Below are 56,240 nucleotides of genomic sequence, written 5' to 3'. Positions count from 1 at the left end.
GCTTCGACGTCCCTGAGCGCCTGTACCGCGACAGTTTCCACCGTCCGTGACCGTGGCGGTGCCTCGATCGCATCTCCGGTCGCGCAAATGCACCGAAAAAGGCGAACGAAGGTGCGATTGCGCGACCGGAACCGGTGGGGGATGCCGGGAAAGGCGCGGCGGGGCCACGGGAACGGTGTCCTCGCGCTTATCGTGGAGGGATGACGGACGATAGCCTCGTGGATCGGCTCGCGCTCATTGAGACGCAGCCGCTCGCGGAGCGGGCGCAGGCCTACCAGGCGCTGCACGACGAGCTCGCACGCGAGCTCGAGCGAGCGCCCGAGACCGGCGAGTGAGCGGACGCCTCGACGCTGAGCTCGCCGCGCGCGGGCTCGCTCGGTCGCGCACCCACGCCGCCCGGCTCATCGCCGACGGACGCGTGCAGGTCGATGGCGTGCGCGCGGCGAAACCCGCCGCGCGCGTCGCGGCCGAGCAGCGGATCCACGTTGACGCGGATCACTACGTCAGCCGGGCCGCGCACAAGCTCATCGCGGCGCTCGACGCCTTCGATGTGGTCGTGTCGGGGCGCGCGGCCCTCGACATGGGCGCGTCCACGGGCGGCTTCACGCAGGTGCTGCGGGAACGGGGCGCCGCGCCCGTTCTCGCCGTCGACGTCGGTCACGACCAGATGGCTCCCGAGATCTCGGAGGATCCGGATGTCCACGTCGTCGAGGGCATGAATGTTCGCGCGATGACCGCCGCGAGCCTCGCCGAGGCGACCGGGTTCTCGGATCCGCCGGCCGTCGTCACGGGAGACCTGTCGTTCATCTCGTTGACCCTCGTCCTTCCCGCAGCGGTCGCGGTGGCGCGACCTGACGCGGACTTCGTCCTGCTCGTGAAACCGCAGTTCGAGGTGGGCCGCACGGAGGTGCGCGGCGGCGTCGTGTCGGATCCGCTGCTGCGCGCCCGCGCCGTGCGTGGCGTGGTGGACGCCGCCCGCCCGCTCGGGCTCTCCCTACAAGGCGTGGTCCCGAGCCCCGTGACCGGCACCCACGGCAATCGCGAGTACCTCCTCCACCTGGCGCGCGATGTCGACGGGAGCGCCGATTCCGAGCGGATCCTCGCGACTGTCCACTGGGATGACGACCCGCCGCGCGCCGGCGGTGGGACATCCGACACAATGGGATGAGAACCCTGTGCCACGACGCTCGAGAAGGAGGACGATGAACGCGCGCAACATCCTGATCGTCGCGCACGCTTTCCGCGATGACACCGTCGCGGCTGCCGCGCGCATCGCCGGTATCGTCGAGGAGCTCGGGGCCACACCCGTCTTCGAAGCGGGCGACCGGACCGAACTCACCGCCCTCGTCCCGCAGCTGGCGAGTGCTCGCGTGCTGGGCCTGGACGTGCCGCTCGCCGACCTCGACGCCGCGATCGTCCTCGGCGGCGACGGCACGATCCTGCGCGCGGCGGAGCTCGTGCGAGGAGGCACCGCCCCCGTCCTCGGAATCAACATGGGACACGTCGGCTTCCTCGCCGAGATCGAACGTGACGACATGGACGACGCCGTCCAGCGCGTCATCGTCGGCGACTACCAGGTGGAGGAGCGTCTCGCGCTCGAGGTGAAGGTGCGCGACCACGCGGGGCGCGTCGTGTACGAGACGTGGGCTCTCAACGAGGCATCGATCGAGAAGCAGTCCCGTGAGCGCATGATCGAGCTCGTCATCGGCGTCGACGGACGCCCGCTGTCGAGCTTCGGCGCCGATGGGTGCGTCGTGGCGACGCCGACCGGATCCACCGCGTACAACTTCTCGGCGGGCGGCCCGGTCGTCTGGCCGAGCGTCGAAGCGATGGCGGTCGTGCCGATCTCGGCCCACGCGCTCTTCGCCCGCCCCCTCGTGGTCGGGCCGGAACAGCACATCGCGGTCGAGGTCGCCGGCATCTCCGGATCCCACGGCGTGCTCTGGTGCGACGGGCGCCGCACGCACCCGCTGCCTCCGGGCGCGCGAGTCTCGATCGGACGTTCGTCGGACCCCGTACGGCTCGCGCGCCTCCACCCGACGGCGTTCACCGACCGCCTCGTCGCGAAGTTCCAGCTTCCTGTTCACGGGTGGCGCGGCCCCAGCGGATCCGCCATGACTGACGCTGTTCCCGTTATCCCACCCGCCCGCGCGACGAACGACGAAGGGACGCGCCCCGAGTGATCGAGGAGATGCGACTGACCGGACTCGGCGTCATCGCTGACGCCGCCTTGCCGATGGGGCCGGGGTTCACGGCTATTACGGGCGAGACCGGCGCCGGCAAGACCATGGTCGTCACGGGGCTCGGTCTGCTCATGGGGCAGCGCGCCGACAGCCAAACGGTGCGCTCCGGCGATGCGCACGCGAGCGTCGAGGGGATCTGGCTCGTTCCGGAGAACGGGCCCGTCGCCGACCGCGTACGTGAGGCGGGTGGCGAGATCGAACCGGCCGGCGACGAGCGCGGCGAACTCTACCTGTCGCGCACCATCGCGGCCGAGGGGCGCAGCCGCGCCGCCGTGGGAGGGCGGGCCGCACCGGCGGGCGTGCTCGCCGATCTCGCGGATCTGCTCGTCGCGGTGCACGGACAGTCCGACCAGCTGCGTCTGAAGTCGCAGCCGGCGCAGCGGGACGCCCTGGACCGCTTCGGCGGCGACGTCGTGCGCGATGCGCTCTCCGCGTACCGCACGGCCTTCGACGCATGGACGAAGATCGACGCCGAGCTCGTGGCGCTCGTCACGGATCGCGACGCGCGTGCCGCAGAGGCGGAGAGACTGCGCGTGCAGCTCGGCGAGATCGAGGCTGTCGCGCCGGATCCCGGGGAAGACGTCGCGGTGGCCGAGCGTGCCGAGCGATTGCAGAACGCGGAGGCGCTGCGCGAGGCCGCACAGGCCGCGCGTGAGGCGCTCTCGAGCGAAGACGGGACGGGCGACGTCGCGACGCTCCTGGGGGAGGCGCGGCACGCTCTCGATCGCGCGACCGATCCCGCGCTGGATTCCGTCCGGGAGCTCGTCGCGGATCTCGCGATCCGTGCCGGTGATGCGGCAGGGGAGCTGTCCAGCTATCTCGCGGATCTCGATGAAGAGGGGCCCCACGAACTGCAGGCCGTGGAGGAACGACGAGCGGCGCTCGCCGATCTCGTGCGCCTGCACGGATCCCTCGATGAGGCGATCGCGCTGCTCGAGACCGGATCCGCTCGCCTCGCCGAGCTCGACGACGACGGTGACCGCGTCGAGCGACTCCAGGAGGAGAGCGACACGGCGCTGGCCGAGCTCGACCGCGCGGCGGGCCGACTGAGCGCGGAGCGCCGGACCGCGGCCGAACACCTGGGCACTCGCGTGACCGAGGAGCTGCGGGCCCTCGCGATGCCGGACGCCACGCTCGTCGTCGAGGTCAGCGACGGCGCCGCGTCTGCGTACGGCCGCGACGAGGTCGCCTTCCTGCTTGCCCCGCATGTCGGATCCGATCCTCGCCCCGTCGCGAAGAGTGCGTCGGGTGGCGAGCTCAGCCGCGTCATGCTCGCGATCGAGGTCGTCATCGCCGCGACCGATCCTGTGCCGACCTTCATCTTCGACGAGGTCGATGCGGGCATCGGCGGCGCGGCCGCGATCGAGGTCGGCCGGCGCCTCGCGAAACTCGCGGAGACGTCGCAGGTGATCGCGGTCACGCACCTCGCGCAGGTCGCCGCATTCGCCGAGAATCATCTCAGCGTCGTGAAGTCGAGCGACGGCACGATCACCGCTTCGAGCGTTACGCGCCTCGCCGGAGCCGAGCGCGAGGCCGAGATGGCCCGGCTGCTGAGCGGCATGGCTGACTCCGACGCGGCTCTCGAGCATGCCCGCGAGCTCCTGTCGCTTCGGGCGTCGGTGTGAGTATGCTCAACATCAGTCCATTCCCAGCCCGCCGCGGCGGCGCGCACATCTGGATCCCGATTCCGGGGGTTAGGATTGAAGCCCGTGACCACGACTTCTGACGCGGACGGCTTCGACACCACCAAACACATCTTCGTGACGGGTGGTGTCGTCTCTTCTCTCGGCAAGGGATTGACTGCCGCGAGTCTCGGTAATCTGCTGACGGCGCGCGGGCTCCACGTCGTCATGCAGAAGCTCGACCCGTACCTCAACGTCGACCCGGGAACGATGAATCCGTTCCAGCACGGCGAGGTGTTCGTCACCGACGACGGGGCCGAGACCGATCTCGACATCGGCCACTACGAACGTTTCCTCGACATCAATCTGTCGCAGGCCGCCAACGTGACGACGGGCCAGATCTACTCGAAGGTTATCGAGCGCGAGCGGCGCGGGGAGTACCTCGGCGACACCGTGCAGGTGATCCCGCACATCACCGACGAGATCAAGCGCCGGATGCGCCTGCAGGCCGCGGACAAGCCGAAGCCCGACGTGATCATCACGGAGGTCGGCGGCACGGTCGGCGACATCGAGTCGCAGCCATTCCTCGAGGCGGCGCGCCAGCTGCGGCACGAGCTCGGTCGCGACAACGTCTTCTTCGTGCACGTCTCGCTCGTGCCCTTCATGGGGGCGTCCGGCGAGCAGAAGACCAAGCCGACGCAGCACTCCGTGGCCGCACTGCGCCAGGTCGGTATCCAGCCTGACGCGCTCGTGCTGCGCAGCGACCGGCCGGTCACCGAGGCCAACATGAGCAAGATCGCGCTCATGTGCGACGTCGAATCCGACGCCGTCGTGAACACGGTCGACCTCCCGAGCATCTACGACATCCCGTCGACGCTCAACGAGCAGGGCCTCGACCGCGTCATCATCAAGAAGCTCGGTCTCGCGAAGGCCGTCGACGTCGACTGGTCGCGGTGGCAGAAGGTCCTCGACGCGGTGCACCACCCGCGGCACGAGGTCACGATCGGCCTCGTCGGCAAGTACATCGACCTGCCCGACGCCTACCTGTCGGTGACCGAGGCGCTCAAGGCGGGCGGCTTCGCGCTCGACACGAACGTCGTCATCCGCTGGATCCCCTCCGACCTCTGCGAGACGCCGGAAGGCGCGCGCGAGCATCTCGGATCCGTGGACGGTATCTGCGTGCCCGGGGGATTCGGGATCCGCGGCATCGAGGGCAAGCTCGGCGCGCTTCGGTTCGCGCGCGAGCAAGGAATCCCCACGCTCGGGCTGTGCCTCGGGCTGCAGTGCATGGTCATCGAGTTCGCGCGGAACGTCGCCGGACTCGAGGGGGCATCCTCGAGCGAGTTCGACCCGGGCACGGCCGTCCCGGTCATCGCGACGATGGCCGAGCAGGTCGACATCATCGGCGGGGGCGACCTCGGCGGCACGATGCGTCTCGGCCTCTACCCGGCAGCACTCGCGGAGGGGTCCCTCGCGGCCGAGGTATACGGCACGACGGCCGTGGAAGAGCGTCACCGTCACCGCTTCGAAGTCAACAACGCCTACCGCCAGCAGATCGCGGATGCCGGACTGACGTTCTCCGGCCTCAACCCGCAGCTCGACCTCGTCGAGTTCGTCGAGCTGCCGCGCGACCAGCATCCGTACTACATCGCGACGCAGGCCCACCCCGAGCTCCGCTCACGCCCGACGGAGGCCCACCCGCTGTTCCGTGGCCTCGTGGCCGCGGCGATCGAGCGGGCGCGGTCCAGCGAGCTGTTCGAGGTCGAGGAATGACCTCGGGATCGAACCCGTCCGCAGAGATTCGCGACGAGCCGTTCGAGGTCGACGTCGCGCGCAGCGAGACCGTCTACAACGGCTACGTCTGGGATGTCCGTGAGGACACGTTCCGGTATGGTCCGACGTCCCTCGTGCGGCACTACCTCGACCACACGGGCGCCGTCGCGGTCGTCGCGCTCGACGACGACGACCGAGTGCTGCTGATCCAGCAGTACCGGCACCCGATCGGTACGCGCGACTGGGAGATCCCGGCCGGGCTGCTCGACATCGAGGGTGAGGATCCCCGCGACACGGCCGTGCGCGAGCTTGCCGAGGAAGCGGACCTCGTGGCGGACACGTGGGAGGAGCTCGGCTCGTTCACGCCGTCTCCCGGTGGCTCCAGCGAGCTCATCCACATCTTCCTCGCCACCGGCGTGCGCGCGGCGACCGAGACGTTCGAGCGCCGCGACGAAGAGGCCGACATCCGCACCGCGTGGGTTCCGCTCGACGACGTCGTGCAGGCGATCGTCGAGGGCCACCTCCACAACGCGGCAATGACGATCGGCGTGCTGCTCGCCGCGCGACGGAGATCTGCATAGGGCGTGTTGCTAAACATGACACCTACTGCGCGGACCGCGGCACGCCGCCTCGCGGCGTCCTCGTCGGTCGACGATGCGGCAGCATCGCCTCCCTCCTTGTCCTTGCGACGCAACGCACCGCGACCCGCTCGCGACGGCGCCACGTTTATCAACACACCCTAGGGTCCGTCGTGCTGCTGGATCATGCGGTCGAGAGCTATCTGCGTCACATCTCGATCGAGCGCGGCCTCAGCGACCACACGGTCGAGGCGTACCGTCGCGACCTTGCTGGTTACACCGCATGGCTCGGCGAGCGGGACGTGACCGCGACCGACGGCGTCACGACGGATCTCGTGAACGCGTTCGTCGCCGAGATCGCGTCCGCGGATCCGCAGCCCGCCGCCTCGTCACTCGCCCGACTCCAGTCGTCCGTGCGCGGATTGCATCGTTTCCTTGCGCGCGAGGGAATCGTCGATGAGGATCCGTCCGTTCGGCTGACGCCTCCGAAACAGGGACAAAAGCTGCCGAAGGCCCTCACGATCGACGAGGTCGAGGCGCTGCTTGCGGCGCCGTCCGGCGAGGATCCGATCGGCATCCGCGATCGCGCGCTGCTTGAGCTGTTGTACGCGACGGGCGCGCGCGTCTCCGAGGCGATCGGGCTCGACGTCGACGACCTTCGGGCCGGCGAGGTCCTGCGGTTGCGCGGCAAGGGCGACAAAGAGCGCATCGTGCCCGTGGGATCCTTCGCCCGCGCCGCCGTCGACGCCTACCTCACGCGCGTGAGGCCAGCGCTCGCCGCGAAGAGCACGGCGACGCCGAAGCTCTTCCTCGGTGCACGCGGCCGGCCCCTGTCGCGGCAGAGTGCGTGGCTCGTGATCCAGAAGGCCGCCGAGGCCGCGAACCTCACGGCGCACGTCTCGCCGCACACGCTCCGCCACTCGTTCGCGACGCACCTGCTCCAGGGCGGGGCCGATGTGCGCGTCGTGCAGGAACTGCTCGGGCACGCCTCCGTCACGACGACGCAGATCTACACCCACGTCTCCGCCGACGCGCTCCGCGACATCTACCAGAGTGCGCATCCTCGAGCGGTCTGAGGACAGCGCGAGGATGCGCGATAGCGCAGTTTGGCACCTGCGGTGCGTGGCCCGAGCGGCCTGACGCCGACGACACTTTTCGGGCTATCCCCCTGTCGCCGGTGGCGACGCGAATCTATCGTAGGTTCGCGTGGCAACTGTCCTGGGGAGGAATCCATGACGAACGCATCCGCGCTGGCTGTCGAGGCCCACGGACTCGTGAAGACGTTCGGTGCAAACCGGGCCGTCGACGGGATCGATCTCGCGATCCCTCGCGGCGGCATCTACGGCGTGCTCGGGCCGAACGGGGCAGGGAAGACCACTGCGCTGCGGATGCTCGCGACGCTGTTGCGGCCTGACGCGGGCGAGGCACGGGTGCTCGGACACGACGTCGTCGCCGAGCCGAAGCGGATCCGGGAACTCGTCGCGCTCACGGGCCAGTTCGCGTCGCTCGACGAAGACCTCACCGGCATCGAGAACCTCGTCCTGCTTGGCCGGCTCTATGGCTTCTCCGCGAATGCGGCACGGCGACGCGGCATGGACCTCCTGGACGCGTTCGGCCTCGCCGACGCCGCGGGCCGCCAGGTCAAGAAGTTCTCCGGCGGCATGCGACGCCGGCTCGACATCGCCGGATCGCTCATCGTGACGCCGCAGCTGATGTTCCTGGACGAGCCGACGACGGGTATCGACCCGCGCAGCCGCAATCAGGTCTGGGACATCATCCGCACGCTCGTCGACGGCGGAACGACGATCCTGCTCACGACGCAGTACCTCGAGGAGGCGGACCGACTCGCGAGCCGCCTCGCCGTCATCGACCACGGCCGCGTGATCGCGGAGGGGACGCCCGGTCAGCTCAAAGCGCAGGTGGGATCCGGAGCGCTCACGGTCCGGGTCATCGATCCAGCTGATCGCGCGGCCGCCGCGGACGTGCTCGAGCGCGCCCTCGGCACCGACGTGGTCAAGGAACCCGACCCGGCGGCGCTGACGGCCACCGTCGCTGAGAACCACGCGGCTGCGCAGGCGCTCGCCGCGCTGGCGGAGGCGGGAATCGAGACGGAGACCTTCTCGCTGGGGCAACCGAGCCTCGACGAGGTCTTCCTCGCTCTCACGGGAAAACCGCCCGAGGATGAGCGCGCGAATGCCGAAGACGTGGAGAACACGGAGGTGGCGCGATGAGCGCTGACGTGCAGCAAGCGACCGTGAAGGTCCGCACCGTGCTGCTTCCTGCTGACGAGCGTCCTGCGCCCGCTGGGCCGATCAGCTCGTCGATCACGTACGGGTGGCGCGCACTGCTGAAGATCAAGCACATCCCGGAACAGCTGTTCGACGTGACGATCTTCCCCGTGATGATGACCGTGATGTTCTCCACCATCTTCGGCGGGGCGCTCGCCGGAGACATCAGTGGTTACATCCAGTGGCTCATCCCCGGCGTCTTCGTGCAGACACTAGTGATGATCACGATGTACACGGGCATCACCCTCAATCGCGATATCTCGAAGGGTGTATTCGACCGCTTCCGGTCCCTGCCTGTCTGGCGGCCGTCGCAACTGGTCGGCGCGCTGCTGGGGGATCAGGTGCGCTACACGATCGCGGGAGTCATCATCCTCGCGGTCGGGTTCCTGATGGGGTTCCGCCCAGCTGGCGGATTCGCCGGGGTGGCGGTGTCGTTCGTCTTGCTTCTGGTGTTCAGCTTCTGCCTGTCGTGGGTGTGGACGATGGTCGCGCTCATCATGCGCACGGAGCAGGCCGCAATGGGCGTGTCGATGTTCATCCTCATGCCGCTGACGTTCGTCTCGAACATCTTCGTGGATCCGCGCACGATGCCGGACTGGTTGCAGGCGTTCGTCGACGTCAACCCGGTCAGTGTCATCGTCGGCAGCATGCGTGACATGATGAGCGGCGTCTATGACGCCGGATCCATCGGACTCGTTCTCGTGTACTGCGCCGTGCTCGTGGCGATCTTCGGGCCGATTTCGATGTTCATCTACAACCGCAAGAACTGACCTTCGCCTCCGCATCCGCGACATCTACCAGAGCGCGCATCCCCGAGCAGTCTGACGACCGCCCGAGGATGCGCGTTAGCGAAATGCTGCTCTGGCACCTGTGGTGCGTGGCTCGAGCAGTCCGACGCCGCCGGACTGTCGGTGGTGCCGTGCTCAGCTGACGACGAGCAGGTTGCCGAGACGTTGTGGGTCGGACCGGAGGCGCTCTGCCGGTTCGTCCAGAACGATGGCGCCCTTCTCCATTCCGAGGATCCGGTCGCTGTGGTCCAGCGGGAGATCGGGGCTCTGGTCGACGAACAACGTGGTGATGCCCGCGGACGCGAGCGCGCGGGCCGCCTCGAGCACCGCGTGCACGAGCGAGGGCTGGAGCCCCTGTGAGAACTCGTCGATGAGGATCATGCGCGATCCGTGGACCATCGCACGGGCGAGAGCGAGCTGCTGCTTCTGTCCGCCGGAGAGGTCGCCAGCTTTGACGCGGGCGCGCTCACGGATGACGGGGAACACCTCGGCGACGTCGATCGGCGGTGAGTAACCGCGCCGCGCGGAGAGGCGGAGGTTCTCTTCGACGGTGAGCGTCGGGAAGACTCCGCGGTCGTCGGGCACGAACGCCAACCCGGCGCGCGCGATCCGGGCGCTTCGTGTGTACGCAGTGCCATCGAGAGCGACCGTCCCGCTTTTCGCGGTGACCTGACACGCGATGGTGCGTAGGAGCGTCGTCTTGCCCATGCCATTGCGGCCGAGCAGCGCCACGACCTGGCCCTCCTCGACGCGCAGACGGATGTCGCGCAGCACGTCCGCGTGACCGTAGCCTGATGTGACGTCGGTGAGTTCGAGTGTCATCGTGTCTTCCCCAGATACGCATTCTGGACAGCGTCGAGTGCGGCCACCTCGTCGAGAGTGCCTTCTGCGAGCACGCGCCCGTCGGCGAGGACCACGACACGATCGGCGAGCTCACGCACGATTTCCATGTCGTGTTCGACGACGATCAGTGTGCTTCCGGACTCGGCAGACACGCGCCGCAGGAGCTGCGCGAGCCGGATCGACTCATCATGTGAGAGACCGGCAGCGGGCTCGTCGAGAACGATGATGGTGGGCCCCCAGGCGAGGACGATCGCAAGCTCGAGAGCGCGAAGATCGGCGAGGGAGAGATCGGCGGCCGGTCCGTCGGACATCGTCTCGAATCGGTCGAGCCCCACCGGCAGAGGCGACGCCGTGAGTGCCTCGGCGCGCGCCAACGCGATGTTGTCGGCGGGGGAGAGGTCCGAGAAGAGGCTCGGCACCTGGAAGACCTTTCCGAGACCCGCGCGGGCGCGGCGGTGGATCGGCCAGGACGTCGCGGTGCGCCCTGCGATCGTCACCTCCCCGCTGTCCGCGGTGAGGTCGCCAGCCACGATGTTGAGGAACGTCGTCTTGCCGGCCCCGTTCGGGCCGATAATGCAGACGCTCTCGCCGGAATCGGCGCGGAAGTCGATGCCGCGCACGATCTGCGCCGCGCCGAAGCTCCGGGTGACGCCCGTCGCCGTCACGGTGCCATCCGCATCCCGTGGCGCGTCGGTGGCAGCGGTGTACGGGGGGATGTGCGTGCCGAGGCGGGCGCGAGCGGAATCGCTGACGCGCGCGAGCTTCGCGAGCAGCCCGGCGAAGCCGCCGGGTGCGAAGCGGACGATCAGTAGGAACACGACGCCGAGCGCGAGCAGGTACCAGCTTCCGAGCACGTCCCCGAGATATCTCTCACCGACCGTGATGAGGATCGCCCCGAAGAAGGCCCCGAATATCGTGCCGCGGCCGCCGACCGCGAGCCATACGAGCACCTGCGTCGACATCAGGATGCCCGCCGTGGACGGAACGACCAGCCCCATCGTCGGGGCGGCGAGCACGCCCGCGAGTGCGGCGATCGCCGCACTGATCGCGAATGCGACGAGCTTCGTCCCCCGCACCGAGACGCCCAGGTGGGCGGCACGCACCGGAACCATCGACACCGCGAGGAAACGTCGTCCCCATCGCCCGCGGATCACGAAATACCACACGAGCGCGACGGTCACGATGACGACGACACCCGTGATGTAGAAGTCCGCGATCAGGCCGCGGGATTCCACGAACAGCCCGTTGCTGCCGTTCGTGACGGGGCGCCACGATCGCGCGACCTGCTCGACCAGCAGCGTGAGCGCGAGCGTGAGGACCGCCATCGTGGACATCGCGGCACGGCGCTGCAGGCCGATGAGTCCGACGGCGATGGCAACCAACGCGGCGCCCAGGATGCCGACGATCCCGCCGACGACCGGTGGGACGCCGACAGACTCCGCGATCGCCGCGCAGTACGCGCCGATTCCGAAGAATGCGGCATGCCCGATGCTGATGACGCCGGCACGTCCCCACGCGATGTCGAGGCCGAAGGCGAAGAGCCCGTACGCGAGAGCGAGGGTAAGCAGTGCGAGAGGGTACGGCGGAAGGAAGAACGGAGCGATCCCCACTGCGGCCGTCGACGCGACGAGCGCACCGACGTGCGCGTAACCGATGCGGCGCGTGGGCCGCGTCACGCGCATGTCCTCGGCTGCGGATCGGAAACGACGCCGAGGTCCTCGACCAGCGTGTAGGCTCCGTCGGCGTCGATCTCGATGACGTACATGTTCTGGGACCACATGTGCGTTTCGGAATCGAAGCTGCCGCCGCCGAGGACACCCTCCGACGTCGTCTGCGACATCTGCTCGCTGACCGCCTCGGCCGCATAGTCACCTGCGGCTTCGACGGCGGACGCGATGAAGTGTGCGGCCATGTACGACGTCGCCGCGACGGCGGGGATCGGGTCGTCGAAGTCATAGGCGTCGCGGTAGGCGGCCACGAACTCCTCGTTCGCCTCGTCGTCCAGCTGGTCGGTGTAAGGAAGAACAGTCGTTCGCCCCTCCAGCGCTGATGAGATCGCGCCGTAGAACTCCTGCTGGTGGGTCGTGCCGGTGAATCCACGGTCGTCGAGCAGACCAAACTGCTCGGCCTGCTGAGTGAACGCGACCGCATCGCCACCGACGACGCCCGTGAGGATCCAGTCGGGGTCGGCGCTTTGCATCTTCGAGATGACGGGCTGCCACTCAGACGTGCCGAGCGGAGCGTACTCTTCGACGACGAACTCGCCGCCGGCTTCGTCGAGTGCGGCGCGGGCCACGTCGGCGTACTCGCGCGGGAAGAGGTAATCGTTGCCGGCGAACGCGACGCGGGGGCCGTACTCGTCGACCATCCGCGGCACGATCGCCTCAAGCACCATCGGCTCAGTCACGCCGAACGGCCAGAAGTGCGCACTGCAGCTGGGAACGATGCCCATGATGGCCGAGGAGAACGGCACTTCGGCATCGGCGGCGACCGAGGCGACGGCGTTCGTCGTGTCGCCGGCAATGGTGCCGAACAGGTAATCGACCTGCTCCTCGCGAACGAGACGCTGCGCGACCTGTGTCGACGTCGCTGCTTCGCTCATGTCGTCGACGACCACGAGCTCGACGTCGTGACCGAGGACGCCACCCGCAGCGTTCACGGCGTCGAGACCGAGTTCGAAGCCCTGCTGCATCGAAGTTCCTTCGAGCGAAGCGGGGCCGGTGAGGGGCGCGATGAGACCGATCTTGAGCGCACGGTCCGTGTCATCCGCGCCGCCGGGCTCTTCTGCGCTGAATGAACCTCCGGAGCAGGCAGTCAACGCGAGCACGGGCGCGACCAACAACGCGAGCGTCGGCGTGAGGCGGGTCATGCGATTGCGGTGCGTGGGATTTTCCATGAGGGGAACCTCCAGTCCAGGCCCTGCGGGCGCAGGGCGATGAGCGCGATGAGCGCGACGAAGAATATGAGGCCGGCAGCCGTTTCCGGCAGGAACGTGCGCAGGACGGTGTCCAACAGTGCGACGACGAATGCACCGACGACGGGGCTGATCATCGAGCCACGACGTCCCAGCATGACGGCGAAGAAGGCCGGCGCGAGCAGGCCGACTCCTGCCGACGGAGTCACGCCGAGCATCGGGCTCTGCAGCGCGCCGGCGAGCACCGCCAAGGTGGTGCCGAGCATGAACGCGCCGGTGATCATCCGAGTCGGTGGGATGCCGAGCGAGGCGGCCATCGAACGGTTGTCGATGGAGGCGCGCAGACGCAGGCCGAGAGGAGTGAGGAAGACGGTCGCCAGGCACGCGGCGACGATCATGAGGCACAGCGCGGCGGCGACCAGCCGATAGGCCGGATAGGTGGTGCCGAGCACCTCGATGCTGCCGGTGATCGGTGCAGAGACCGAGGCCGGCGTCGGCCCGAAGATCGCCTCGGCGAGCTGTCGAAGGACGATGCCGACGCCCCACATCGCGAGGAGGGTCGCGAGCATCCCCTGCGCATACAGGCGTGCGAGGAGAAGTCTCTCTGCGGCGAGCCCGACGACGAGTCCGACGATGAGCGCGACGAGTATGCGTGGAAAGAACGGGATCACGGGCTCGAGTACGAACATCGTGTAGGCGCCGACCATCGCGAGGTCACCGTGCGCGACGTTCACAACATTGAGCTGCCCGAAGATGAGTCCGAGCCCCCACGCGAGCAGTGCGTAGAACGCGAAGGTGCTGATCACCGTCAGCGAGAACAGAACTGCCGATTCCATCAGGCGGGCCGATCGAGGACGAGTGGCTTGAGTACTGTCTGAAGCGCGGCAGCGATCGAGAGTACCGAGGCGTCAGCCTGCGGGGGGCCGATGAGGGAGACGCTCGTCGGGAGTCCCGCCTGACTGAGTCCGCTGGGCAACGCGGCGGCGGGGAACCCCACGAAGTTCCACAGCGCGGTGAAGCAGGTCAGCGGGTCATCGCCGCCGATCTTCTCTGTCACGTCGTAGCCGGTGCCGCGCAGCGGTGCCGGCGCCGCAGTCGTCGGCTCGAGCACAGCGGAGACGTTGTGCTCGCGGAACCACGCGGACCACAATTCTGTCGCGTGGATGCGTGCGCTCTGGGCTGCGATGTACGCATCAGCACTGAGAGGGGTGGAGCCAGGGGCGATGAAGTGTCGAGTGCTGTCGCGGTACCGCTCGGGGGTCGTCGCGAACCTCGTGTGATATGCCCGAGCCTCCGCGATGAGGACGGTGTCGTAATGTGAGTGGTCGAGTTCGTATGGAGCGGGAAGCGTGAGGATGCGGGCACCGAGAGAGTGCAGGGCATCGGTCGCACGAGCGAGACCCTGCCGTACATCAGCGTCGACGTCGACGCTGTCTGTTCGATCGGTGACGGCGATCGTGATGCCGTCGAGGCGCGCGGGGACGGCGTCGGGCTCGTCCATGTCACGCGGCGTGCTGATGCCCCAAGGGTCGGTTGCGCCACGCGCGTTCGTGAGTGCGCCGAACATCACAGCGCAGTCCGCGATCGTGCGGGCGATCGGGCCGACGTGGTCGAGCGTGGCAGCGAGGGGAATAACACCGTCGAGAGACACCCGGCCGTAAGAGCCCTTGAACGCCGAGACGCCGCTGAGCGAGGCCGGCACGCGAACCGAACCGGCCGTGTCCGTGCCGAGTGCCCCCGGCACCATGCCCGCAGCGACGGCGGCGCCGGAGCCGCCGGACGAGCCACCTGCGCTGTGCGCGGTGTTCCAGGGGTTGCCGACCTGATCGGTCGTGCCTCCCGCCGCGAACTCATGCGTGTGCGTGTGGCCGACGAGCACGGCTCCGGCGCGTTCGAGCGCGGTCCATGCCGCGGATGAGGAATCCGCGAGGCTGCCCTCCAGCTGCCGACTGGACGCCGTGAGCGGGAGCCCCGCAACGCCGATGATGTCTTTGACGGCCAGCGGAATCCCGAGGAGTGGAGCCCAGTCGCCTTCCGCGATGCGCTTGTCAGCGGCCTGCGCCGACTCGAACGCCCGCTCCGGATACAGACGTGCCCATGCGTTGACGGCGTCCGGAGCGCCGTCGAACGACGGATCCCCACCATTTCGCTGTTCGATGCGGCGAAGCAGCGCTTCGAGGAGGTCGACAGCGGTCAGGGCGCCGGCACGCAGAGCGGCGCGTGCTTCGCTGATGGTCAGATCTGCGGGGTGTGCGTCGGCGAATGGCGTCATGCCGGTGATGCAAGCAGAGTTGCGACGGTCGCCGTGTGGAAACGAGACCAAACGCGTCGAACTGTCTCAGATCGCGGCGGTCAGCTGTGTGCGTCGTGGTCCCACGGTGGGCTGACGCGCTGCGCGACGGAGATGAGCTCGCTGGCGTCGGCGCCCAGACAGAAGCCGTCGACGACGATATTGAGCCGGTTCGTGCGCCGCACGGGTTCGCGAATGGCACCCACCAGCTCCATGACGTCCTGGTGATGTGTGCCAGCGCGGATGTGACCCTGACCGCGTGCGCGGTTCCAGAGCTCGCCGAAGCGAAGGTCAAACTCGTCGCGCACCGGCACGATCGGGCTCGGGCCTTGACCGACCGTGAGTCCGAGGTTCGCGATGAAGTCGCGATCATCGGTGACCATGTTCGAGAAGCGTTCGAGGATCGACACGACGTCGATGACGGCAGGGCGCTCGCCGCGATGTTCCTCCGCCCACGACAGCGCGCGTTCCCATCGATCGACCGAGACAGCATCGATCAGCGCAGCCTTCGACGGAAAGTGTCGGTACAACGTGGCCTGGCTCAACCCCGCTCGCTCGGCGATGTCACGAGCGGTGAATGACTTCCTGCCGTGCTCGGCCACGAGCCCGCAGGCGGCACGCAGCAGCGCCTCGCGGTGTTCCTCCACATCCGCGCGGATCGGAGACGTCAGGGACATGGGGCCTCATTGCTTCCAGGGTGACGTCATGGTACCGCAGTCATGACGTCGGGATCCATGAACGTGCCCCTCTCACGTTCGTCCGAGAGAGGTCCCGCATCCGCCTCGCGCGGCGTTCCTGCGTGCTGGGAGGTAACGAGACGGATACACTCGACGGAGCGTGTCAGGAGGAACATCGGTGGCGAAGAAGAACGACGACGTCGTTATCGGCCCAACGGGCCGCCCCTACAACGGATTCGTGACGCCGGAGAAACTCGACAGACACGGGCCGGCGCGGATCATCGCGCTGTGCAACCAGAAGGGCGGCGTCGGCAAGACGACGACGAGCATCAACCTCGCCGCCTCGCTGGCGAACTACGGGCGACGCGTACTCGCGGTCGACTTCGATCCGCAGGGCGCGCTGTCGGCCGGCCTCGGCATCGCGACGCACGACGTGCCGACCATCTACGACCTGATGCTCGACACCAAGAGCGACCCGCACGAAGCGATCATCCCGTCGAATGTTGACGGCCTCGACGTGATCCCCGCGAACATCGACTTGTCGGCAGCTGAGGTGCACCTCGTCAACGAGGTCGCACGCGAGACGATCCTCTCGCGCGTGCTCAGCAAGGTGGCGAAGGACTATGACGTCATCCTCATCGACTGCCAGCCGTCGCTGGGCCTGCTGACCGTCAACGCACTCACGGCGGCGCACGGCGTGCTGGTCCCGCTTGAGTGCGAGTACTTCGCGCTGCGCGGCGTCGCGCTGCTGATCGAGACGATCGAGAAGGTCCAGGATCGTCTGAACCCCTCGCTCGAACTCGACGGGCTGCTCGCGACGATGTACGACGCGCGCACGCTGCACTCGCGTGAGGTTCTCGAGCGCATCGTCGAGACATTCGGCGACAAGGTCTTCGAGACCGTTATCGGGCGCACGGTGAAGTTCCCCGACGCGAGCGTGTCGGGCGTTCCGATCATCGAGTACGCGCCGAGTCATGATGCCGCTCAGGCGTATCTCCGCCTCGCGCGCGAACTCGTGCACAGAGGGGCGGTCGCGTAGTGATCGCACCGATCCGCCGTAGGCGGCAGACGGATACTGTGCGGAGTGCCACGGCTCAGTACGAGGCGTGGCACCGTCGCGTAGTGATCGACCCGATCCGCGGTAGGCACTGCGCCGTGGCGCGAGGCTGTCGCATAGGGCGATGACGGATCCGTCGGACGCCGCCCTCGACGCGGCGGTGCGCCCGCCGGACGAGACGGGATTCCGCGTCTCGTTGGCGAACTTCGACGGGCCGTTCGACCTGCTGCTGAGTCTCATCACGAAGCACGAGCTCGACATCACGGAGATCGCGCTGTCGGCCGTGACCGACGAGTTCATCTCCTATCTCAGAGAGCTGGGTCCGGAGGAGGAGCTCGACCAGGCCAGCGAATTCCTCGTGGTGGCCGCGACGCTGCTCGACATGAAGGTCGCGGGCCTGCTGCCGCAGGGAGAACTCGTCGACGCGGAAGCGGTCGCGGTGCTCGAGGCGCGCGATCTGCTGTTCGCACGTCTGCTGCAGTACCGCGCGTTCAAAGAGGTCTCCACATGGTTCGCGGAGAACATCTCCCGCGAAGACGCGCGTCGCACGCGCGACGTTCCGCTCGAGGAGAAGTACCGTGCGAAGACCCCCGAGCTGACGTGGACGCTGTCGCTTGACGACTTCGCGGCGCTGGCGACCCTCGCGTTCGCCCCGCGTGAGATCCCCACCGTGGGGCTCGACCATCTGCACGCGCCGCAGGTGTCTATTCGCGAGCAGGCCGCGATCGTCGTGTCGTCGCTGCGCACGCTTGGATCCACAACGTTCCGTGAGCTCGCGGTGGGCGCTGACGGCCCCGGCGTCATCGTGGCGCGCTTCATCTCGATCCTCGAGCTGTACCGGCACGCGGCCGTCGCCTTCGAACAGCTCGAACCGCTCGGCGAGCTGACGGTGCGGTGGGTGGCCGAGACGTGGACCGACGAGACTCTTGCGACGCTGGGAGCCGACTATGACAACTGATGACGTCGAGGTGCGCCAACGTCTCGAAGCGATGCTGATCGTCGCGGACGAGCCCATGAGCGTCGTGAACCTCGCGACCGCGGTCGGCAGACCGGTCGCGGGCGTGCGACGCGCGCTCGCCGCGCTGAAGGCCGACTACGACGGCGAGGACGCCGGGCCGGTGCGCGGATTCGAACTGCGCGAAGTCGGCGGCGGGTGGCGCATCTATGTGCGCGAGAGTCTTGACGACATCGTCACGTCTTTCATCGGAGATCAGGCGCCGGCCCGGTTGTCGCAGGCAGCGCTCGAGACGCTCGCCGTCATCGCGTACAAGCAGCCCGTCACGCGGTCACAGGTCGCTCAGATCCGCGCGGTGAATGTCGACTCCGTCGTCCGTACGCTGCTTGCGCGCGGGTTGATCACCGAGATGCACGCGGATCCGGAGACGGGGGCGATGCACTACGGCACGACCGATCTGCTGCTCGAGAAGCTCGGCATCAACGCGCTGTCCGAGCTGCCTCCGATCTCTCCGCTCCTCGACGACGGCGCGGACGGCTTCGACGACTTCGCCTGAGCCGCGGACTGGGCAAGGGATCAGGCCGGATCCGTCAGAATAGAGGGATGTCGGATCAACAGCCCGAGGGCGTGCGCCTGCAGAAGGCGCTCAGTGGCGCCGGCGTCGCGTCGCGGCGCGCGTCGGAGAACCTCATCGTCGCCGGTCGTGTGCGGGTGAACGGATCCGTGATCACGGAGCTCGGTACGCGTATCGACCCCGATGTCGACCTCGTCGACGTCGACGGTCAGGCTGTCCAGCTCGATGTGTCGAAGCGGTATGTCGTGCTGAACAAGCCGACCGGCGTGGTGAGCACGATGCGCGATGACCAGGATCGACGCGATCTGCGCGAGTTCACGCGCGAATGGCCGGAGCGCCTCTATAACGTCGGCCGCCTCGATACCGACACCTCTGGGCTTCTCGTCCTGACGAACGACGGGGAGCTCGCGAACGTGCTCGCGCACCCGCGATTCGGTGTCACGAAGGTATACATCGCGAAGGTCACCGGCGCCGTCTCCGCGCAGACGGTCGCGCGCCTGACCCGCGGCATCGACCTCGACGATGGCCCGATTCAGGCGGACAAGGCGCGGGTGCTTGACTCCTCGCGTGGCTCGAGCCTCGTCGAGCTGACCCTCCACTCGGGCCGCAATCGCATCGTGCGGCGCATGATGGCGGAGGTGGGGCACCCCGTCGTCGAGCTCGTGCGTCGACAGTTCGGTCCGCTGAATCTCGGCACACTCGCCTCCGGTGCGACGCGCGAACTCGATAAAGTGGAGCGCGGCGCGTTGCTGACCCTCGCGCGCGAATCCCGCGAGATGAAGGAGACCGAGTGACGACCGATACGCTCGTGCCCGGTCGTCGAGCGCGCGTCGACGGATCCGTGCGGATCGTCGGAGCCGGCTTGCTCGGATCCAGCATCGGCCACGCCCTGTCACAGAACGGCGTTGACGTGCGGCTCACCGACACGTCGCCCGCGCAGCTGCGGCTCGCCATCGACTACGGCGCCGGCAGCGCGGCGACCGATGCCGACGACCCCGTTCTCGTCGTCGTGTGCACGCCGCCCGATGTCGTCGCCGATGTCATCGAGGCCGAGCTGACGGCGTTCCCGCACGCGGTCGTCACGGACGTCGCCTCGGTCAAGCTCGAGCCGCTGCGTGCGTTGCGCGAGCGAGGCGTCGACCTGACCAATTACATCGGATCCCACCCGCTCGCCGGCCGCGAACGGGGAGGAGCGATCTCGGCGCGAGCGGACATCTTCACGGGGCGCCCGTGGGTCGTCTGCCGGGATGGAGAGACGCCCTCCCGCGCGCTCGCACTCGTGGAGGCGCTCGCGTTGGATCTCGACGCCGTCCCGATCGAGATGACGCCCGAGGAGCACGATCGCTCTGTCGCGCTCGTCTCGCACGTGCCGCAGGTGGTCGCGTCGCTTCTCGCCGCACGCTTCGCGGACGCGCCTGAGCAGGCGCTGTCGCTGGCCGGCCAGGGTGCACGCGACACGACGCGCATCGCGGCCTCGTCACCGGAACTGTGGGTTCAGATCCTCGCCGCGAACGCGGATCCGATTGTCGAGCAGCTCGACCTGCTCGCGAACGACCTGCGCGCCGTCGCAGACGCGCTGCGCGCGCCGGACGCACCCGGTGCCCGTCGCACGACGGCCGACGCGATCCGCGGCGGCAACGTCGGTGTCGAGCGCCTGCCGGGAAAGCACGGCTCACGGCGGCGCTTCGAATCGCTGGTCGTCATGGTCGACGACACCTCTGGCCAGCTCGGCCGCCTCTTCGGCGACCTGGGCGACCTCGGGGTCAACGTGGAAGACTTCCGACTGGAGCACTCGCCGGGGGCGCCCCTTGGGCTCGCCGAGATCGCGGTCGTGCCGGCGGCGGTGCAGCCCACGGTCGACGGCCTGACCTCACGCGGATGGCGGATTGCGAGCACGGGTGACTGAGACATTCTTCGTCGGCATCGACGGACCGGCCGGGTCCGGCAAGTCGAGCGTGTCCAAGCAAACCGCGCGGCGCCTCGGTTTCGGCTATCTCGACACCGGATCCGTCTACCGTGCCCTCGCATGGCACGTCACCCAGGGCGAGGCCTCGACGGACGACCCCGACGCCGTGGAGGCGGCGTTCTCGACATTCGAGCCGGAGATTTCGCTCGACCCCGATGAGCGCTCCGTCCGCGTGGGCGGCACCGATGTGACGACCGCGATCCGCACGCCCGAGACGACCGCGGCGGTATCCGGCGTGGCCAAGACCACCGCCGTGCGGCCGAAGATCAACGAACTGTTCCGGCGGATCGTGGCGGAGGCATCGCAGCCCGGCGTCATCGTCGAGGGGCGCGACATCACGACCGTCGTCGCGCCGGACGCGCCCGTGCGGATCCTGCTCACGGCCCACCCCGACGTCCGTGCCGCACGGCGAAGCGCGGAGATGGGCGCCGCCGACGTCGCGAAGGTTGCCGAGGCGATGCGACGCCGTGATGCGTCTGACAGCACTGTCGTCGACTTCCTCAACGCCGCAGAGGGCGTCGAGACGGTCGACACCACCAATCTGAACTTCGACGAGTCGGTCGATGCGGTCATCCGCGTCATCGACGAGCGACGAGAAGGGGGCCGAGATGGCCGCTGACCACGAATACGAGGGCGCGGACGACAACCTCGCCGAACGCCTCGAAGACCTCGACGAGGAGCTGATCGAAGCGCGCGCCGAGGCGCTGCGCAAGACGCTCGCCGACTACGACCTCGACGAAGAAGACGCCGATCTCCTCGAGGGGATCCGCGTCGACGAGGAGGGCAACGAGTACCTGCCGGCCCTGCCGGTGGTTGCGATCGTCGGGCGCCCGAACGTCGGCAAGTCGCAGCTCGTGAACCGGATCCTCGGCCGCCGCGAGGCCGTCGTCGAGGACACCCCCGGCGTGACGCGCGACCGCGTCACGTACAAGGCTGAGTGGCTCGACCGCCGGTTCTCGCTCGTCGACACGGGCGGGTGGGAGCACTCGGCGAAGGGCATCGACCGGTCGGTGGCTGCGCAGAGCGAGATCGCGATCGAACTGGCCGACGTGATCCTATTCGTCGTCGACGCGAAGGTCGGCGCGACGGCGACCGATGAGCACGTCGTGAAGCTGCTGCGTCGTACGACGAAGCCCGTCTTCCTCATCGCGAACAAGATCGACGACCCCTCGCACGAGGTCGAGGCTGCGCCGCTGTGGAACCTCGGACTCGGCGAGCCGCACCCGATCTCGGCCATCCACGGGCGCGGCGTTGCCGACATGCTCGACGCCGTGATGGAGAAGACGCCGAAGATCTCTGCGGTCGCGAAGCATGAGATCGGCGGACCGCGCCGAGTGGCGATCCTGGGGCGCCCGAACGTCGGCAAATCCTCGCTGCTGAACAAGGCCGCGGGGGAGGAGCGCGTCGTCGTCGACGACGTCGCCGGCACGACGCGCGACCCCGTCGACGAGGTCGTCGAGCTCGGTGGAAAGCTGTGGACGTTCGTCGACACCGCCGGCATCCGACGCCGCGTGCACATGCACCAGGGTGCCGACTTCTACGCGAGTCTGCGCACCTCGACCGCTCTGGAAAAGGCCGAGGTCGCGGTGGTCGTGATCGATGTGAGTCAGCCGATCAGCGAGCAGGACATCCGCATCATCGAGCTCGTGCTCGAATCGGGCCGCGCGCTCGTGCTCGCCTTCAACAAGTGGGATCTGCTCGACACCCCCGAACTGGAGCAGATGGAGCGCCGCCGGTTCCTCGAGCGTGAGATCGAGAAGGATCTGGCCCACGTCGCCTGGGCGCCGCGGGTCAACATCTCGGCAAAGACCGGCCGCCGACTCGACAAGCTGGTGCCCGCGCTCGAGCAGGCGCTCGAGAACTGGGATCGCCGGATCCCCACGGGCAAGTTCAACGCATTCCTCACCGAGCTCGTCGCCGAGCACCCGCACCCGCTGCGGGGCGGTAAGCAGCCGCGGATCCTCTTCGGCACCCAGGCGAGCACGCGCCCGCCGACGTTCGTGCTGTTCACGACGGGCTTCCTCGACCCCGGGTACCGCCGGTTCATTCAGCGGCGGCTGCGCGAGCTGTACTCGTTCGAGGGCACGCCCATCGTCGTGAACATGCGCGTACGCGAGCGCCGCAAGCGGTAGGGCAGGCCTTTCCGCGGGGCGGGCCGGTACCTTTGCGGGGCGGGCCGGTACCTTTGCGGGGCGGGCTGGTTCGCCGACCATCTCGAAATTCGCCGACCATCTCGACAAGACACGCATTTCGCCGGGATCCCGCCGAATTTCGAGAGCGTCGGCGAGGTTCGCCGTGTCGTCGCGTTGCGCCTCGCCCCCGGCGCGGACGAACGGTTTCGTAGAGTGGGGTCATGACCAGTCTCCCGCCGCGCCGCGCTCAGCACCCCGGGGATGCGTGGGTGGAGAGCGACGAGGGCGCCAGGTACTGGGGTCTGTATGGTGCGGCGGGGCTTCTTGCATACGATTCTCGGCGAGGCGTGCTGCTGCAGCACCGCGTCGAGTGGAGCCACTTCGGTGGCACGTGGGCGTTGCCGGGCGGCGCGCTGAGCGACGAGCACGAGACACCTGTCGCCGGCGCGATCCGCGAGGCTCAGGAGGAGGCCGGCGTGCCGGAAGGCGCGGTCGTTCCGCGCGCCGAGCACGTTTTCGACGTTGGCATCTGGCGCTACACGACGGTCATCGCGGACGTCGCGGATCCGTTCGAACCGAAGGTCACGGATCCGGAATCGGTCGAGCTGCGCTGGGTACCGGTCGACGAGGTCGCGCAGTATGAGCTTCATCCCGCGTTCGGTGCCGCGTGGCCCGTGTTGCGGGCCGCGCTTGAGGAGCACCCGGTCGTGCTCGTGGACGCCGCGAACGTCGTCGGTTCGGTGCCGGATGGCTGGTGGAAAGACCGAACGGGGGCGACAGAGCGCCTGCTCGGGCGGTTGACCGCGCTGGCGGTACGAGGTTTCGCCGCCGAGGATCTCGAGCTCGGACTCCATCACTGGCAGCCGGTCGTCGCCGCTGTGGTCGAGGGCGAGGCGCGCGGCATCGACGCCGGTGCGCTCGCGGTGTTCCGCGCTGACGGATCCGGTGACGACGAGATCGTCGAGCGCGCCGACGCCATGGTGCGCTCGGGGATGCGCGTCACGGCCATCACGAGCGACCGTGAGCTCCGCGAACGGCTAGAAGACGCCGGCGCCCGCGTGCACGGTGCACGCTGGCTGCGCGATCGTCTACCCGCGTAGGGCGTCAGCGGCTTCGTGAGTCGCGGCCCGTGAGCCGGTCGATTTTGCGTCGTTCACGCTTGGTCGGTCGTCCCGTGCCGCGGTCGCGATGAACGATCGGGGCGACGAACTCGCGCGGCGGCGGGGGAGGAGTGCGATCCTCGTAGGCCTCTGCGGCGAGCGGGGCGCCCACGCGCTTCAACAGGATCCGCTCGACGCCCAAGATGCGGTCGAAGCCCTGGATTCGCACGCGAACTTCATCGCCGATCTTGACGTTGTATGAGGCCTTCACCGGGTCGCCGTTGACGCGCACGTGGCCACCGCGGATCGCCGTCGTGGCTGCCGAACGCGTCTTGTACACGCGCACCGCCCAGAGCCACACGTCGACGCGAGCGGTGGTCGGATTGGACATGGATCCATTGTCCCTCAGAGCTTCAGCTGGACGACCTGTTTCGTTGAACCGAGCGGCGCGATGATGTCGAACCCGGCCCGCGTGAACGTCGTGAGGGATCCGACGAACAGCTCGTTCGATCCGGTTCGCTTCTGCGATGGATCCCGCGGATACGCCTCGATGACGCGGGCGCCGTGCGCACGGGCATGGTCGACGGCGGCGGCGAGGAGATGGGCCATGATCCCTTCGCCGCGGTGACCACGCGGCACGGAGAAGCATGTGATTGCCCATACCGAGGCATCGTCGAGCGGCAGGCCGCTGGCTTCGGCGATGCCGCGCATGTGGACGACGCGCTGCTGCGTGGGGCGCGGCCCGACCCGCACCCACCCGGCGGGATCGCCGTCGACGTAGAGCAGAATGCCGGGCGCGGGCGTGGATCCGAGTTCCGCGCGGAACATCTCGCGACGCTCGTTCGGCGTGGTGCGGGAGGCGTCGGCATTTCGCAGCATCGGCCAGATGCACTGGCACTCGGGCCCATCACCTCCGCCCGCGAAGATCTGCTGGACGTCGTCCCAGAGATCGGGCGAGATGGGCGTTGTCGTCATCGTCGACATGAGGACAGCCTAGGAATCATCGATCTTTCGCGCTAGACGTCCGGCATCATGTCATGATCGAGAAATGGCCGATTGGAACCAGAAGATCATCGACGAGTTTCGCGCCAACGGCGGCACCGTTCAGACCATGGGTTTCGGTCGCAGCCTCGTGCTGCTGCACCACGTCGGTGCGAGGACCGGCGCCGAGCGGGTGACGCCGCTGGCCGCAGTCCGTCCCGCTGACGGGGAATGGTTCCTCGCCGCCTCGAAGGGCGGTGCGCCGACGAACCCAGCTTGGTTCCACAATCTCGTCGCACACCCTGACGTGTCCATCGAGGATCCCGACGAGGGAGCGGTCGCCGTCCGAGCTGACGTTCTGCAGGGCGATGAGCGCGATTCGGCGTGGGCGCGTTTTGAAGCGATGAGTGACGGGTTCGCGCAGTATCAGCGCGGCACGGATCGCGTCATCCCAGTCGTCCGGCTGCGGCGCGCGAACTGACGCGCCCGGCCCCGCGAGCGATTCGCCGCGCTTTGTGACCTCGGGTAGACTTTCGGAGTTGCCTGCGCGGCGACGACAACTGAACAACGGGCTGTGGCGCAGTTTGGTAGCGCACTTGACTGGGGGTCAAGTGCGGTAACGACTCGGTACGGCTCGAAAATAGAACAACGGGATGTGGCGCAGCTTGGTAGCGCACTTGACTGGGGGTCAAGGGGTCGCAGGTTCAAATCCTGTCATCCCGACAGAAAAGCCCAGGTGAGAGCAAGTTTCTCACCTGGGCTTCGTCGTTTCTGTTGTCCTTTTCGGAGGGGTTTATGGAAGCATCCGACCGCGGGTGCTGATGCATTCCGGGACGCGTCGGTTGCTGCCGTTGTGACGAGCCGGGACCTAGCCGGGACCTGGAGCCCGTTTTGGGCTGCGATCGGCCGCGTTTTCATCGCCGAGGTGCCGTCGCTCGGTCGGACGTTGCGGAGCTCCCGCGCTCGGGGGTTTCGTGTCTGTCGAGGAACGCGTTGGCGCGTGCGGCGGCGGAGGTGAGGTACCGGGTATCTGGGTGGAGGTAGCCGCGGGTGGTCTCGATGGATTTGTGCCCGACGATGCATTGCGGCACGTGCAGGGGGATGCCTGCGTCGGCCCATCCAGGTCGCGCCGGTGCCCGTTTGTGCTGAGGATTGCGAGTTCATCGAGCCAGGGCATCAGCAGACCGACCTTCTCCTCACCCAGGCGGATCACGCGGGCAGGGTCCGGGGTTCGGGCATCGAGGAATCTCTGGGTGTCGAGGCGGTCAGAGAACACAGTGGCGTACTGCCAGAAAACCTGGTCAATCAGATAATCGTTGTCGACATAGAGCGTGGTCATTGTGACCCATGGCTCCGGCTCGACGCCAACCAAGGTGAAAGGGCGTGATCAGCACAGCGTCGCCGCGATTGAGGTAACGGTGGCCGAACTCGCCGAACAGGATCGCGGCCCCTGAACGCAACACCGCGAGCTGTGCGCAATCAAAGGCGTGAGGCGGTTTCGCTCTATGGAGCGAACGTGTCCTCGCAGTGATCGGCGAGTAGTCCTCATTGCGAGGGGGTGTCTCCTTCGTCGTTGCTTGAGTCACGACCGAGTCTCATTGCGATCTCGGCCAGCGGCGGGCGATGATTCTCGTCCCGTCGAAGCTGTCCTGGAAAGTGGCAGCTACCTCCCAGGACGGCTTTTCTCGGTCCCGGCTCACACCGCCTCATTCCTGGTTCCGTCGAGGAGGACGCTTGCGAGGTGTTTGGTTGCTCGGGTTTGGGCGACGTAGAGGTCGCGCATGCCTGCTTCGCTCGCGGCCTCGATCCCGGTGGGGTCGATGATGACGACGGTGTCGAACTCCAGACCGCGTGCGTCTGGCGCGGGAACGATCGTGGCCGTGCTGGCCCGCTCGACGCTCTCCAGTGTGAGGGCGCGTTCGGTGGTCGCAACGACGCCGATCAGCTCGTGCGGATGATCCCGCGCGAGTTCACCGATCAGGTCCGCCACCTGGCTGGTGAGGTGCTCTTCGCTCGTAGTGAGGGTGCGTGGTTGTTCGCCGTGCCGGATGGATTCGGAGAGTTCCTGGTCGGGCGCGATCTGAGCGAGCAGTGGCCGGGTGGATTCGAGGATCTCAGCGGTGGTGCGGTAGTTGATGGTGAGGCGGCGATGAATGAACCGGTCTCGCACGAACGGGGCCAGTGCGTCATCCCAGAACCTGATGGTCGTCGTGGGCCCTGCTTGGGCGAGGTCTCCGACAATCGTCATGGACTTGCCGGGGCAGCGACGCATCAGCATGCGCCACTGCATCTCAGAGAGCTGCTGCGCCTCATCGACCACGATGTGCCCGTAGATGCTCTCCGGGACGCCGTCGATCAGGGCGTGTGCTTCATCGAGGAGCGCGAGGTCAGCGTGACTCCACCCACCCACCGTGCCTGACGTCATCAGCGCCACCTCGTCCTCAGAGACGTCGGGAAGGACGGCCGTGAGCGTGTCGTGGTCGTTCAGGAAACGGCGGACCGCATCGACGGCGTCGAGGCGGGGCCAGACGCGGGTGACTGCCTGGTCGATGGCGGGGTCGTCGAGGAGGTCGTCGCGGATGCTGTCCCAGTCGATGTCGAGTCCGTCGGATGCTTCCGTGGTGTTGTGGTGATCTCGGGGGCCGTATCGGTCGAGGTTGGTACCCAGCAGGGTCTCGATCTCTTCCTCGAAGTCGTCGAGTTCCTTGGTGGTGCGGTGTTCGAGTTCGTTTACGAGATCATCGACGATGTACTCGATGAAGAGTTCACGGCCACGGTTGTGACCGGTATCGCCCTGCAACGCCTGTCTGCGAGCGGCATCGACAATCGATGCGTCGAGGACGACCGTGTCGTGTGAGGTTTTCAGCTCCAGCGCCACACCGTGCGGCTGATGGCGCTGCACCCAGCGGGCGAGGCCCTCGGCGATGAGGGCGCGGCCCTTGATGCGTGCCACTGCGTCCGGTTCGCTTCGTGTGGCTTGTGCGCCGACGAGGTCGGGCATCGTCGCCAGTTGCACGTCGTTCTCGCCGAGGGAGGGCAGCACGTCGGAGATGTAGGTGAGGAACCGCTGGTTCGGTCCGAAGACCAGCACGCCGCGCTCAGCGATGGACTCGAATGCGTACAGGACGTAAGCGGCGCGGTGCAGCGCCACAATCGTCTTACCGGTACCGGGTCCGCCGTCGACGACCATGATTCCCCGATGATCGGAGCGGACGATCTCGTCCTGCTCGGTCTGCAGCGTCGCGGCGGCCTCGTGCATCTTTCCCGTTCGGGCAGCGCTCAGGGCAGCCACCAGGGGGCTGTCGCCGACGAGGTCTCCCTCTCTTGGGGAAGTGCCGTCAAGGATCTCGTCATTGACATCAATCACTCGACGCCCGTCGAGACGCAGATGTCGGCGGCGGCGCACCCCCATCGGAGCGGCCATCGTCGCCGAATAGAACGGGCGGGCGGCCTCTGCCCGCCAATCAATCAGCAGGAGGTTTCCGTCGTCGGTGCGCAAACTCACCCGGCCAATATGAAAAGCGTCACCTTCGGTGGAATCGATACGTCCGAAGCACAAAGAATGCTCCGCCGACCGCAACCGACCGATTCCCTCGTTCAGATGCGCGGTCTCGATGTCCTTTGCATATCGGTCGCTCGGGTCCTCGATCGGCCGGGCCAGCACGCGCTCCCGCGTGGCGAGCTTCACAGCCACTTCTTCATCGAGCCGCGCATACATCACCCCCACCAAATGCTGCTCTTCGTCGACCTGTCCTGCCTTATCAAACTGGTTGCTCATACCCCTCGTCTTCCCTTGACCGACGTCCACTATGAAGACTCAAATCGGCAAAGACAACGTTGATCTTTGCGTCAAAACATGGCCTCGAACTATCGCTGTCATCGCCTGAATATGCTCCCCGAACGTGCGCGTCGGCGGGTCTTATGTCGCCCTCCTCAACGTTCTCGGAAGCTCGATCTGCTGTTTCGCATGTCACCGTGCGCCGGAGTCCAGCGAATACGCCGAACTCCGGCGGCGGGAGGGTGGCTATGCGCTTCACAGCCGAAGGAGGTCCTTCACTTGCCTCCGCGCCGGAACCTGCGCGCGGTCAGCGGAAGGTAGACCAGGGTGAGCAGCACGGGCCATCCGATAGCGAGGGCCAACGCGTGTTCTCCTGCAAAGCTCAGCGCCTCCCAATGCCTACCGCCGAGGAGCTGACGTACTGCGGTCGCCGTTGCTGAGATCGGATTGAACTCGACGACTGCACCGAGCCAGGTGGGCATGGTGGCCGGATTGACGAAGACGCTCGACAGGAAGGCCACGGGCCATGTGAGGATCTGAATGTAGGCGACTGACTCGACGGACTTGGCGCCGTAACCGATGAAGATGCCGAACCACAGGAGAGCGAACCTTAGCAGCAGCAGCAGCGCGAGTGCCAGCAGCACTCGATCGATGCTGAGGTCGGGACGCCACCCAATCGCGAACGCGAAGGCCACCATCAAAGCCAGACTGATGAGCGAACTGAGCAGATCCGCAAGTGCGCGGCCGAACACGATCGCTATGCCGCTGATGGGATAGGAACGTAGGCGATCATTGATGCCTCGGGTGGCGTCAGCTGCTGCGGAGAGTGTTGTCGTCTCCAGGCCGAACAGCATGGTGACGGCCAACATTCCGGGGACCAAGAAGTCCACGTATGTCGAGCCATCTGGGACATCGATCGCTCCGCCGAACAAGCCGAGGAAGAGCAGGGTTGTGAACACTGGAAAGAGCCAAACCGTGGCTGTTGCGCCGATCTGGCGGTGCCATGAACCTACGGTCCGTCCGGCGATGATCCACGACGCGGACAAGAGGTTGGGAGCAGGTACTTCGGTGTGCATCGTTGCGGAATTCGTTGTCATCGTCAGTTCTCCTCGGTGTCACCGTGGTCGCCGGTCAGTGCCAGGAAGACCTCATCGAGCGACGGCCTCCGGAGCGTCACTTCGGCTGGTGGGATCCCAGCGGATGCCAGCTCAGCGATAACCTCACCCAAAACTGTCGCCGATGCGCTCGGCAACGTGACAGTGGTCGTGTTCTCATCCAGGTGCGATTCAGCGGAGATACGACTCAGAACGCCCAGCGATCTTTTGGCGTCGTCGGCGGTTTCAAAAATGGCCTGAACGACGGGAGGTCCGACCAGCGTCTTGAGTTCGTTCGGAGTGCCCTGCGCTGCGACCCTGCCGCGGGCAAGTAGGACGATCCGATCAGCGAGCTGGTCGGCCTCTTCGAGGTACTGGGTCGTCAACAGGATCGTGGTGCCGCCGCGGACCAGTGCTCGCAGTGACTCCCATAGGTCTTGACGCGCTGCGGGATCGAGCCCGGTTGTTGGCTCGTCCACGAAGAGAACTTGAGGCGGAACGACAAGGCTGGTCGCGAGGTCCAGCCGGCGGCGCATCCCGCCAGAGAAGCTGCTAACGGCCCGATTCTGCGCTTCGCTCAGGCCGAACTCCGCGATCAACTCGTCAGCGCGTTGTCCCGCCACCCGACGCCCCAGCCCTCGGAGTCGCCCGAAGAAGCGAAGGTTCTGTCCTGCGGTGAGCTGCTCGTCCACGGCGGCGTACTGCCCTACGAGCCCAATGCGTTCCCGCACGCGAGCCGCCTCGGTGGATACGTCGTGCCCACCGACCCGTGCCGTTCCTCGGTCGAAGGATACAAGCGTGGAGAGCCCTTTGACTGCCGTTGTCTTCCCTGCACCGTTGGGTCCGAGAAGCGCCAAGACCTCGCCTTGGTTTGCATGCAGGCTCAGCTCGCGCAGGCCGCTCTCGCCGTCGCGCGACCGGTAGACCTTGCTCACGCCCTCGGCTTCTATCACTGGTCTCACAGACAAACCCCTATCTATACACTGTTCCGTACAGTGTACCGTAACATAGTATGGACAAGAACTATTCCCGCCGATCGCAGGAGGTGGCCGAGGTGACTGAGCGCACAGGAACCGGGGACCCACTACAGAGCATCGCGCTGCTCTGGCGCACCAACCCGAAGACAGGAAGATCGAATCTGACCCTCGACGCGATCGTGGAGGCCGCGATCAACGTCGCGACAGAGATCGGAATCGACAAGCTATCGATGCGCAAGATCGCTGGCAGCGTGGGCGTGGGCGTCATGTCTCTTTACCAGCGCGTCCCCGGAAAGGGCGAACTGATCGATCTCATGGTCGATCACGTCAATGGCGGCGTCTACGACTCGGCTACAAGACCGGACGCCACAAACGGATGGCGCTCGGCGATAGAGGAGATTGCTGCCCAGAATTGGCAGTTGTTCTCACAGCACCCATGGCTCCTCGGGATCGACACAACCAGACCTCCACTCGGCCCCGGCACGACTGCCAAGTACGACCTAGAACTCGCCCCGTTGGTCGGAATAGGGCTGAGTGACGTGGAAATCGACCAAATCCTCGCGCTCGTACTCGATCACGTCAAAGCAGCGGCCAGGGTTCTCCTCGGCGTGGCAGAGACGGCTGAGAAGACCGGAAGCGACGACCATGACTGGTGGACCACGGCAGGCCCCCTCCTCGCCGCGCTGATCGATGAGAAGCGATTCCCGAATGCAACACGGATTGGAGCCGCATCGGGAGCGCAGTACGACTCCGCAGTGGACGGTGAACTGCAATTCCAGTTCGGATTGCGAATGATCCTCGACGGGGTGGAGAAACTCATCGCGAGCAAGTAGGGCGCTCGTCAGCACTGAAGGACCGTCTGCTGGCTCAAAGCCACAGCTTCGAGTGCAGCGTGAGCTTGTAGTGCCAGTACACCGTTGCCCAGCGCTGTGACCTGCTGATTTGACCTCAGGCTGTGCGATTCAGCCGTCACCCACCCCTGAGGGAGTCCCATGAGCCATTCGACGAACTCAGGAGTCGCGCGTGGTCCGACCCTATCGTCAACGAGCGCGGGCGTGGGTGCGGCTCTGCCCGTGACGTGCTCCCAGCAAACTATGGCGTCGGCGTATCGTCCCCATCGTTGAAGATGGTCTCGATCAGTGCCGGGGGTCGCAGGTTCAAATCCTGTCATCCCGACAGAAAAGTCCAGGTGAGAGCAGGTTTCTCACCTGGGCTTCGTCGTTTCTGTTGTCCTTTTCGGAGGGGTTTATGGAAGCACCCGACCGCGGGTACTGATGCCTTCCGGGACGCGTCGGTTTCGGCCGTTGTGACGAGCCGGGACCTGGCCGGGACCTACAGTCCGTTTTGGGTCGCGATCGGCGGCCTTTCATCGTCGAGGTGCCATCGCTCGACTGGACGTGGTGGGGCTTTCGCGCTCGGGGTTTTCGTGTCTGTCGAGGAACGCGTTGGCGCGTGCGGCGGCGTCGGTGAGGTGCCTGGTGTCGGGGTGGAGGTAGCCGCGGGTAGTCTCGATGGACTTATGGCCCGAACTCAGTACACGTCGAGAACGGAACGAAAGTCAGGCCGATTCAGTGCGGGCCGGGGAGGTCGCTTGTCTCCTGGACCTTTTTCCGCGTTTTAGGGACCTCTCCGCGGTATGCCTTGCGGCTTCAGCCCCAGCGTTCCGGGACCGCTTTGCAGAGCTGTTTGGGGACGAAGGGTGCGCTGCTTCCCAGAATCCTGACGGGAACATTGATGCTCATGCCCATGGTATCCCGGCCGAGAAGGTCAGGTTCTCACCGATCGGGCACGACTCCTGACGACACGGGGTCTCTGCGTTCGGCGTGAGCACCAGCTTTGCTCAACTACCGTCCGGATCCGCTCAGGCGGGGAGCTTATAGTCGAACCAAATGCGGTGCGTCCCATCCGCGTCGACTGCGATTCCGCCTCCGCCCGAGATTCCTGTCAACTCCCCAGTGCCGCTCGAGGGGATAATGACCAACGACTCGTCACTCCGGACGTTTCCGACCGTCGTTGCCGAATGTGAGAAGTTGAATGTGCCCGACCGGCCGCCGAGCATGCCTTCGAAAGACTCCATTGCGATATACCCGCCGACGTCGGTGGCCGCGTCAAGAGCGTACGTGAATACCGTCACCGAGCGTCCGGCGACATCTCCCGTGAACTGCTTCTCCATTCTCATTACCGCCACGGAGGTGGCAGTCACCGGCCCGGTATCCATGTGCGGGTCGACTGGGGAGAACGCTTCTACAGTGAAGGTCCCTGATGCTTGCATGTTGCTCCTTTGATTCTCTGAATTCTATAGTCACGTCCGAAGCAGGAACGCGGCGTCACGGTCGTACTCGTCGGCTTCGTCGCGCAGCTCAGGCTTGCTCAGTTCGTCGGCTTTCGCGCGTGAGAAGTCGGCAAGCTGGTAGAGCCGGCGGATCGCCACCTGAACGACGGCGTCGACGGTGAGAGGAATGCTCCCGGCATCCGACCCGTAAGCGTCTATCAGCAACTGGATGCGTCGTGACACGTCACGCCCGGTCGGCGCCCCGACCGGTGGTTCGCCCGTGAGCGGAACCATGCGCGTGGCGAAATAGGCGATGTCCCAGATTCGCGGGCCGGGCGAGCACATGTCGAAGTCGATCGCACCGACGATCATGCCGTCGTCGAACGCGAGATTGTGCGGGGAGAAATCGTTGTGGCAGATCACCTCCACGGGCACCTTGGTCGCCGACTGCCAGGTGCTCTCATCGAGCGGGAAGCCGATGGATGCATCGTGCAGCTGGCGCAGCATCCGCGCACCCTGCTCGAGCGCGGCATCCGTCCAAACCCAGTTCGGCAGCGGATACGCGGGAACGAACGCGTCGATGAAGCTCAGCGTCTCGTGCGTTCCATCGAACCCGATCGGCTCCGGCGCCCAGTCGATCCCTCCGCGTTTGAGGTAGCGCAGGTAGCGGTGCACGGTCGGTGTCCACGGCCCGCCAACGCGACGGACCGTGTCGCCATCACGGATGACAGTGTTCATGTTTCCACCGGACATCGCCTGCTGCATGTCGTTCATGAAGTTTCCTCTTCTAGTCGTCGGTCTCGGGGATGAGCACGGTCGCGAGCGCTATCCGGCGCTGCCCTTCCTTGCGCTTCTCCAGATAGGGCGTGAGCACGTCCATGAGCTCAGCCTGCAGTTTCTCCAGGTCCTGAGTGTCGAGGTGGAGTACCGCGCGGGCGAACCCCAGCGAGCCCCGCAGATCCGTGCGGTCATCGTCGAGCAGTCGCTCGAAGTCATTCGACAGGCCACTGAGGAACACCGTGAACGCCGAGCGCAGTTGTACTGCATCCATCGCCTGCAACTCGCCGTGGCCCACGTGCGCCAATCGGTCGCCCAGTGCGAGCGTGCGCTCTGTGGCGCCGCGGACATGTCGTTCCTCGATGACAGCCAGGATGTCGGCCTCGAGCAGCGCCGCGACGTGCCGGTACAGCGTGGCCTGCTTGACCTCGGGCAGCGCTTCACGCAGCTGAGTCGTCGTCATGCTGCGGCCCCCGAGCTGCTGAATGATCTTCATGCGCACCGGATGGAGGACGATGTCAGCGATCTGCTGCTCTTCAGCCACGAGTGTTCTCCCAACTATTCTCACCATGATAATGTTCTCATCACGACAACAACAATTGAAGCAGAGGTGAGCGCGATGACGCAGGTGAGCTACGGGCCAGAGGGAGTGGACATCCGATTCCCGGGCTGGGAAGCGACGATGGCCGGCCGGGGCTTCCTGCGCGTGCCGATCTCCGCCCTCCTGTCAGCTCGGGTCGAGCCCGGTTGGACGTCGGAGATCCTGGGCATGCGCTCAGGGCTCGTCGTGTCGGGGTACCGCAAACTCGGGACCTTTACGCATCCCTCCGGGGTGCGTCGGCTGGTCTCGATGAAACGCGGCGTGCCGCTGCTGCGGCTGAGCACGGTCAGAGGCGAAACCGGATTCGACGAGATCCTGCTCAGCACTGACGACGCGCACCGCATCGCGCAGGCGATACACAGGAGCGCCGCCCGATGAGCGCTGCACCGATCGAGATCACTGGGCTCGCCAAGCGCTTCGGCTCTGTTGACGCCGTCGCGGATGCGACGTTCAGCGCGGCGCCGGCACGCGTCACCGGCTTCCTTGGGCCGAACGGCGCCGGAAAGAGCACCACACTTCGCATGCTGCTCGGCTTGATCCGTCCTTCGGAAGGAACAGCGCTCATTCTGGGCAAGCGCTATCAGGAGCACCGTCGCCCCGCCCGCCTCGTCGGAGCGGTGCTCGACATCGCCGGTGCGCATCCGACGACGACCGCCCGGCAGCATCTCCGCACCTACGGTGCGCTCTCTGGCGTCTCATCGAAACGCGTCGATGAGGTGCTCGATGAGACCGGCACCGCCGAATACGCCGATCGTCGTATCAGCACGTTCTCCACCGGGATGCGGCAGCGCCTCTCGCTCGCGACCGCGCTCCTCGGGGATCCGGAGATCCTCGTGCTCGACGAGCCCTCGAATGGCCTGGATCCCGCCGGCATCGTATGGCTGAGGACCTTCCTGCGGGCTTTCGCCGCGTCGGGTCGCACCGTTCTGCTGTCCAGTCACGCACTCGGCGAAGTCGAGCAGACGGCCGATGACATGGTCCTCATCGATCGAGGCCGAGTGACGCGAACGGGATCCCTCTGCGAACTTCGCTCGAAGGGGCAATCACTGGAGGACGTGTTCCTTCGCGCCACACACGAAGGAGCACCGCTGTGCAACTGATCCACGGTGAGCTGATCAAGCTCGTCACTCTCCGCCTGGCACTCTGGACGATCCTCCTCGCGGCGGCATGCGGGATGTTGCTGACGGGCGCACTCGCCTTGATCGGCCCCGAGAACGCGACTCCGCCGATGCCGGGGCTCGAAACCGTCGAAGGTGTCGAGATCGTGCTCAGCCTTCCCGCGGTGCTGCTGTTCGTGCCCGCCCTCATCGGCACCATCGCCGTCACCTCCGAGTACCGGCACCGCACCATCGGCACGACGTTTCTCGCAGCGCCGAGACGCGGGCGAGTACTCGGTGCGAAGCTCATCGTCTATGCGCTTCTCGGTCTGACCTACGGCATCATCTGCTCGGCCGCATCCGGAGTGGCGTTATACGTGGGCGTCGCGGCGCGAGGAGTCGCGATTCCGGTCCCGATCGGAGAGATCGTGGTCCCGCTGCTCCAACTCGCGCTTGCGGCTACCGTGTACATGGTGCTCGGAGTCAGCATCGGAGCGCTCGCCCGCAACCAGTTGGTCGCGATCGCCATCGTGCTCGGCTACTTCTACTTGCTCGAGTTCGTGCTAATGATGATCCCCGGTGTGAACTCCCTTTACCCGATCCTGCCCGGCGGAGCGACAGCCTCGCTGACGAGCTTTTCCTTCCTCACGGATGCCCTGGCCGAGCAGACCTCCCTCGGAGCTGCTTCCCTCGCGTCTCCGGTGATGGGAGCCTTCATCCTGCTCGCCTACGCGGGCGTCGCCGGTCTTCTGGCCATACTCGTTCCTCTTCGCCGAGACCTCAGGTGACGAGTCAGCAGCATTCAGCGGCGCGAGTGCATCCTGCATACGGTCGGGGAGCGACACGCTGGGAACGACGAAACCTGTGTTCGCCTCGGCGCAATAGGAAGGTGGGGCGCTACCAGCGGATCCTGGCCGAAGAGTTGCTCTATGCCCGAAATTTCACGAGCGAGGACGTTCACTCAACGGCAATCGGGGGTCCGGAACATCCGTTACAACTACCTCCCCCGCCACTCGGGAGCAGGCGGGCAGCCCCCGGCGTCCCGATTGCGAGAACACGTCACCAACGTCCAGCCCACACACGCCGGGACCTGGAGCCTGTTCTGGGTCGCGATCGGCAGCCTTTTCATCGCCGAGGTGCCGTCGTTCGGCTGGGCATGACGGGGCTGTCACGGTCGTGGCTCTCGTGTCCGTCGAGGAACGCGTTGGCGCGTGCAGCGGCGTCGGTGAGGTGCCTGGTGTCGGGGTGGAGGTAGCCGCGGGTAGTCTCGATCGATTTGTGGCCGAGGATGCTTTGGAGGACATGGAGCGGGATGCCTGCGTCGGTGAGCCAGGTCGCTCCGGTGTGGCGGGGTCTGGTGCAGGAACAGGTGACATCTAGAGTGGCTAGCCGAGATGGCTGGCCTGCGCTCACCGCGTGCGTGTCCTCCCGCGCTTAGAAGCGCGGGGATACCTAGTAGTAAGCGTGAGTCAGCCGTGAGGCGAAGGTGCGAATGGTTTCGTTCTGGCCGGTCGCGTCCTCGCCCGCTGCGAGAAACACAGCATGCAGTGGCGTTTCGCTCGGGAAGTCTTCTACGAGCGCACGCGCAAGCATCGCGATTAGCTTCCGATCGGAATCGCCAGGGATGACGTTGGACACCGGCGCGGTCATGCGTCCAATATTTAATGGTGCGCTTGAGAAGCCGAGGATCCTGATGAGTGTCCACGATTCGATTCGACCGGTGCTGGCCTCCGTCGATAGGACTTTGTCGATCGCGGATATGGGGTGGCGAGATTATCTCGCAGGAGGGGAAAGGCGTTACGCCGGCCTCGCGAACGCCATCACCTTCACGCGGTCCGCTACAAACGTCATCCAGAATCTTCGCAGCCACGTTGACGGGTTTGACGCGTGGTGGAAGCAGGAAGTCCAGATCCTCGACAACCCGATCGCGAAGTGGTTCGTCGAGGTCCGGAACCGAGTCGAGAAGCATACTGGTAGGTCCGATTGTTGAAGAGTGCACTTTTCGCGCATTGTTCGTCGATGATGCGGAGGTCACGCGCGAAGGGTGTTGGAGGCAGCGTCCGACCCCGGTAGGTGAACATCCGGTGACGAATCCGGCCTGGACTCGCGATCTGATTCGATGAACGTCAATATAGATGTATGTCGAATCAAGAGGTCGAACTGGTCATCGTCGGGTCCGGTCCCGCTGGATACACGGCGGCGGTCTACGCGGCGCGTGCGGGTCTTGCCCCTGTCGTGGTTGCGGGTTCGGTAACCGCGGGCGGTGCGCTGATGACGACGACGGATGTGGAGAACTTCCCGGGTTTCGTCGACGGCGTGCAGGGCCCGGAGCTGATGGAGTCGATGCGGGCGCAGGCCGAGCGGTTCGGCGCTCGGATCGTCTACGACGACGCGATCCGCCTCGATCTCGACGGCGACGTGAAGACCATCGAGACCGGTGCCGGGGCGACGTACCGGGCGCGGGCGGTGGTCCTGACGATGGGATCCGCGTATCGCAAGCTCGGCCTTCCCGAGGAGGAGCGCCTGTCCGGGCACGGTGTTTCCTGGTGTGCGACGTGCGACGGGTTCTTCTTCCGCGACAAGGAGATCGCCGTGATCGGCGGCGGGGACTCGGCGATGGAAGAGGCTCTGTTTCTCACTCGGTTCGCGTCGAAAGTGACCGTCGTGCACCGCCGGGACGAGTTCCGGGCGTCGAGGATCATGGCGCAGCGCGTGCTGGAGGATCCGAGGATCGAGGTCGCTTGGAACAGCGAGGTCGCCGCGGTCCTCGGCGACGAGCAGGTCACCGGGCTCATGCTGCGCGACACGATCACCGGGGCCGAGCGCACGCTCGACGCGACGGGGGTGTTCGTCGCGATCGGGCACGACCCGCGCTCCGAGCTCGTGACCGGGCAGGTCGACACCGACGCGGACGGGTACGTGCGGGTCGCGCACCCGTCGACGCGGACGAATCTGGCCGGAGTGTTCGCGGCCGGGGATCTTGTCGATCACACGTACCGGCAGGCGATCACCGCCGCGGGCACGGGCTGTGCGGCTGCGCAGGACGCCCAGCACTACCTATCGAACCTCGCACCCGCCGACGTTTCCGTGCCTGTTCTGGAGGTCTCCGCATGAGCACCGTCACCCCCGTCACCGACGCTACTTTCCGGGCTGAAGTGCTCGAGTCCGAGCTGCCGGTCGTGGTCGACATCTGGGCGACCTGGTGCGGGCCGTGCAGGGCGATCGCCCCGATCCTGGACCAGCTCGCCGGCGAGTACGCGGGCCGGGTGAAGATCGTGAAGGTCGACGCCGACCAGAACCCCGAGACTGTGGCCGCCGCGGGCGTGACTTCGATCCCGACGCTCGGCTTCTACCGGAACGGGGAACGGGTGGACGTGCTGATCGGCGCACACCCGAAGCCCGTCTACATCGCGAAGATCGAGGAGCTGCTCGCATGACCGACACCGTGACCCGCACCTCCCCGAAACGGCTTTCCACCCTCGACAAGTGGCTGCCGCTCTGGATCGGCCTCGCGATGGTCGCCGGCCTCCTCCTGGGCCGGTTCGTGCCCGCGCTCTCCGACGCCCTGTCCGCGATGGAGGTCGGCGGGATCTCGGTCCCGATCGGGCTGGGCCTGCTGGTGATGATGTACCCGGTGCTCGCGAAGGTCCGCTACGACAAGGTCGCCGCCGTCACCGGCGACAAGAAGCTCCTCGTCTCCTCACTGGTGCTGAACTGGCTCGTGGGGCCCGCGGTGATGTTCGCGCTCGCGTGGATCTTCCTGCCGGACCTGCCGGAGTACCGGACCGGGCTGATCATCGTGGGTCTCGCCCGCTGCATCGCGATGGTCGTGATTTGGAACGACCTCGCCTGCGGTGACCGCGAGGCGACCGCGGTGCTCATCGCGATCAACTCCGTGTTCCAGGTCGTGATGTTCTCGGTGCTGGGCTGGTTCTACCTCACCGTGCTGCCGGGCTGGCTGGGCCTGGACGCGCAGGGGCTGGAGGTCTCGGCCTGGCAGATCGCGCTGAATGTGCTCGTGTTTCTCGGCGTCCCGCTCATCGCGGGCTTCGCGTCCCGTTTCGTGGGCGAGAAGCGCATGGGGCGCGACTGGTACGAGGAGAGGTTCCTCCCGAGGATCGGGCCGTGGGCGCTCTACGGGCTGCTGTTCACGATCGTGCTGCTGTTCGCACTGCAGGGCGAGCAGGTCACCTCGCGCCCGATGGACGTCGCCAGGATCGCGCTGCCGCTGCTGGTCTACTTCGCACTGATGTGGTTCGCCGGCATCCTGCTCGGCAAGGCACTCGGCCTGGGCTACGCGCGATCGGCGACGCTCGCGTTCACCGCCGCGGGCAACAACTTCGAGCTCGCGATTGCGGTCGCGATCGGCACCTTCGGCGCGGCGTCCGGGCAGGCCCTCGCGGGGGTCGTCGGCCCGCTCATCGAGGTGCCGGTGCTCGTGGGCCTGGTCTACGTCTCGCTCTGGGCTGCACGAGCCTGGTTCCGCACCGACCCCTACGCCACCGAATCGAGGACGTCATGACCGACACCGCCGTCATCTCCGACGCCGACGCGTGCGCTCCTTCCGCGGCGCACGCCATCGGGACCGAGGCCGCGACCACCGTGGCCGGCGCGCTGAAGGCGATCGCCGACCCGCTGCGGCTCCGGATGCTGTCCGCGATCGCGACCGACCCGCGCGGCGAGTCCTGCGTGTGCGACCTCGCCGACCTCGCCGATGTGTCGCAGCCGACGGTTTCGCACCACCTGAAGGTGCTGAAGGAGACCGGGATGCTGCTCTCGGAGCGTCGCGGCACCTGGGTCTGGTACCGGATCGCGCCGGGCAAGCAGCGCGCTGTCGCCACCCTCCTCGACGCGTTCGCTCCCGCCGCGGCCGTCACCGACGAGCCCGAAGACACCGCAGCACGGGCCGAGGCCCTGCAGCAGATGGACGCCCGCGTGACCCGCCTCGCCGAAGAGCTCGCGGACGAGCTCACCGGGCTGAACCGGGACCTCGTGATCGCGATCGTGCGAGAGTCCTACGCCGGCCTGGTGCGGTCGGCGAAGCTGACGGCGCACATGATCCCGCTCACCGAACGCTTCGCCCGGCAGCGCCTCGCCGACCTGACGCGGGACCGGACGACCGCGGTGCCGCAGGTACTGTTCGTGTGCGTGCAGAACGCCGGCCGCTCGCAACTCGCCGCCGCCATCGTCAACCAGCTCGCCGATGGCCGAGTGATCGCCCGCTCCGCAGGCTCCACCCCCGCGTCGGACGTGCACCCGCACGTGCGCTCCCTGCTCAGCGAGATCGAGGGCGAACAGGAAGCCGAGACTGCGTTCCCGAAGCCGCTCACCGACGATGCCGTGCGCGCGGCCAACGTGGTGGTCACCATGGGCTGCGGCGACGTCTGCCCGATCGTCCCCGGGGTCCGCTACGAGGACTGGGCCGTCGGAGACCCCGCGCTAGCGTCGCCCGAGGGCGTCGAAGCGATCCGCCACGACATCGAGGAGCGCGTCCGCGATCTCCTCGCCACGCTTACCGACTGAAAGAAGCGAACAACCATGACCGACCAGAAGCCTTCCGTCCTCTTCGTCTGCGTCCACAACGCCGGGCGCTCCCAGATGGCCGCCGGCTGGCTCCGCCACCTCGCAGGCGACCGCGTCGAGGTCCGCTCCGCCGGATCCGTGCCCGCCGACCACATCAACCCCGTCGCGGTCGAGGCGATGCGGGAGGAGGGCATCGACATCACCGCCGAGCAGCCGAAGGTGCTCACCACGGAGGCTGTCCAGGACTCCGACGTGGTGATCACTATGGGCTGCGGCGACGCCTGCCCGTTCTTCCCGGGCAAGCGCTACGAGGACTGGAAGCTCGAGGATCCCGCCGGGAAGGGCATCGAGTCAGTGCGCCCGATCCGTGACGAGATCAAGGGCCGCGTCGAAACCCTTCTCGCCGAGCTCCTGTGAAGCGCCCTGAGTTTGTTGGAGACTCCTGGTCTTGGGAACGAGGATGGAGTCATGGTGTCGAATCAGGGATCTGGGAAGCCGACGACGCGGCGGTACTCGGATGAGGAGAAGGCCGCAGCGGTGCGGTTGGTGCGAACGTTGCGCGCCGAGCTGGGAACGAACCAGGGGACGGTGCAGCGTGTCGCGCGTCAGCTCGGCTACGGGGTCGAGTCCGTGCGCACCTGGGTCAAGCAGGCCGAGATCGACGAGGGCACCGCGCCAGGGGTGAGCACCGCGGAAGCCAAACGGCTCCGTGAGTTGGAGCAGGAGGTGCGCGAGCTGCGCCGGGCGAATGAGATCCTCAAGCGTGCGGCGTCTTTCTTCGGGGCGGAGCTCGACCGCCAGCATCGGAGATAGTGGCGTTCATCGACCAGAACAAGGACGACGTTCTGGACGGTCGCCGACTCGGAGTCGAGCCCATCTGCCGCGTGCTGCAGGTGGCTTCGAGCACGTACTACGCCGCGAAGAACCGCACCCCCTCCGCCCGGGCCCTGCGGGATGCGGAGCTGATCCCGCAGCTGGTGGCGATATGGGAGGATAACTATCGCGTCTACGGGGTCCGCAAGCTCTGGAAGGCCGCGAGGCGGGCGGGGATCGTGATCGGGCGGGATCAGACGGCGCGGCTGATGCGGGCTGCGGGGATCGAGGGCGCGAGTCGTTCGAAGCGGGTGCGGACCACCCTCCCGGATCCGGCAGCGTCGCGGCATCCGGATCTGGTGCGGCGGGAGTTCACCGCGACCGCCCCGAACCGGCTCTGGGTCACGGATCTGACGTTCGTGCCCACCTGGGCAGGCGTCGCCTATGTCTGCTTCAGCATCGATGCGTTCTCCCGGATGATCGTGGGGTGGCGAGTCGCGTCACACATGCGCACCGAGATGGTCCTCGACGCGATCGAGATGGCCCGCTGGTCCCGGGGTCACCACCACGACGATCTTCGATGTCACAGCGACGCGGGCGCCCAGGGCGAATTCAACTGGTCGTCGCAACACCTCGATGAGGAGGTGTTTGATGGTTCGTCGTCAGCAGGCCGCGGACAGGGCGGTTCGTCCGAGGCTCCGCTCGCCGGGGCATCCGAAGTTCCAGAAGCCCGTCGAGGCGGCATTCTGGGGCGAGATCGCGAAAGGGCTCCTTGCGGAGGAAGCTGCGGGGGTTGTCGGCGTGGCGCCCGCAGTCGGCGCGAGATGGTTCCGACACGCTGGCGGCATGGCACCGTTCGATATCACCCAACAGTTGTCTGGCCGCTATCTCTCCTTCACCGAGCGTGAAGAGATCGCGATCCTGAAGGAGAAGGGCAAGGGCGTTCGCGAGATCGCGCGCACGATTGGTCGCGATCCCGGGACGATCTCTCGTGAGCTGCGACGTAACGCGGCCACGCGGGGCGGGAAGCTGGAGTATCGGGCGTCGGTTGCGCAGTGGAAGGCGGATTTGGCTGCGAAGCGACCCAAGGTCGCGAAGCTCGTCGCGAACCCGCGGTTGCGCGCGTATGTCGAGGATCGCTTGTCGGGGAAGATCACCCGTCCCGACGGGACGATCGTCACCGGTCCGGAGCCGCCGCGGTTCACCGGGAGAGGCAAGCCGCATCGGAAGGACAGGGCCTGGTCATGGGCTTGGAGTCCGGAGCAGATCTCACATCGGTTGAAGATCGACTTCCCGGATGATGAGTCCATGCGTATCAGCCCGGAAGCGATCTACCAGTCGCTGTTCATCGAGGGGCGCGGCGCCCTCAAACGCGAACTCGTCTGGGACCTCCGCACCGGCAGGGCGCTGCGCGTCCCGAGGGAGCGGTCGCGGCGCAAGACCTGGGCGCACGTCACACCGGGGACGCTCATCAGCGAACGCCCGGCGGAGGCCGCCGATCGCGCTGTCCCTGGCCATTGGGAGGGGGATCTGCTGATCGGGTTGGAGCGCTCCGCGGTCGGCACAGTCGTCGAGCGCAAGACGCGCTACACGCTGCTGGTCCATCTTCCGCGGGAGGAGGGGTATCGGCACAAACAGACGCCGAAGAACGGGCCTGCCCTGGCCGGCTACGGCGCGATCACCATGAAGAACGCCCTCGCGAACACGATGTCGAGCCTGCCGGCCCAGCTGGCACGGTCGTTGACCTGGGACCGCGGCAAAGAGATGTCCGCTCACGCGCAGTTCCGCGTCGAGACGGGCATCCCGGTGTTCTTCGCCGACCCGCAATCCCCCTGGCAGCGCGGCACGAACGAGAACACCAACGGGCTGCTGCGCCAGAACTTCCCGAAGGGCACCGACCTGTCGCGTTGGAGCGCCGACGACATCGAAGCGGTCGCCCACGCGCTGAACACTCGGCCTCGGAAGTCGCTGGGCTGGATGACCCCCGCGGAAGCGTTCAACGACCAGATACTATTGTTGCAACAGTCCGGTGTTGCATCGACTGGTTGAGCCCGGTCAGTTCACCTCGATTCGCTACGGTGAACGGCTCGCGGAGATCGGCGCGACCCCGTCGATCGGGACCGTCGGCGACAGTTTCGATAATGCCCTGGCGGAGACGGTCAACGGGTACTACAAGACCGAACTCGTCCGCGGACCCGCCCGCCCCGGGCCATAGCGGACCGTCGAGGACCTCGAGCTGGCGACCCTCGGCTGGGTGCACTGGCACAACACCGAACGCCTCCACGGCTACCTCGGCGACGTCCCACGCGCGGAGTTCGAGAACACGTTCTATGCTGTCCAAGACGACCGCAACCTGCCGGCCGGAATCAAATAGCGCGAGTCTCCATCAAACCCAGGGCGCTTCAATCGACCACGCCGACAGGCGATATGACCAGAGAGGGCACAAGGAACTCGGGCCCGGAGAATCCACGACGTATACCAAGAACACGCTCCTGGTCCTGTTCTATAGCTCGTGCACGCTCCAGGACGCTAAAGCTCACGAGCTGTGTGCCCGCAGATGTACCCGCTAAAGCTGGGATGGACCGGAAAAGCTGGGAACTGGCGGGAACCGTGATCACTTGCGATCCATACTCCCGTATGGCATCTACGGGTACTAAGCATGTGTGACGTAGATCACGTCGATCGCTCAAGGGTCGCAGGCTCAAATCCTGTGAGCCCGACCGATGTCTTGAGTCGCAACATGGTTTACGAACTTGTCGCGGCTCAGGACGTTTGAACCGCATTGGGTTCTGTTCCGATTGATGTGCCCTGACTTTCGTTCCGGGCGGTTGTGAGAATTTGGCCTCGCGGCTTTGTCGTTTCCGCCCGCAGTTCTTTCCCAACCGTCTCGGCCGTCCCGATTGTCGACATCATCTCCGGATCGCGGCGACGGCTTCGTCGTACAGCTGCGTGAGATTTCGTGCGCCGTCCCCGAGGATCCAGGTTTTGCTGGCAACGTCGAGGCACGCGAGTGATCCCGACACGATCGCGGATGCCTGGAGCTCCGGGTCGATGGCGGCGTTCTGAGCGGTGCTTCGGATGCGCTCGGCGAGGACAGGGACCAGCAGGCTCTCCCACGCGAGCTGCTTCTCAAGGTGGCGTGCTCGGAGGGTCGGAGTCTCGTAGAGCATGCGGCCGATCTCGAGCTCGGCCCGGTCATCTTGGGCTCGGCTCTGTCGTAGCGACAGTAGGGCGGCGCGCAGTGCGTCCCAGGGCGGCTCGTCCTCGGGGCGCGCGGCGAGTGCGTCGGCCACGAGGGGCCCGCGCTCGACGAGCTCGCCCAGGATCACGTCCTCCTTGCTGGGGAAGTAGCGAAAGAACGATCGGCGTGACACGCCGGCCGCTTCGGCGATCTGCTCGATGGTCGTCGCGGCGAAGCCGTGCTCGATGAACAGCTGTGTCGCCGTCTCAGAGATCTGCTGACGGACCACGCGGCGGGTGCGTTCACGGAGATCTGTCGGGGCGCTCTCGGTCATCTGACGATCCTACCCGCCTGAAAAGTAAGTGCCATAAGTGGCACGCAGTGCCAAATATGACATAGAGTTCCGCTATGACAACTCTCGACTTCTCGACCCAGACCACCCTCGTGACCGGCGCGAGCTCGGGCATCGGCCGTGCGCTTGCCCGGGAGCTCGCGAGCCGCGGCTCCGATCTCGTCCTGGTGGCGCGACGACTCGATCGTTTGGAAGCGCTCGCAGACGACCTTCGGGCCGCTCACCACGTCGACGTCCAGACGGTGTCTGCCGACCTCTCTGTGCGCCGACCGGGTCCGATGATTCAGGAGGAGCTCGCGCGGCGGGGAGTGCGGATCACGAGTCTCATCAACAACGCCGGATTCGGGAGCGACGGAGCCCTCGAGAACGAGGATCCCGAGGTGCTCGCCGACATGATCGGCGTCGACGTCGCGGCGGTGGTCGATCTGACTCACACTTTCCTGCCGGATCTCCGCGCGGCAGACAACGGCATGCTGATCAACGTCACCAGCGACGCGGGATACCAGCCGATCCCGGGGATGGCCGCGTACGCAGCCTCGAAAGCGTTCGTCATCACGTTCACCGAGGCCCTGTGGTGGGAGCTGCGCAAGACCGGCGTCCGAACGTTGGCGTTCGCCCCTGGCCTCACCGACACGGAGTTCTTCGATCGAATCGGCGCCGAGCAGTACAGCGGGAGCACCCAGACGCCCGAACGGGTTGCCGCCGCCGCTATCCGTGCGATCTCGCGGACCTCGCCGGGGCCCGTCGCGCAGTCCCGGCGCTCGTCCGCCGTTGCGCGCTGGGTAGTTGGTCTTCTCTCGCGCCGCCTGCGGCTCCGTCTGATCGCACGGGTCACGGGCGCCGAGCAGCTGATGCAGATTCGCCGAGAGTACGCGCCCGACGTCGCGTAGATCGACGGTGATGTCAGTCGCCGCGGTTCAACTCGCGAATACAACCGGTCAGGCGCCGACCGTGCGGCAGAAGTCGAGCAGCGCGGCCGCCCGTCGAGTCAGCGGCGCACCGGCTGCATGCGACATCACGATGGTGATGTCGGCCTTCGGGTCCCGGAGCGTGCGGGCGACGACCTCACGGCCGTCGTACGTTCGGCTCTCCGGCGGCCGCTGGGCCAAGAGCGCGTATCCGAGCCCGCGTCCGACCAGACTGCGCACAAGCTCGAAGTTTGAGGTGTGCACCATCTCGGCACCCGGCTGCGCGACGAAGTCGTCCTCGTCCGGCAGGGGAATGCTCAGCCGAATACACGGAACGTCTTCCAGATCGTCCATCGACAGCTCCTCGGCGACGGCGAGCGGGTGGTCAGCGGCCAGCAGGACGTAGGGTCGCAAGGTCGCGATCTCCTTCCGAGCGATTCCCTCGCCCGGGCCCCGCTTGTAGAGGAGGGCCACTTCGAGGTCCCCCTCGAGGATCCGCCGTTCAAGCTCGGGCTGAGCCCCCTCGAAGAAGCTCATCTCGAGCTGGGGATGCGCGTGCGCGAACTCGTCCATGATGTCCGGGAGGTAGAACGGGCCCAGGCCCGGGTGATACCCCACCTTCAGCGACCCCGCCACCTGACCACCGGCAGCCTCTGCGCTGGCCTGCAGCTCGGAGGCGAACGACAGTACCTTGCGCGCTTCCGTGAGTGCGTGGCGACCGGCGGGGGTGAGGGAGACGCCCTTCGCGCGACGTCGGACAAACAGTTGGATTCCGAGGGTGCGCTCGAGCTCCGTCAGCGCGACGCCGATGCCCACCTGTGAGACGTGACAGCGTTCGGCCGCCGCCTTGAAGGTTCCCGCCTCCGCGGTGGCGACGAAGTACTCGAGCTGTTTGAGCGTGTAACGCGGTGCTGCCACACGCCCATACTAAAGCCCAACTTTCCTAATGCTGATAACACTGTTGCTTTACCTAGCTGGACGGGCTGTCCCATACTCGCCTTACGAGTGTCGTCACGTCGGGGCGGCACCCGCAACGAAGGGAACACTGTGGTTCAGTCGGCTCAGAGCTTCGATCAGCCGATCATCGACGTGGACGTGCACGAACGTTGGCGTCGGGTCGATGAGGTGATGCATCGTCTTCCCGAGCGCTGGCGCACTCTGCTCGAGTCGCGATCCGGGGGAGTGCGCGCGTCGCTGATGCCGTCGGGGCTGTCGTATCCGTTCCAGCGCGGCGTGAACAAGCGCCTTGAGGCGCTGCCGGAGGACGGGCAGGGGACGAGCTTCGAGCTCATGAAGTCGCAGTATCTCGACCGTTACCCCTCTGTCGAGGCGATCAACCTGGCGTTCGACATCGGTCACGAGGTCTCCCAGCGCAACCCTGAATTCAGTGTCGCGCTCGCGTCTGCGATGAACGATTGGGTGCTGGAGGAGTGGGTGCCGCTCGACTCGCGCGTGCGCACCACGATCGTGATCGCGCCCGAGATGCCCGACCTCGCGGCGGCCGAGATTCGACGCCTCGCTGACCACGACGCGGTGACGGGCGTGCTGTTCTCGTGGAACGCGTTCGGCAAGCCGCTGGGGCACCCCGTCTACGACCCGATCTATCGCGCGGCGGAGGAGGTCGGCCTGCCGATCGTCATCCATGGCGCCGCGGGGGAGACCGAGGGGGGCCTTGCGCACACGGCCGCCGGCGGCATCCCCGGATCACGACTCGAGTGGCACACGTTGCTGCAGCAGCCGACCCTGACGCATCTCGCGAGCTACGTCGCGCAGGGAACGTTCGAAAAGTTCCCCCGGCTCAAGGTGCTCGCCGTCGAGACCGGCCTGGCGTGGGTCCCCAACTTCTTCTGGCGCCTCGACGCTCACTATGCCGAGCTGCGGGCGGAGAGCTCGTGGGTGCGCCAGCGACCGACCGACTACCTGCGAGAGCACGTGAAGTTCAGTACGCAGCCTATGGAGCTGACACCGCGCAAGGAACAGCTCATCGAGCTGTTCGAAGCGCTCGGCGGCATGGATGAGCTGCTGTGCTTCTCGAGCGACTATCCGCACTGGGATGCGGATGATCCGTTCTATGTGGCGAGCCGGCTCCCCGAAGCGTGGCGCCCGAAGGTGTTCTACGACAACGCACGTTCCATCCTGAGGCTCAATGGTCTCGCTCCGACGTCGCAGGCCGCCGCGTGAGCGCGGTGGAGGGGCGCGCCGTTCGGCAAGACGGCCAGCGCCGCGAGCGGCGGATCCGCGAGACGGGCCGGTCACGCGGTATCGACATCGGCGCGTTCGAAGAGTTCGAGGATCGTGCCATGCGTTCCGTCGACATCGGCGGTATGGAGATCGGCGTCTGCCGCTGGGGCGACGAGATCTTCGTCTTCCGTCCGACATGCCCGCACGAGGGGGCGCCGCTGTGCTCAGGCTTCCTGCAGAAGAGATTGAGTGCCACGCTCGTCGACGAGGAGCCCACGCTCGAGGTTGGCGAGGATTCGCCCGTCGTCCTCTGCCCGTGGCACCGCTGGGAGTTCGACCTGCGCAGCGGCGAAGCGGCGTGGCCCGGGTTCAAGATGCGCACCTACCGCGCGACCGTCGAAGACGGCCGCGTGCTCGTCACGATGGGAAGGAAGTGAACGCCGTGGTCGCCACATCTGGGTATGACGGCCCTGTCATCGATTCCGTCGTCCACCATCATTGGACGTCGCAACTCGATGTCACCGATCACATGTCGGCCGGCTGGCGTGAGCACCTCGGCATCCCCGGTTCACTCCCGGGCGGAGCGGGCGCGATGCCGATCCTGCCGGCGACGCCCTACCGGCGGCCAGGCGGAGACTATCTCCCCGGCGTCGATGCGCCGGGGAGCCCCGCAGGAAGCGACATCGCCCGGACGCGGGAAGACGTCTTTGGAGCGGGCCGCGTCGAGCGCGCCGTGCTGGCGTACGACCGCGGAATGTTCATCCCGAGTGTCCCCAATGTCCACCGCGCGATTGCGCTCAGCCGGGCGATGAACGATTGGACGATCGAGAGTTGGTTCGCTTCCGATGAGCGGTTCTCGGGCCTGATCATCGTCCCGAATCAGACCCCTCACGCCGCGGCCGACGAGATCCGGCGCGCGGGAGAGAACGACCGCATGGTCGGCGTCCTCATGGCGGCGAACGGCTTGAGCAGGCCGTTCGGCCACGCGGCATATCACGACATCTACGCCGCGGCCGTCGATCTCGACCTCCCGATCGTGATCCACGCGGGCGGCGACGTGAACGCCGATACGCTCAGCCATCCGACCGCCGGCGGGCTGCCGGCCACGTTCGGCGAAGTCGCGACGCTGTCATACAGCGCCGTCATGACGCACGTCCAGAGCATGATCGTGCAGGGCGTGTTCGAGCGGTTCCCCTCCCTGCGCGTGTTCATCGCCGGCGCGGGTGCCGCCTGGATCCCGGGCCTGTTCTTCCGGCTTGACGTCAACTGGCGTGGACTCCGGCGTGAGGTGCCGTGGGTGCGGCGCATGCCGAGCGAGTACTTCCGCGACCACTTTCGCGTCTCGATGTGGCCGCTCGATCGCGCGCCCGACGCGGACGGTGCCGAACGCATTGTCCAGGCGCTGCGTACCTTCGACGGCATCGAGGAGCTGCTGTGCTTCTCGTCCGGATACCCGCACTGGAACGCAGACGACATCGATAACGTCGCCGCGCAGATCCCGACCGAGTGGCACCGGGGCGTGTTCTCCGACAACGCCCGCTCGTGGTTCCGCTGGGCGGACCGGCCGCGCGCCGCGGCCCGCAAGCCGGAGGTCGCCGTCGGAGCGATGCCCGAGACCGGCGAGCTCGGAGGACCAAACCGGCGTACCTACGACACAGAAGATGGGCGGGAGATCGAATGGGTTCCGGCGATGGACTGAACGCCTCCGCCCGCCGCGCGCCGGAGCACGTGCGCACGGGGCTGCGTGAGATCGGGCGGGACGTGACGATCGCGACGCTCCAGCAGTCGAATGCGCTCATGGCGCCGTTCCACGACTCCGAGCCGTACGTCGGCGTGCGGGTCGAGCGCGATCGCGCCTATGGGTCGGACGAACGTCACCGGCTCGACGTGTTCGCCCCCGCGGATCCCACCGCCGAGCCACGCCCCGTCGTCGTATTCCTCCACGGTGGCAGTTTCGTCGGCGGCGACAAGCACCGCGCCGGCTCTCCCTTCCATGACAACGTGGCGCTGTGGGCGGCGCGGCACGGCATGGTCGGAGTCACGGCGAATCATCGCCTAGCTCCTGATCACCCCTGGCCGGCGGGTGCGGAAGACGTCGCGAGCATCGTTGCATGGATCCGTGAGAACGTCGGCGCGTGGGGCGGGGACCCGCTCCGCGTGCACCTGATGGGTGCGTCGTCGGGAGCCGTGCACGTAGCGTGCTACCTCGTGCACGAGCGCTTCCACGTCGCCGACGGCGGCGGCGTCTCCAGTGCCAGCATGGTGGGCGGCGCGTACGCCCTCACCCGTTTCGACCGACAGCGCATGGCGCCCTACTTCGGTGACGATCCGGAGCTGCTCGCGTCGATCGACCCCGGCATCGCGCTCGCCGAGAGCCCGTTGCCGATTCTCTACGCCGTGGCCGAATGGGATCCGCTCGACGCGCAGGAGCAATTCGCGTGGATCGTCGCCGAGCGCGTTGCGCGCCGTGGGGCGGCGCCTCCTGTGGCCTGGGTGCGTGACGCGAACCACTTTACGATCACCGCTCACCTCGGCACCGCGTTCGACGCGTTCGGGCCGCACGTGGCGAGCCTGATCGCGACGTCACCGGCCTCGTCGTAAGCGGCGTTAATGAAGCTGAACCGTGTTTCGAGGCAAATTATTGTTGTTTTACTTCTACGGACCTGAACGGCCAGACTCGAAGCACCACGCGACTCAGGCGGCGCAGCGACGCGTCACATCCGAAGCAATGAAGCCAGATGGGTCGTCTCGCACGGACCGCCCTTCCCGGGATTGCGGATCGAGTGGATCCCGGGCACACACAAGGAGAGACAGATGTCCGAACAGGCCGGCAAAGTCGCCCGTTTACGTCCCGCACTGGGCTTCACATCGCTCGCGGCGGCCCTCGCGCTCGTTGCGACGGGGTGCGCGCAGCAGCCCGTCGCCGAGAAGGAGGAGGTCGACGTCTCGGCGGAGGCAACCGCCGGCGGCGACCTCACCGTGCTCATTGAGATCCCCGCGCGCAGCTTCGATCCCGCCGTCGACAACACGATGGCGAGCACGGGAGACGGAGCGCGCAACGCCGCCGTCTTCGACCACCTCCTGTATCTCGACCCGGCGACGGGCGAGGCCATTCCTCACGTCGCCGAGAGCCTGACGCCGAACGACGACGGCACGGTCTGGACGCTCACGCTCCGCGACGGCATCGAGTTCAGCGACGGCACCGCCTACGACGCAGATGCCGTCAAGTACACGTACGAGCACATCGTCGAGGTCGGCGTCCAAGCGATCGGCCGCACGGTCGACACCTGGACGATGGACGTCGTCGACCCGCTGACCCTGGAGATTACGACGCCCGAGGCGACGATGCATCTCGACAAGCTCATCGCCGACTCGCTGCCGTACATCGTGTCGCCGACCGCTATGGAAGAGGACCCGGAGGGATTCGCAGAGGATCCGGTCGGTGCGGGACCGTACATGCTCGACGAGTGGGTGCGCGACTCCCACGAGGTCTACGTCAAGAACCCGAACTACTGGCAGGAGGGCAAGCCGCACCTCGATTCCGTCCGCATGGAGCTCGTGAGCGACGCCGCCCAGCGCGTCAACGCGATCTCCACGGGACAGGCCGACATGCAGACGCCGAGCGCGAGCTCCGACCTCGCGCTGATCGACCAGGCCGAGAACGCCGGGCTCAACGTCGCCTCCATCGACGTGAACGGTGGCGGCTGGATCTACCTCAACAACCAGCGCGCACCGTTCGACGACGTTCGGGCCCGAGAGGCGATCTACCGCGCCATCGACCGGACGGGGCTCGCCGAGGTCGCGCAGGGCTCACCGAGCGCGCGTGCGATCGAGACGCTGTTCACGGAGACGTCACCGTTCTACGCAGAGGATCTGACGTTCCCTGAACCGGACGCCGAGCGGGCACAGGAGCTGTTCGACGAGCTCGCTGACGAGGGAACACCCGTCGAGTTCGACTACGTCAACGTCGCGGGCGACGTGAACGCGCGCCAGGCGCAGTACATCCAGAGCCAGCTCAGCGAGTTCGAGAACGTCTCCGTCACGATCGACACGATCGACCTGCCGGCGGCGCGCGAGCGTGTGTTCATGAACCGCGACTTCGACATGAGCCCGTACCCCGGCGCTTACCGCTACCCGGATCCGGAGCCCGCGCTGTACAACCTGCTCATCACGGACGGCTCGTCGAACACACCCGGGTACTCGAACGCCGACGTCGACGCCGCGCTCGACGCCGCACGCGCGACGACGGACCCGGATGAGCGCGCCGAGCAGTACCGGATCGTGCAGGAGCGGTTCATGGCGGATCTGCCGGGCCTGTTCACCTTCCAGCCGCGGATCGACTCGGTCATGACAGACGAGATCACCGGACTCGTCGTCAACAGCAGAGGAACGCTCGTGTGGAGCGAACTCGGCTTCCGTGAGTGACCCTCGCGGTGCCGGCCGCGTGTCGGCCGGCACCGCGGCACGGTGACCCTCGTCCCCGCCCGCCCCTCGACAGAAAGCGCGTCGCAATGCTGCGTCAGATCGGAATCCGTCTTCTCCGGCTCGTGCCGGTGCTGTTGCTGATCACGCTGCTCGCGACAGCCGCTCTCGACCTGATGCCGGGATCACCCGCGCTCGCGATGCTCGGCGACGACGCTTCGCCCGAGCAGGTGAGGGAGCTCACCCGGCGCCTCGGCCTCGACCAGCCGTTCCCCGTGCGGTACGTCGAATGGATCGGCGCGGCCGTGCAGGGCGATCTCGGAGAATCGCTGCGCATGGGGATCCCCGTCTCCGAGGCGATCGCGCAGCGTTTCCCCGTGACCTTCCAGATCGCACTCATGGCGATCATCATCGCCGCGGCGCTCGCGGTGCCGACCGCGCTCTTCAGCGGTGCGAACGTGGGCGGTCGCCTCGACCGGGTCGCGACCGCGACGTCGTCGGGGCTGCTCTCACTGCCCTCGTTCGCGGCCGCCGTGATCCTCATCTACATCTTCGGCCTCCAACTCCGGATCCTGCCGGTGAATGGCTGGGTCCCGCTCGGCGAGGACCCGCTCGGCAACCTGCGTTTCGCGATCCTCCCCGCCGTCGCGCTCGCCCTCATGGAAGCGGCTGTCTACTACCGACTGCTGCGCACCGACGTGATCTCGACGCTCAACGAGACCTTCGTTCTCTTCGCGCGCTCGCGCGGACTCGACAAGCGATACATCCTCGCACGCCACGTGCTGCGTCCCTCGATGTTCTCGCTGACGACCGTGATGGGGTTGTCGCTCGGCCGACTGCTCGGGGGCGCACTCATCGTCGAGGCGCTCTTCGCCCTTCCCGGCCTGGGCACGCTCCTGCTGCAGTCGGTGCCCTCACGTGACATCCCGATGATCCAGGGGATCGTCGTCGTGATGGCCCTCATCTATGTCGTCATCAACATCGCGGTCGATCTCGGGTACTCGTTGATCGATCCGCGCATCAGGGTGAGGAGGAGCGCATGAGCGTCGCCGCCGAACGAAAAGCACCGCGCACGCCGAAGACGCGACCCATCGTCACGGGCCGCCGCGTCTCCCGCGGCGCGCAGGTCAGCTTCTGGATCGGCGCCGGCTGGCTCACCGTGCTCGTGCTGCTCGCGGCGGGCGCGGATGTACTGCCCATCGCGCCGTACGACCGCATGGTCGGCGCGCCGCTCCAACCGCCGGGTCTGACCGAACCGTTTGGGACGGATGAGATCGGCCGCTCAGTGTTCTCGCGCGTGATCTACGGTGCGCGGACCTCACTCGTCGTCGGCACGATCGCCTCGGTGATCGGCGTGGTTCTCGGGGGCCTACTCGGCCTCGTGGCCGGATACTTCCGCGGCATCATCGAGGCGCTCGTCGACATCCTCGCCGAGGTGGTCCAGGCGTTCCCCGCTCTGCTGTTCCTCGTCGCCATGGCCGCGGTCGTGCGGCCGAGCCTCTCGACACTCACCATCAGCCTCGCCGTCCTCATGGTGCCCGCCTTCGCCCGCATGACGAAGGGTGCCGTGCTCGCGCAGGCGAATCGCGAGTTCGTCTCCGCGGCGCGTGCACTGGGAGCCGGACATGCTCGCGTGCTGTTTCGCGAGATCCTTCCGAACACCGTCATGAGCCTGGTCTCGTTCGCGATCGTCGTGATGGCGCTCATGATCGTCATCGAAGGATCCGTGAGCTATCTCGGCTACGGGATCCCGTTGCCGAGCCCGAGCTGGGGCGGCATGGCAGCGGAGAGCGAAGCGCGGTTCGCGACGCACCCTCACCTCGTCCTCGTTCCGGTCTTGTTCCTGTTCGCCACCGTCTACGCGCTGAACGCCGTCGGCGACCATCTGCGTCGTCGCTTCGACGTCGGACAATCTCAGCTCTGAAAGGAGGTGCGTCGGATGCGCCGTTTCACCCGTTCTGTCTCCGACAGCACCGTCACCGATGCCGTGCTGCCAGCCAGCGATGCTGAGCCCGTCCTTGATGTCCGAGACCTGACCTGCCACCTGCCGACGTCTCGCGGTCTCGCGAAGGCCGTCGACGGCGTGAGCTTCCAGGTGCACCGCGGTCAAACGGTCGGCATCGCCGGCGAGTCGGGATCCGGCAAGAGCATGCTGGTGCGCAGCATCATGGGCCTCACGCCGCGTGACGCGATCCGGGGCGGCAGCGTGCGGTTCGGTGGGGACGATCTCCTGTCGCTGTCGCACGAGGAGCTGCGTCGTCATCTCGGACGCGACATCGCGATGGTGTTCCAGGATCCGATGACCGCTCTCAACCCCGTCGTGCCGATCGCGCGACAGATGACGGAGGCTCCGCGTCGGCGTCTTGGAATGAGCCGAGCTGACGCGACGGCCCGTGCACTCGAACTCCTCGAGCTCGTGGGCATCCCGGAGGCGAAGAAGCGCTTGCGTCAATACCCGCACCAGCTGTCGGGCGGGATGCGGCAGCGTGTGACGATTGCCGTCGCCCTCGCGTGCGACCCTGACCTGCTGATCGCAGACGAGGCGACCACTGCGCTGGACGTGACCGTGCAGAAGCAGATCCTCGACCTGCTCCAAGAGATCCAGCGGGAGCGGAACATGGCCATGATCATGGTCAGTCACGACATCGGCGTTCTCGCCGGTCGCACCGACGAGCTGATCGTGATGTACGGCGGCCGCGTCATGGAGCGTGCGACCACGCCGACGCTGTTCGCACGCCATCAGCATCCGTACACGAGGGCGCTGCTTGAGGCGGTACCGCGGATGAATCAGCCCCGGCACAGCCGTCTGCGCGCGATCCCCGGCGTCCCACCGGACCCGTCCGCGGAAATGGCGGGCTGCCGGTTCGCGCCGCGTTGCCCGGCCGTGATGGATCGCTGCCACGAGCAGGTCCCGTCCCTTGTGGTGGGAGCCGCGACTGAGCACGAGTACGCGTGTTTCCTGCCCGTGACGAGTGCTGGCGATCCCGAAGGACGAACGGAGTGAACGCGGTCATGACACCGACAGCAGAACGTCCGCTGCTGGAAGTCGAGCAGTTGCGCCAAAGCTTCAAGGTGCCCGGTGGCGTCGTGTCCGCTGTCGCCGACGTGAGCTTCGACGTCCGGCGCGGAGAGACCCTTGGACTCGTGGGGGAGTCGGGGTGCGGCAAGTCGACGCTCGCGCGTTCACTGGTGCACTTGCCCGGTCCGACCGCGGGCTCCGTGAGGTTTGATGGCGAGGAGACGGTCGGAGCCTCACCGCGCCGCATGCGGAAGGTGCTGCGTCGCATGCAGATGATCTTCCAGGATCCGATCTCTGCGCTGAATCCGCGCCGCCGGGTCAAGGATGTCATCGCCGAGGGCCTCGCGATTCGCGGGGTCTCCGTGGCCGAGACGCGCCGGCGCGTGGAGCAGGTGATGCGCGAGGTCGGTCTCGACCCGGAGCGCATGGGCGAGCGGCGGCCCGGAGAATTTTCGGGTGGACAG

At 66.8% G+C, this 56,240-nt stretch carries 58 protein-coding genes, 1 tRNA gene, 3 pseudogenes and 1 other annotated feature (2 of these 63 running past the window's edge); of the genes and pseudogenes, 44 read left to right on the top strand and 18 right to left on the bottom strand.

Translation table 11 applies throughout. The features are described 5' to 3' along the window. From IEW87_RS12915 to IEW87_RS12875, 10 genes are all read left to right on the top strand, one after another. Positions 1-50, top strand: the end of a protein-coding gene (locus IEW87_RS12915) for an HAD-IIA family hydrolase (RefSeq protein ID WP_188712580.1). It extends 988 nt beyond the left edge of the window; the window shows 50 of its 1,038 coding nt (coding positions 989-1,038); the start codon falls outside the window, past its left edge; its stop codon occupies positions 48-50. Positions 51-200: 150 nt separating this feature from the next. Then, entirely contained in the window at positions 201-335 is a 135-nt protein-coding gene (locus tag IEW87_RS15160; protein ID WP_268234603.1) for a hypothetical protein, read from the top strand. Beyond that, positions 332-1,168, top strand: coding sequence for a TlyA family RNA methyltransferase (locus IEW87_RS12910; RefSeq protein WP_188712579.1), 837 nt, complete (start codon positions 332-334; stop codon positions 1,166-1,168). The genes IEW87_RS15160 and IEW87_RS12910 overlap by 4 nt, the downstream gene beginning before the upstream one ends. A gap of 34 nt (positions 1,169-1,202) precedes the next feature. Further along, positions 1,203-2,183, top strand: coding sequence for an NAD kinase (locus IEW87_RS12905; RefSeq protein WP_188712578.1), 981 nt, complete (start codon positions 1,203-1,205; stop codon positions 2,181-2,183). After that, the gene (gene recN / locus IEW87_RS12900) at positions 2,180-3,868 is read left to right on the top strand and encodes a DNA repair protein RecN (protein WP_188712577.1); all 1,689 of its coding nucleotides are present in this window, start codon (positions 2,180-2,182) and stop codon (positions 3,866-3,868) included. Before IEW87_RS12905 ends, recN begins: the two co-directional genes overlap by 4 nt. Positions 3,869-3,952: 84 nt before the next feature. After that, a complete protein-coding gene (gene pyrG, locus IEW87_RS12895; protein WP_188712576.1) occupies positions 3,953-5,638 on the top strand; it encodes a CTP synthase in 1,686 nt (561 codons plus the stop codon). Then, positions 5,635-6,219 (top strand): NUDIX domain-containing protein, encoded by a 585-nt coding sequence (locus IEW87_RS12890; RefSeq protein ID WP_188712575.1) that lies wholly within the window; start codon positions 5,635-5,637, stop codon positions 6,217-6,219. Before pyrG ends, IEW87_RS12890 begins: the two co-directional genes overlap by 4 nt. Positions 6,220-6,389: 170 nt before the next feature. Beyond that, positions 6,390-7,292, top strand: a complete 903-nt coding sequence (gene xerD / locus IEW87_RS12885; protein WP_188712574.1) for a site-specific tyrosine recombinase XerD — start codon at positions 6,390-6,392, stop codon at positions 7,290-7,292. Between the two features lie 156 nt (positions 7,293-7,448). Next, complete coding sequence (locus tag IEW87_RS12880) at positions 7,449-8,447, top strand: ATP-binding cassette domain-containing protein (RefSeq protein WP_188712573.1); 999 nt, start codon at positions 7,449-7,451, stop codon at positions 8,445-8,447. After that, a complete protein-coding gene (locus tag IEW87_RS12875) occupies positions 8,444-9,274 on the top strand; it encodes an ABC transporter permease (RefSeq protein WP_188712572.1) in 831 nt (276 codons plus the stop codon). Before IEW87_RS12880 ends, IEW87_RS12875 begins: the two co-directional genes overlap by 4 nt. Before the next feature lie 153 nt (positions 9,275-9,427). Here the strand turns inward: IEW87_RS12875 and IEW87_RS12870 are convergent, their stop codons facing one another. The 6 genes from IEW87_RS12870 to IEW87_RS12845 all read right to left on the bottom strand — a co-directional run bounded on the left by IEW87_RS12870 (position 9,428) and on the right by IEW87_RS12845 (position 16,016). Continuing rightward, entirely contained in the window at positions 9,428-10,114 is a 687-nt protein-coding gene (locus tag IEW87_RS12870) for an ABC transporter ATP-binding protein (RefSeq protein ID WP_188712571.1), read from the bottom strand. Next, positions 10,111-11,811, bottom strand: coding sequence for a branched-chain amino acid ABC transporter ATP-binding protein/permease (locus IEW87_RS12865; RefSeq protein ID WP_188712570.1), 1,701 nt, complete (start codon positions 11,809-11,811; stop codon positions 10,111-10,113). Before IEW87_RS12865 ends, IEW87_RS12870 begins: the two co-directional genes overlap by 4 nt. Beyond that, on the bottom strand, positions 11,808-13,031 hold the full coding sequence (locus IEW87_RS12860; protein WP_188712569.1) for an ABC transporter substrate-binding protein: 1,224 nt from the start codon (positions 13,029-13,031) through the stop codon (positions 11,808-11,810). Before IEW87_RS12860 ends, IEW87_RS12865 begins: the two co-directional genes overlap by 4 nt. Beyond that, positions 13,001-13,885, bottom strand: coding sequence for a branched-chain amino acid ABC transporter permease (locus IEW87_RS12855; protein WP_188712568.1), 885 nt, complete (start codon positions 13,883-13,885; stop codon positions 13,001-13,003). Before IEW87_RS12855 ends, IEW87_RS12860 begins: the two co-directional genes overlap by 31 nt. Next, on the bottom strand, positions 13,885-15,321 hold the full coding sequence (locus tag IEW87_RS12850; RefSeq protein WP_188712567.1) for an amidase: 1,437 nt from the start codon (positions 15,319-15,321) through the stop codon (positions 13,885-13,887). Before IEW87_RS12850 ends, IEW87_RS12855 begins: the two co-directional genes overlap by 1 nt. 80 nt (positions 15,322-15,401) lie before the next feature. After that, a complete protein-coding gene (locus IEW87_RS12845; protein WP_188712566.1) occupies positions 15,402-16,016 on the bottom strand; it encodes a TetR/AcrR family transcriptional regulator in 615 nt (204 codons plus the stop codon). Positions 16,017-16,194: 178 nt separating this feature from the next. Between IEW87_RS12845 and IEW87_RS12840 the strand changes: the two genes are divergently transcribed. From IEW87_RS12840 to IEW87_RS12805, 8 genes are all read left to right on the top strand, one after another. After that, positions 16,195-17,055, top strand: a complete 861-nt coding sequence (locus IEW87_RS12840) for a ParA family protein (RefSeq protein ID WP_373285122.1) — start codon at positions 16,195-16,197, stop codon at positions 17,053-17,055. Between the two features lie 142 nt (positions 17,056-17,197). Continuing rightward, on the top strand, positions 17,198-18,031 hold the full coding sequence (locus tag IEW87_RS12835; protein WP_188712564.1) for a segregation and condensation protein A: 834 nt from the start codon (positions 17,198-17,200) through the stop codon (positions 18,029-18,031). Continuing rightward, positions 18,021-18,584: an SMC-Scp complex subunit ScpB gene (gene scpB / locus IEW87_RS12830; RefSeq protein WP_188712563.1), complete on the top strand. Its 564-nt coding sequence runs from the start codon at positions 18,021-18,023 to the stop codon at positions 18,582-18,584. Before IEW87_RS12835 ends, scpB begins: the two co-directional genes overlap by 11 nt. A gap of 47 nt (positions 18,585-18,631) precedes the next feature. Then, positions 18,632-19,396, top strand: coding sequence for a pseudouridine synthase (locus tag IEW87_RS12825; protein WP_188712562.1), 765 nt, complete (start codon positions 18,632-18,634; stop codon positions 19,394-19,396). After that, entirely contained in the window at positions 19,393-20,508 is a 1,116-nt protein-coding gene (locus tag IEW87_RS12820) for a prephenate dehydrogenase (protein WP_229731154.1), read from the top strand. The genes IEW87_RS12825 and IEW87_RS12820 overlap by 4 nt, the downstream gene beginning before the upstream one ends. Then, entirely contained in the window at positions 20,501-21,187 is a 687-nt protein-coding gene (gene cmk / locus IEW87_RS12815) for a (d)CMP kinase (RefSeq protein WP_188712561.1), read from the top strand. Before IEW87_RS12820 ends, cmk begins: the two co-directional genes overlap by 8 nt. After that, complete coding sequence (gene der, locus IEW87_RS12810; RefSeq protein WP_188712560.1) at positions 21,177-22,700, top strand: ribosome biogenesis GTPase Der; 1,524 nt, start codon at positions 21,177-21,179, stop codon at positions 22,698-22,700. Before cmk ends, der begins: the two co-directional genes overlap by 11 nt. Positions 22,701-22,921: 221 nt before the next feature. Then, positions 22,922-23,800 carry an NUDIX hydrolase gene (locus tag IEW87_RS12805; RefSeq protein WP_188712559.1) on the top strand — a complete coding sequence of 293 codons (879 nt, stop codon included), beginning with the start codon at positions 22,922-22,924 and terminating at the stop codon, positions 23,798-23,800. A 4-nt stretch (positions 23,801-23,804) separates the two neighbouring features. Here the strand turns inward: IEW87_RS12805 and IEW87_RS12800 are convergent, their stop codons facing one another. Continuing rightward, entirely contained in the window at positions 23,805-24,191 is a 387-nt protein-coding gene (locus tag IEW87_RS12800; RefSeq protein WP_188712558.1) for an RNA-binding S4 domain-containing protein, read from the bottom strand. Between the two features lie 14 nt (positions 24,192-24,205). Beyond that, positions 24,206-24,784 (bottom strand): GNAT family N-acetyltransferase, encoded by a 579-nt coding sequence (locus IEW87_RS12795; RefSeq protein WP_188712557.1) that lies wholly within the window; start codon positions 24,782-24,784, stop codon positions 24,206-24,208. 64 nt (positions 24,785-24,848) lie between these two features. Here IEW87_RS12795 and IEW87_RS12790 point away from each other — a divergent pair, with 64 nt between their 5' ends. Together IEW87_RS12790 and IEW87_RS12785 are read left to right on the top strand one after the other, a co-directional pair. Further along, the gene (locus IEW87_RS12790) at positions 24,849-25,262 is read left to right on the top strand and encodes a nitroreductase/quinone reductase family protein (RefSeq protein ID WP_188712556.1); all 414 of its coding nucleotides are present in this window, start codon (positions 24,849-24,851) and stop codon (positions 25,260-25,262) included. A 168-nt stretch (positions 25,263-25,430) separates the two neighbouring features. After that, a tRNA-Pro gene (locus IEW87_RS12785) sits at positions 25,431-25,504 on the top strand. A gap of 973 nt (positions 25,505-26,477) precedes the next feature. On the opposite strand, the gene IEW87_RS12780 is transcribed toward IEW87_RS12785, so the two are convergent. The 3 genes from IEW87_RS12780 to IEW87_RS12770 form a co-directional block, all read right to left on the bottom strand. Continuing rightward, positions 26,478-28,559, bottom strand: a complete 2,082-nt coding sequence (locus IEW87_RS12780) for a HelD family protein (protein WP_188712555.1) — start codon at positions 28,557-28,559, stop codon at positions 26,478-26,480. Positions 28,560-28,834: 275 nt separating this feature from the next. Then, entirely contained in the window at positions 28,835-29,656 is an 822-nt protein-coding gene (locus IEW87_RS12775; protein WP_188712554.1) for an ABC transporter permease, read from the bottom strand. Positions 29,657-29,658: 2 nt separating this feature from the next. After that, positions 29,659-30,588, bottom strand: a complete 930-nt coding sequence (locus tag IEW87_RS12770; protein ID WP_229731153.1) for an ATP-binding cassette domain-containing protein — start codon at positions 30,586-30,588, stop codon at positions 29,659-29,661. 77 nt (positions 30,589-30,665) lie between these two features. Between IEW87_RS12770 and IEW87_RS12765 the strand changes: the two genes are divergently transcribed. Then, on the top strand, positions 30,666-31,463 hold the full coding sequence (locus tag IEW87_RS12765) for a TetR/AcrR family transcriptional regulator (protein ID WP_188712552.1): 798 nt from the start codon (positions 30,666-30,668) through the stop codon (positions 31,461-31,463). A gap of 1,028 nt (positions 31,464-32,491) precedes the next feature. On the opposite strand, the gene IEW87_RS12760 is transcribed toward IEW87_RS12765, so the two are convergent. The 3 genes from IEW87_RS12760 to IEW87_RS12750 are packed head-to-tail and all read right to left on the bottom strand — an operon-like array spanning position 32,492 to position 34,223. After that, complete coding sequence (locus tag IEW87_RS12760) at positions 32,492-32,902, bottom strand: DUF3224 domain-containing protein (protein ID WP_188712551.1); 411 nt, start codon at positions 32,900-32,902, stop codon at positions 32,492-32,494. Between the two features lie 30 nt (positions 32,903-32,932). Further along, complete coding sequence (locus IEW87_RS12755; protein ID WP_229731152.1) at positions 32,933-33,676, bottom strand: phosphotransferase; 744 nt, start codon at positions 33,674-33,676, stop codon at positions 32,933-32,935. A 13-nt stretch (positions 33,677-33,689) separates the two neighbouring features. Continuing rightward, positions 33,690-34,223, bottom strand: coding sequence for a helix-turn-helix domain-containing protein (locus IEW87_RS12750; RefSeq protein ID WP_188712550.1), 534 nt, complete (start codon positions 34,221-34,223; stop codon positions 33,690-33,692). On the opposite strand from IEW87_RS12750, the gene IEW87_RS12745 reads away from it, so the two are divergent. The 4 genes and pseudogenes from IEW87_RS12745 to IEW87_RS15260 form a co-directional block, all read left to right on the top strand. Further along, positions 34,185-34,658: a hypothetical protein gene (locus IEW87_RS12745; protein WP_229731151.1), complete on the top strand. Its 474-nt coding sequence runs from the start codon at positions 34,185-34,187 to the stop codon at positions 34,656-34,658. The two genes, IEW87_RS12750 and IEW87_RS12745, sit on opposite strands and share 39 nt — an antisense overlap. Continuing rightward, positions 34,655-35,380: an ABC transporter ATP-binding protein gene (locus IEW87_RS12740; RefSeq protein WP_188712549.1), complete on the top strand. Its 726-nt coding sequence runs from the start codon at positions 34,655-34,657 to the stop codon at positions 35,378-35,380. Before IEW87_RS12745 ends, IEW87_RS12740 begins: the two co-directional genes overlap by 4 nt. Further along, entirely contained in the window at positions 35,371-36,165 is a 795-nt protein-coding gene (locus IEW87_RS12735; protein ID WP_188712548.1) for an ABC transporter permease, read from the top strand. The genes IEW87_RS12740 and IEW87_RS12735 overlap by 10 nt, the downstream gene beginning before the upstream one ends. Before the next feature lie 83 nt (positions 36,166-36,248). Then, positions 36,249-36,459 (top strand): annotated as a pseudogene (locus IEW87_RS15260) (IS481 family transposase); the annotation flags it as partial. Between the two features lie 43 nt (positions 36,460-36,502). On the opposite strand, the gene IEW87_RS15105 reads toward IEW87_RS15260, so the two are convergent. Both IEW87_RS15105 and IEW87_RS12725 read right to left on the bottom strand, forming a co-directional pair. Beyond that, positions 36,503-36,790 (bottom strand): tyrosine-type recombinase/integrase, encoded by a 288-nt coding sequence (locus IEW87_RS15105; RefSeq protein WP_229731150.1) that lies wholly within the window; start codon positions 36,788-36,790, stop codon positions 36,503-36,505. A 39-nt stretch (positions 36,791-36,829) separates the two neighbouring features. Beyond that, the gene (locus IEW87_RS12725; RefSeq protein WP_188712547.1) at positions 36,830-37,027 is read right to left on the bottom strand and encodes a hypothetical protein; all 198 of its coding nucleotides are present in this window, start codon (positions 37,025-37,027) and stop codon (positions 36,830-36,832) included. A gap of 43 nt (positions 37,028-37,070) precedes the next feature. On the opposite strand from IEW87_RS12725, the gene IEW87_RS12720 reads away from it, so the two are divergent. The 9 genes and pseudogenes from IEW87_RS12720 to IEW87_RS12680 form a co-directional block, all read left to right on the top strand. Beyond that, entirely contained in the window at positions 37,071-37,367 is a 297-nt protein-coding gene (locus IEW87_RS12720; RefSeq protein WP_188712546.1) for an Ea47 family protein, read from the top strand. Between the two features lie 149 nt (positions 37,368-37,516). Then, positions 37,517-38,491, top strand: a complete 975-nt coding sequence (trxB, locus tag IEW87_RS12715; RefSeq protein WP_188712545.1) for a thioredoxin-disulfide reductase — start codon at positions 37,517-37,519, stop codon at positions 38,489-38,491. Further along, positions 38,488-38,814, top strand: coding sequence for a thioredoxin (gene trxA, locus IEW87_RS12710; RefSeq protein WP_188712544.1), 327 nt, complete (start codon positions 38,488-38,490; stop codon positions 38,812-38,814). The genes trxB and trxA overlap by 4 nt, the downstream gene beginning before the upstream one ends. Continuing rightward, positions 38,811-39,899 (top strand): ACR3 family arsenite efflux transporter, encoded by a 1,089-nt coding sequence (gene arsB, locus IEW87_RS12705; protein WP_188712543.1) that lies wholly within the window; start codon positions 38,811-38,813, stop codon positions 39,897-39,899. Before trxA ends, arsB begins: the two co-directional genes overlap by 4 nt. After that, entirely contained in the window at positions 39,896-40,900 is a 1,005-nt protein-coding gene (locus tag IEW87_RS12700) for a metalloregulator ArsR/SmtB family transcription factor (RefSeq protein WP_188712542.1), read from the top strand. Before arsB ends, IEW87_RS12700 begins: the two co-directional genes overlap by 4 nt. A 15-nt stretch (positions 40,901-40,915) precedes the next feature. Next, positions 40,916-41,317, top strand: a complete 402-nt coding sequence (locus IEW87_RS12695) for an arsenate reductase ArsC (protein ID WP_188712541.1) — start codon at positions 40,916-40,918, stop codon at positions 41,315-41,317. Positions 41,318-41,368: 51 nt separating this feature from the next. Beyond that, positions 41,369-42,318: pseudogene (locus tag IEW87_RS12690) on the top strand (IS3 family transposase); the annotation flags it as partial. Next, positions 41,668-41,802, top strand: a sequence feature (AL1L pseudoknot). Its footprint overlaps the pseudogene before it by 135 nt. Before the next feature lie 46 nt (positions 42,319-42,364). Further along, positions 42,365-43,762, top strand: a complete 1,398-nt coding sequence (locus IEW87_RS12685) for an IS30 family transposase (protein WP_444543206.1) — start codon at positions 42,365-42,367, stop codon at positions 43,760-43,762. 7 nt (positions 43,763-43,769) lie between these two features. Next, positions 43,770-44,087: pseudogene (locus IEW87_RS12680) on the top strand (integrase core domain-containing protein); the annotation flags it as partial. A gap of 535 nt (positions 44,088-44,622) precedes the next feature. Here IEW87_RS12680 and IEW87_RS12675 read toward each other — a convergent pair. Continuing rightward, the gene (locus IEW87_RS12675) at positions 44,623-45,228 is read right to left on the bottom strand and encodes a TetR family transcriptional regulator (RefSeq protein ID WP_188712539.1); all 606 of its coding nucleotides are present in this window, start codon (positions 45,226-45,228) and stop codon (positions 44,623-44,625) included. 74 nt (positions 45,229-45,302) lie between these two features. Here IEW87_RS12675 and IEW87_RS12670 point away from each other — a divergent pair, with 74 nt between their 5' ends. After that, on the top strand, positions 45,303-46,136 hold the full coding sequence (locus IEW87_RS12670; protein ID WP_188712538.1) for an SDR family NAD(P)-dependent oxidoreductase: 834 nt from the start codon (positions 45,303-45,305) through the stop codon (positions 46,134-46,136). 48 nt (positions 46,137-46,184) lie between these two features. Here the strand turns inward: IEW87_RS12670 and IEW87_RS12665 are convergent, their stop codons facing one another. Continuing rightward, complete coding sequence (locus tag IEW87_RS12665; protein WP_188712537.1) at positions 46,185-47,072, bottom strand: LysR family transcriptional regulator; 888 nt, start codon at positions 47,070-47,072, stop codon at positions 46,185-46,187. A gap of 129 nt (positions 47,073-47,201) precedes the next feature. On the opposite strand from IEW87_RS12665, the gene IEW87_RS12660 reads away from it, so the two are divergent. The 9 genes from IEW87_RS12660 to IEW87_RS12620 form a co-directional block, all read left to right on the top strand. Beyond that, positions 47,202-48,335, top strand: coding sequence for an amidohydrolase family protein (locus tag IEW87_RS12660; protein ID WP_188712536.1), 1,134 nt, complete (start codon positions 47,202-47,204; stop codon positions 48,333-48,335). After that, a complete protein-coding gene (locus IEW87_RS12655; protein ID WP_188712535.1) occupies positions 48,332-48,772 on the top strand; it encodes a Rieske (2Fe-2S) protein in 441 nt (146 codons plus the stop codon). Before IEW87_RS12660 ends, IEW87_RS12655 begins: the two co-directional genes overlap by 4 nt. A 5-nt stretch (positions 48,773-48,777) precedes the next feature. After that, positions 48,778-50,034 carry an amidohydrolase family protein gene (locus IEW87_RS12650; protein ID WP_188712534.1) on the top strand — a complete coding sequence of 419 codons (1,257 nt, stop codon included), beginning with the start codon at positions 48,778-48,780 and terminating at the stop codon, positions 50,032-50,034. Next, a complete protein-coding gene (locus tag IEW87_RS12645) occupies positions 50,013-50,936 on the top strand; it encodes an alpha/beta hydrolase fold domain-containing protein (protein ID WP_188712533.1) in 924 nt (307 codons plus the stop codon). Before IEW87_RS12650 ends, IEW87_RS12645 begins: the two co-directional genes overlap by 22 nt. Before the next feature lie 213 nt (positions 50,937-51,149). Continuing rightward, a complete protein-coding gene (locus IEW87_RS12640; RefSeq protein WP_188712532.1) occupies positions 51,150-52,760 on the top strand; it encodes an ABC transporter substrate-binding protein in 1,611 nt (536 codons plus the stop codon). 86 nt (positions 52,761-52,846) lie between these two features. Beyond that, positions 52,847-53,800, top strand: a complete 954-nt coding sequence (locus IEW87_RS12635; RefSeq protein WP_188712531.1) for an ABC transporter permease — start codon at positions 52,847-52,849, stop codon at positions 53,798-53,800. Further along, the gene (locus IEW87_RS12630; RefSeq protein ID WP_188712530.1) at positions 53,797-54,681 is read left to right on the top strand and encodes an ABC transporter permease; all 885 of its coding nucleotides are present in this window, start codon (positions 53,797-53,799) and stop codon (positions 54,679-54,681) included. The genes IEW87_RS12635 and IEW87_RS12630 overlap by 4 nt, the downstream gene beginning before the upstream one ends. Positions 54,682-54,696: 15 nt before the next feature. Then, complete coding sequence (locus IEW87_RS12625; protein WP_229731149.1) at positions 54,697-55,761, top strand: ABC transporter ATP-binding protein; 1,065 nt, start codon at positions 54,697-54,699, stop codon at positions 55,759-55,761. 8 nt (positions 55,762-55,769) lie between these two features. Continuing rightward, positions 55,770-56,240 carry the beginning of an ABC transporter ATP-binding protein gene (locus tag IEW87_RS12620; RefSeq protein WP_188712529.1) on the top strand. The gene runs 546 nt beyond the window's last position, so 471 of the gene's 1,017 nt are visible here — the first part of the coding sequence; it begins with the start codon at positions 55,770-55,772; its stop codon lies off the right edge, out of view.

The sequence above is a fragment of the Microbacterium faecale genome, from assembly GCF_014640975.1.
GTDB classification, from domain to species: domain Bacteria; phylum Actinomycetota; class Actinomycetes; order Actinomycetales; family Microbacteriaceae; genus Microbacterium; species Microbacterium faecale.
This window is presented reverse-complemented; position numbering and strand designations above follow the sequence as displayed.

Bases quoted from the DNA above. Each gene is read 5' to 3' on its own strand.
- IEW87_RS15160 (WP_268234603.1), top strand. From the start codon at position 201: ATGACGGACGATAGCCTCGTGGATCGGCTCGCGCTCATTGAGACGCAG.
- IEW87_RS12905 (WP_188712578.1), top strand. From the start codon at position 1,203: ATGAACGCGCGCAACATCCTGATCGTCGCGCACGCTTTCCGCGATGAC.
- IEW87_RS12890 (WP_188712575.1), top strand. From the start codon at position 5,635: ATGACCTCGGGATCGAACCCGTCCGCAGAGATTCGCGACGAGCCGTTC.
- IEW87_RS12880 (WP_188712573.1), top strand. From the start codon at position 7,449: ATGACGAACGCATCCGCGCTGGCTGTCGAGGCCCACGGACTCGTGAAG.
- IEW87_RS12875 (WP_188712572.1), top strand. From the start codon at position 8,444: ATGAGCGCTGACGTGCAGCAAGCGACCGTGAAGGTCCGCACCGTGCTG.
- IEW87_RS12870 (WP_188712571.1), bottom strand. From the start codon at position 10,114: ATGACACTCGAACTCACCGACGTCACATCAGGCTACGGTCACGCGGAC.
- IEW87_RS12860 (WP_188712569.1), bottom strand. From the start codon at position 13,031: ATGGAAAATCCCACGCACCGCAATCGCATGACCCGCCTCACGCCGACG.
- IEW87_RS12855 (WP_188712568.1), bottom strand. From the start codon at position 13,885: ATGGAATCGGCAGTTCTGTTCTCGCTGACGGTGATCAGCACCTTCGCG.
- IEW87_RS12850 (WP_188712567.1), bottom strand. From the start codon at position 15,321: ATGACGCCATTCGCCGACGCACACCCCGCAGATCTGACCATCAGCGAA.
- IEW87_RS12845 (WP_188712566.1), bottom strand. From the start codon at position 16,016: ATGTCCCTGACGTCTCCGATCCGCGCGGATGTGGAGGAACACCGCGAG.
- IEW87_RS12835 (WP_188712564.1), top strand. From the start codon at position 17,198: ATGACGGATCCGTCGGACGCCGCCCTCGACGCGGCGGTGCGCCCGCCG.
- scpB (WP_188712563.1), top strand. From the start codon at position 18,021: ATGACAACTGATGACGTCGAGGTGCGCCAACGTCTCGAAGCGATGCTG.
- IEW87_RS12825 (WP_188712562.1), top strand. From the start codon at position 18,632: ATGTCGGATCAACAGCCCGAGGGCGTGCGCCTGCAGAAGGCGCTCAGT.
- der (WP_188712560.1), top strand. From the start codon at position 21,177: ATGGCCGCTGACCACGAATACGAGGGCGCGGACGACAACCTCGCCGAA.
- IEW87_RS12805 (WP_188712559.1), top strand. From the start codon at position 22,922: ATGACCAGTCTCCCGCCGCGCCGCGCTCAGCACCCCGGGGATGCGTGG.
- IEW87_RS12800 (WP_188712558.1), bottom strand. From the start codon at position 24,191: ATGTCCAATCCGACCACCGCTCGCGTCGACGTGTGGCTCTGGGCGGTG.
- IEW87_RS12795 (WP_188712557.1), bottom strand. From the start codon at position 24,784: ATGTCGACGATGACGACAACGCCCATCTCGCCCGATCTCTGGGACGAC.
- IEW87_RS12790 (WP_188712556.1), top strand. From the start codon at position 24,849: ATGGCCGATTGGAACCAGAAGATCATCGACGAGTTTCGCGCCAACGGC.
- IEW87_RS12780 (WP_188712555.1), bottom strand. From the start codon at position 28,559: ATGAGCAACCAGTTTGATAAGGCAGGACAGGTCGACGAAGAGCAGCAT.
- IEW87_RS12775 (WP_188712554.1), bottom strand. From the start codon at position 29,656: ATGACAACGAATTCCGCAACGATGCACACCGAAGTACCTGCTCCCAAC.
- IEW87_RS12765 (WP_188712552.1), top strand. From the start codon at position 30,666: ATGGACAAGAACTATTCCCGCCGATCGCAGGAGGTGGCCGAGGTGACT.
- IEW87_RS12760 (WP_188712551.1), bottom strand. From the start codon at position 32,902: ATGCAAGCATCAGGGACCTTCACTGTAGAAGCGTTCTCCCCAGTCGAC.
- IEW87_RS12755 (WP_229731152.1), bottom strand. From the start codon at position 33,676: ATGAACGACATGCAGCAGGCGATGTCCGGTGGAAACATGAACACTGTC.
- IEW87_RS12745 (WP_229731151.1), top strand. From the start codon at position 34,185: ATGGAGGACGATGTCAGCGATCTGCTGCTCTTCAGCCACGAGTGTTCT.
- IEW87_RS12740 (WP_188712549.1), top strand. From the start codon at position 34,655: ATGAGCGCTGCACCGATCGAGATCACTGGGCTCGCCAAGCGCTTCGGC.
- IEW87_RS12725 (WP_188712547.1), bottom strand. From the start codon at position 37,027: ATGACCGCGCCGGTGTCCAACGTCATCCCTGGCGATTCCGATCGGAAG.
- IEW87_RS12720 (WP_188712546.1), top strand. From the start codon at position 37,071: ATGAGTGTCCACGATTCGATTCGACCGGTGCTGGCCTCCGTCGATAGG.
- trxB (WP_188712545.1), top strand. From the start codon at position 37,517: ATGTCGAATCAAGAGGTCGAACTGGTCATCGTCGGGTCCGGTCCCGCT.
- trxA (WP_188712544.1), top strand. From the start codon at position 38,488: ATGAGCACCGTCACCCCCGTCACCGACGCTACTTTCCGGGCTGAAGTG.
- arsB (WP_188712543.1), top strand. From the start codon at position 38,811: ATGACCGACACCGTGACCCGCACCTCCCCGAAACGGCTTTCCACCCTC.
- IEW87_RS12700 (WP_188712542.1), top strand. From the start codon at position 39,896: ATGACCGACACCGCCGTCATCTCCGACGCCGACGCGTGCGCTCCTTCC.
- IEW87_RS12695 (WP_188712541.1), top strand. From the start codon at position 40,916: ATGACCGACCAGAAGCCTTCCGTCCTCTTCGTCTGCGTCCACAACGCC.
- IEW87_RS12685 (WP_444543206.1), top strand. From the start codon at position 42,365: ATGGTTCGTCGTCAGCAGGCCGCGGACAGGGCGGTTCGTCCGAGGCTC.
- IEW87_RS12675 (WP_188712539.1), bottom strand. From the start codon at position 45,228: ATGACCGAGAGCGCCCCGACAGATCTCCGTGAACGCACCCGCCGCGTG.
- IEW87_RS12670 (WP_188712538.1), top strand. From the start codon at position 45,303: ATGACAACTCTCGACTTCTCGACCCAGACCACCCTCGTGACCGGCGCG.
- IEW87_RS12645 (WP_188712533.1), top strand. From the start codon at position 50,013: ATGGGTTCCGGCGATGGACTGAACGCCTCCGCCCGCCGCGCGCCGGAG.
- IEW87_RS12640 (WP_188712532.1), top strand. From the start codon at position 51,150: ATGTCCGAACAGGCCGGCAAAGTCGCCCGTTTACGTCCCGCACTGGGC.
- IEW87_RS12635 (WP_188712531.1), top strand. From the start codon at position 52,847: ATGCTGCGTCAGATCGGAATCCGTCTTCTCCGGCTCGTGCCGGTGCTG.
- IEW87_RS12630 (WP_188712530.1), top strand. From the start codon at position 53,797: ATGAGCGTCGCCGCCGAACGAAAAGCACCGCGCACGCCGAAGACGCGA.
- IEW87_RS12625 (WP_229731149.1), top strand. From the start codon at position 54,697: ATGCGCCGTTTCACCCGTTCTGTCTCCGACAGCACCGTCACCGATGCC.